Origin of the sequence: Chryseobacterium sp. RLHN22 (genome assembly GCF_051011795.1) — a bacterium.
GTDB classification, from domain to species: Bacteria; Bacteroidota; Bacteroidia; order Flavobacteriales; family Weeksellaceae; genus Chryseobacterium; species Chryseobacterium zhengzhouense.
Map to the genome: position 1 here is coordinate 461,372 of NZ_JBPCHW010000001.1, position 57,671 is coordinate 519,042.

The following is a 57,671-nucleotide window of genomic DNA, read 5'->3' on the forward strand; positions in this document are numbered from 1 at the left end:
CATATTCCTTAACGGCTGTAGAACATATTTTGCTCAATCTTTCTACTAAATGGTCGGCCAATGCCTATGCGGTTTTCACAATTAGTAAAGGCGGAGCTAATAGTGATAATAAAGCCATAGATTATTATGAGCGCGAAATTTTTAATAAGAAATCTGAATTCAATACAGGATTAAGAGCTACCTATTATTTTAATAACTGGTTTCATATTCTCTCAGAATTGCATTTTGCATCAAGGAAAGATGGTAATCAGAATTCAGCTTCTATGACGAAATTGGTTCTTGCGCCAACCATCGTTCCGACTGCGGAAAGAAGTGTATGGGCAAGACCGCATATCCGTTTCATTGCAGAAGTTTAAAGGTATAATGATCAGGCGATGAACAGTCTTTATTCACCATTTCTGCAGCAATCTGGTTCCAAAAGATTCGGAACTTACTTTGGAGTAAGAACAGAATGGTGGATCTTCTAGTAAAAATTTAAAAGTAAAAAAAATGAATGTAAAATTTGGAGCTTCACTCCTTTCTTGGATTACACCCAAATGGAATCCTGAAGCCGGAAAATATGCAATCGAAAAAACGGCAAAAGCAGGTTTTGATTTGATAGAAATTCTGTTACCAACTTCAATGGAATTTAATTCAAAAGAAGTAAGGCAGCAGTTGAAAAATAACAGTTTAAATGTTGTCTGCTCACTGAATCTTCCAAAAGAAGCGCATATCACATTTTATCCCGAAGTTGCTGAGAAATTGATAAAACAGGCAATTGATAAAACTTCCGAGTTGGAAACTGATTTTTTAGGCGGCGTTCTTCACGGTGGAATCGGAGCTTTTTCAGGAAATCCTTTAACCGAAAATGAAACTGAAATTATTGTGAAAGTTTGGAGTAAAGTCGCCGATTATGCCAAAGAAAAAGGCGTGAAAATAGGAATCGAACCTATAAACCGTTATGAATCGTACGTTTGCAATACTGCTGAAAATGTTCTGGACTTAATAAAAAAAACAGATAAGGATAATTTGTTTCTTCACCTCGATACGTTTCATATGAACATTGAGGAAAATAATTTTTACGATCCCATCATTCTTGCAGGAAAGAAGCTTAAACATGTTCACATCACAGAATCTCACCGCGGAATGTTAGGTGAAGGAACAGTAAATTGGAAGGAATTTCTCAGAGCTTTGAAAGAAATCAATTTTGAAGGAAATCTGGTTTTAGAAAACTTCTCATCATCAATCTCCGGGATGCAGCAAATGGTTTCTCTTTGGCAGAAATCACCTTATGATGCCGATCAGCTCGCTAATGGAAGCTTACAATTTTTGAAAAATTATGTGAACGTGTAAAACGACGATTTAAATGATCATTTAATATTTGAACAACACTGAACCACCTTTCTTAGTATAGAGAACTATCACAATAAAATATCCTTTGATAAAAAAATAATAGAAAAAATTTCGTGAGATTATCTATTGCTGATGTCACATTTCTACTTAGAAAAATTATCCAGTTTTGTCCTGGAAATTCTAGGACTTTCTAAACAGTTTCTTTAAAGCCTTTGTTATATTAGATTTTTTTAACATAGCTAATTTAATAAAAATATTTTAAATTACTGATCTTAGTTAGTATATAAATGTTTGATAACTAGCTGATTGTTGTTATCAGCAATTTTTGTCTCGAAGTCCAATTTAACGCTCTATGGATAAGGCTGTGTGAAAGTTAAGCTTATATCTTCAAGAAGACTATTTTCAATTTCTGAGATTTTCCCTCATCCATGGAGTACCGCAGATCGACAATGAGTATCATTATAGTTATGTTGATAATGGTTATGCTTAGAGAATGGTAATCCAATTCAACAATTCCGAGTAAGTAATAAAAAAACTGCCTTCTTTAAATGAAGCTGTATGGGGATGTCAGAAAAGTGCGCAGTATCAAATACTGCAGGTCATCATCAATTCATGATTTTAGTACCACTTCCCAGCTTAAAAGCAAACATCTGCTAAAAACACTTAGAAATAAAATCTTTAAATTAGATTTAATTAAATGAATTACGAAATTCCAAAGGCGAGAGTCCAGTCCTCAACCTAAACATCTTGCTGAATGACTGCGGATGCTCAAATCCTAACTCATAAGCAATTTCAGCCACCGTCAGGTTAGTATTGGTCAGTCGTTCCTTTGCCTTTTCAATGACCTTGCCACGAATGTACTGCTGTGCATTCTGTCCGATCAACGAGCGTAACAGGTCACTCAGATAGCCCGGTGAGATCTTTAGCTGATCCGAGAGGTATTGTACTGTTGGGAGTCCCTGATGTATTGTTGTCTGAGTATTAAGGTAGTCATCGAGAATACTTTCCGTTTTCTGGAGAATGTCGTTATTGACAGCTTTTCGGGTGATAAACTGCCTTTTATAAAACCTGTTGACGTAGCTCAGAAGCAGCTCGAGCTGTGCAATCACGACCTCCTGGCTGAACTCATCCACGCGGCTGTTCAGCTCTTGCTCCATGATCCTGTAAACGGAAAGAATGACCTCTCTTTCCCTATCGGAAAGATGGAGTGCCTCATTGGAGGTATAGGAAAAGTAACTGTACTGCTTTATTTTACGGGCGATAGGATGGCCCAGCAAAAAATCGGGGTGGATCAGTAAAATATAACAATAGGTCTCGCTGTTGTAATCTGTACTTCCTACTAACTGATTAGGCGCCATGAACAGCATGCTGCCCTCATCGTAATCATAATAGTTTCTGCCATACTTCAGCCTTCCTCTGTTTCTTGTAATAAAGGTGATCTTATAGAAACTCAAAACATCATAGATCGGTGCCATTGAAGTATTAAAAGGGTTGTCCTGGTTGAAATGGACAAGGCTGATCAGCGGATGCTGAGGTGCCGGCAGTCCAAAAGCCTGATGACTTTCCGATATAGATATAAAGCGTACCAGTTTATCTTCTTTAGATTTCATACTATAAATGTATAAAAAACCTATGACCGGCGATCATAGGTTTTGTGTTAAAACTACCAAGGAAGGATGTTATCTTTCCCGCTGAAATCAGTAGGACCTGTAAAACTTCCCGTCGGAAGATACTCTGCCAAAGCTACCCGGATCGGTTCCTTCGAACCTTCTTCTACAGAATCCGTTCCCTGAAAATTGTTAAGCGCCGTAGCCGTAAATCCCGGACTTACCAAATGCACCTTGATGCCGCTGTTCTCCAGTTCAATAGCAAGGGAAAGAAAAATTCCGTTAAGTGCCGTTTTCGAAGCGCCATATACCGCATCAAAATTCGACCGGTAAGGATTTTCTGGGTTGGCATTGATTGTCAGCGATCCCAAAGCACTGGAAACAGTCACGATTCTTGCTCCTTGAGCTTTGTGCAGTAATGGCAAAAAAGCCTGTGTCAAAGCTAATGTTCCGAATACATTCGTATCCCAGACCTTTTTTAATTCGCTGATCGACGCTATGCTTGCACGCTGCGCACCCATAATCTCTTCCAATGTACGTCCCGGAGTACCCGCATGAGAGACTGCGGCATTGTTAACCAATAAGGTTAGGTATCTGTGTTCTTTTTCGACGATCTCCACTGCGGCACGGATAGACTCTGAATCAGTAACATCAAGCTGGATTGCTTTTGTTAATCCGCCCAGCTGTTCCACGGCTGCCTCACCCTTTTGCAGGTCACGTGAACCCACATACACTACATAGCCGTCTTCCACAAGGGCTTTAGCGATCTGGAATCCCACACCGGTATTCGCACCCGATACCAATGCTACTTTATTTTCATTGTTTTGCATAATGTTATTTTTAATTTAACGAAGCAAAGATGAACATTAAAACTAAAATTGATGTAGCCCAATCGAGACTTATTAAAGCCGAATTGAGGATTATAATATTAGTAATTAACTTCTTATCAATATAATTTTAGAATTAAATGAAAAAAGTACAATAGGACTGCTAACTTCTTCATATCTAATTCTAAACATCCTTTTGATGTTCGTAAGGTTATGTAAGATAGGTTAAGTGCTGTGGTTGTAATTTTAGATATTAGATTATATAACTTATATTAAAATTGTAATATACGACGAGTTTTGTCGTGTCTGGACCTGATCTTTGCTATAGTAAAAAAATAAGAACTGTTAGATGCAGTAAAGATTTATAAATACCTCCCGCTTGTTTGATATTTAATCAGTTTTATGCTTATATCAGAAGACTTATTTATATTTTAGAAATCCATAAATCAAATAAAAATGAATTTACCAAATGGGCCATAGACTATTGTAACCCAACGATTATTGATTATTCTTTCACTTTTTGGTGAAGAGTAATAAAACAAAAATTACAATTAATTTATTTACTATGAAAAAAATCTATTTAGTTCTGTTGCTTATATCGTGGACATGCCTTCTGCGTGCACAGACTCAGCCTGTCGATGTACAGGACAATACTTTAGAAACCGCATTTTCGGAATTAGAGAAAGACAGGATCCCTACAGGGTTTCTTTTAGATGCGGCGATCGAGTTTGCCAATTTTCAGAAATATGACGGAAGTATTCCCGACAGTTCTTATACAAGCTCAAAATTGGTAGCAGGTGTTTATAACACTTTATTGATGAGTCGGCTGTCTGCATCAGCTTATACGCCAAAATCACCAGCAGAATTTGTTTCAGACTGGAAAAACGCTCAGGCTGTTAATATAATCCCTTTAGGAGGTCTTTTCTATGAATACAGCCAATTCTCCGCAGAAGCCGTTAACAATGCTCAGACCTTTGGAGATCCCGGAATTGCTTCAATTTATAATGGTAAATTTAGGGATAAATATCGAAACGGGATATGGCGTAATCCCTATGAACAAAAGAGTGTATTTGCCATAGCTCCGTCTATCAATTCGCATGACAAACTAGCTTTTAAGATTAAGATGCCTTCTAATCTGTTTATTAGCAATCAGTCTTCTTTGATTCAGTCAATCGAATACAGGCTTTCAGATAATGCTCCCTACCAGCTTTTGGTACAAGATCAGCTGATTGATGTCAGCTATTCTTCAATGGGAACTTATACGTGGACATTTAAGATGACCCTTACCAATGGTCAAATACTATACAGTCACACCAAGTTTGTCGTTGATGGCGATTTGGGTTCTTATGTAGATACGAGCGCCAGTACATCAAAAAATGCTAATCTTGAACCACAAAGTAAGAGAACTCTTTACAGCGGAAACAACAGAGCAACAATGTACATCCACCTTGCGCCTGGCCGAACAAGAGTAACAAAGCCGCTTATTGTTGCTGAAGGTTTTGATATGGGGAATATCATTGCTCCAACAAGGGAAGCCGGCTTAACAAATATTCAATCTTTTAAAAGTTCATTGTTACAAGGTGGTTACTTATACAGCCTAATCAATAGTGATTACGATATTATTTATGTCGACTGGAACAATGGGGTGGATTACATTCAAAATAATTCAGGTCTTTTGGTGGCAGCCATTTCATGGGTAAATGCTAATAAAGTTGGTGCTGAACAAAATGTTGTGATAGGACAGAGTATGGGTGGTCTGGTTGCAAGATATGCTTTAAAAGATATGGAGGATCATGGCATTGCTCATCAGACAAAGTTGTATGTTTCTCACGACAGCCCTCATTTAGGTGCGAATATTCCCTTGTCAATCCAGAATATGTTGGTAAATGTAACACGTTCATACGTTAAAACTCCGATTGCGGTAGGGGTTGGTGAATTTGTTGTACCATTATTTAACGATGGAATCTCTATAGGAGATATGTTAACATTGACGGATACGCCGGCTGCAAGGCAGATGCTGATCAACTATGTTAATAGATATTATCAAATCGATAATTCTGTTCATGATAATTGGCAAAATATTCTGAAAGCTAAAGGTTATCCTCAGCAAAGCCGGAATGTAGCCATATCGAATGGAAGCGAATGCGGTACAGATCAAACTTTATCAAATTTAGTACGTTTATATAAAGAGACTTCCAATCAGCACATGTTTTCAGATATTTTAGGATCACTAATTGGTGTGGCGACAAACAGATTGGATATGATTGTTTTAGCATCCTTGCCCGGAAGTTCAAAATATGTATTTGATTTTACTGCAAAACCAATGACCCAGCTAAATGCCTCAAATCAGATCTACAACGGCAGTATCAAGTATAAGAAAAAAATCCTTTGGTTGGTAAATGCGCAGGTAAGTCTTCTCAATGGTACAGCCAGCCAGCCTTCAGGTATATTGCCATATGATAAATACGGAGGTGGAAGGTTTATGCTTGCTGTGAATGAAATTCCGTCCAGCATATCTAACGATTTAACAGTAAATGAATTTAGTTTTATCCCAACACCGAGCGCATTAGATTATAAAACAGGAAATACTGTTCTTACGGAAACTGATTTTCAGAAACCGTTTAGTGCTAATGAGCCAAATGATGTTAGTCAAATACCATTTGTTAATTTTATGACAGAAACAGTAGATCAAAACAATGGTCATATAAGATTCAGCAACCGTAGTGGATTATTTTTACAGGATCAGCTTTCTTCGTTCCCAGGTGATCACAATACAATCCGTGCTTCTGCATATCTTTGTGGAGATAAAGTAAAAATTGGCGGTGAAGACGTTCTTTGCGGGACAGGAACACCTGTAGCTTACACCACTGGATTTGCACCGTCAATCTCATGGTCAATAATTGAAGGTGCTTCTTTAGTTGATATAAATGGGCCTACCGATTTACCACAGTTTTTAATGACTCCTAAGCCCAATGCGAACGGTCTTGTAACCTTACAAGCATTTCTTCAAGGTGATGGAGGAAGCAATACTGTGACAAAGAATGTTTGGATTGGCGGTCCAAGAGTTAAAATGCCAAATGCGTCTTGTGGAAATCCTTACGATACGGTCTGTTTTAATAGTGGTAGCTATGGGCAGCTTTTTAATGCGGTTATTGATGGAGTTGGAATGGAAAGTAATTACAATAATGACACAGATTATGAATGGGAAAAAGTATATGGCAACTTTACATTTGTAAGTTCAGGAAACGGATATTTGTCCACTGTCAGCAACAACGGTACAAAGGTAACCGGCAGAATGGCAATTTTGTCTCCCACTACAGGAGCCAGCAGTATGCAGGTTCGAGCACGTGCAAAAAACAGATGTGGGTGGGGACCATGGAAAAACATTTTATTTAATAATTATGGAAGCAGGATTGCAGTTGCCGATGAAAAGTTTTTCACAATTTCTCCTAATCCAACTGTTGATTTTATCACTATAAGTCTTGCAGACAGAACAGAAGTTCCACAAAACAAATCTGAGATTAAAGCAGAGTTGTATAATAATTTAGGGGTTGTTCAGAAAGCTATTAAATTAAATAATAATAAGGGAACAATTAATGCTACAGGATTGTTACAAGGAGTTTATACCTTGAAAATTACGTATGATGATAAAGTTGAGAATCATCAAGTAATTATCAGGTGATTTAATCTAAGAATAATTAAGATAATATAAAAAAACAGCGGTATCTTTAGATGCTGCTGTTATATTTTATGGTGACTATATTGCGAATGCTTTTAATTCGTAAATGTTGATTTTAGCACAAAACTATTGCAATATATAATTGATCTATTTGCATTGATTCTTATATTTTTCAATTTTTCATATCTGAGATCGCAAAATAATAAGCAAACCAAAGGAGTTACACTAGTAAGACTTTAACATTATCAGATGAGGAATATAGGTTAAATTAAGATTTCATACTACAAGGTCAAAAATTATTCTATATGCAGTTTTTCCTCAGCCTGATTATCAATCATGGATTTATTTCGATACATAAATACGGCTATCAACAGTATAAGTGAGTGAAGTGTAAACCATATTAAACCGCAAATTGAAAATACTAAAAAATAGTCAGATACATCGACAGGATTGATGATGTATAATGCGAGTATAAGCGAGATCGGTGATAATGTCATCATCATTGATGCAAAAATTTTGTTCTTAGCCATCTGTAAGTTTTTTAATCATTCCACTGAAAATATAACCATGAAAAGGTAACACTGTATACCAGTATAATCTTCCAAGTAAACCTACGGGTCGGAACGTAGCTTCCTGGATCAGTGTACCGTCAATTATTCGAAAATCAAGCCAAGCTTCACCGGGTAACTTCATTTCAGCGAAAAGCAGTAATCTTTTTTCTTCTTTGTTTGCATAAAGAACCCTCCAAAAATCGAGAGAATCGCCTGCAGAAACAGAATTTTGATTTTTTCTGCCTCGTTTTAATCCTACACCTCCAAAAAGCTTATCAATCAGACCTCTGATGCTCCACAAATAATCAGCATGATACCAACCGTTACGTCCGCCAATTCCAAAAATCTTCTTCATTGTCATTGCTTCATTGATAATTTTTTTTTCTTTTCGGTCTTTAAAAACTCCCTTGTTTGGTACCTCAAGAAAATTCCAGACATTCTTAGAATATCTGTAATTCCCAAAAGAATCATACCAGGTAGACAGTACATCGTTCTGCTCAATTTTGTCGAAACTTAATCTGAGGCTTTCGCGGTAGGACAGAAGTTTGATTTGAAGTTTTTCAGCAAGATCGTTTTTCTCTGCGACCACATTTATTTTCATGCTGTCTACCAGGTTTTTAGCCAAAACATATGAAGTTGAGGTGATAAAGTACAGCCAATAGGAAGAAATTTTCGGACTGAGAACGGGAACAGAAATAATGGTTCTTTTCAGTTTTCTTTCTTCTGCAAAAACCAACAGCATTTCTTTGTAGGACAAAATATCAGGACCTGCAATATCATAATGCTTATTGTACGTGTATTGTTGACCTATAACTCCTGTCAGAAATTCGATTACATTTCGGATAGCAATTGGCTGACATAAAGTTTTTAACCATTTCGGCGCAATCATCACGGGTAGCTTTTCAACCAAATCCCGGATAATTTCAAAAGATGCTGAGCCCGACCCAATAATAATTCCTGCTCTGAGAACGGTCAGGCTATATGATTCCGATTTCAGCTCATCCTCGACATCCTTTCTTGACTGTAAATGTTTTGACAAATTCTTTTCATTAACAATTCCCGTAAGATAGATAACCTGTCTGCAATTTGTTTTTCCGATTAGTTCAGAAAAGTTTCTTGCCGATTTTTTTTCAGCCTTGCTAAAATCAGCGTTTGACGACATTGAATGTATCAGATAATAGGCAACTTCGATGTCATAATCAATAGGCTTAAAAATACCTTCATCACTGAAGTCATATTCTACGACACTGAGTTGGCTTTGAAACTTTTCATACAGACTTACATCAAACCTTTTAGCATCTCTAACCGAACAAATCACAGAATGACCATTGGTGAGCAATTGAATAAGAAGTCTTTTGCCAATGTAGCCTGTCGCACCTGTAAGGAATATTTTCATATCGGATTTCGATTTTAATGAATTGAAATTATTACATAATCTGTTACAGGCAATTTCTTAGCCAATATTATAAATATCGTTTGCCAGTAATCTTAAGCATTCATGATTACAGATTGATTTATTAAAAACCAAGAAGTTTCAGCTTAAACTGTATTGCGAAATTATCTTTAAAACTTGAAGTGCTATAATGACCCACTCTGTAGAAAAAGCCAAGATTAAATTGGGAAGACAGAAAATTATTCCACTCCAAGCCTACTTCATTGTACAGATGATCTAATTTCTCAAACTCAAATTGATGGAATTCAGGATTTTTCATGTCTCCGATAACTCCACGGTAGATAAAGTCGAAACTTGATATATTCTTTCCAAAGCTTTTGAAATACCATGGAAGTCTATGCGTAAGATAAGTTCCTACAAATTTGTCATTATAATATTTTCCACCTTCCATGGTCGCAAATCCAAGGTAAGAGGTCAGGTTAAAATTTAAGCCGTTTCTGCCATTGGCGAGCCCGTTCATCGTAAAGTTTTTCCAAATAGGTGCATCACCGAAAATGAGTCCACCGTATGCTCTGATGCCCGTTACTCCAAGCTTGGTTTTAAAGTTTTGCGTAAACAAGGCATCAAATCTGCTGAAGTTGAAATCTCCGTCGAATCCTTTAAATCCCTGTTCATAATTTAAATAAAACTCAGGGAAATTCTGCTCATACGTATATTTCCCGCCGGGAGTCATGATATTTTTTGAATTGGGAGAATATTTCAGAGTAATAATTGCAGATGAAATATCAAATTGATTTCCAAGATTTTTATAACTGTAAGAAAATAACGCTTCTTCTTCACTTTTTTTTGCCGCTACGTTAACGGTTAATCCATTGGTAAGATCGTTTTCAAAGCTAACTTTAAAACCTTCATAATTGTAAAAGACGTTATTGTTAATCGCAACTCCGGCATTCATGATTTTCATCCTGAAATTCCATAAGTTTTCTGAAAATCTTCCTGCTGCCATCACATCATTAAAATACTCAAGCCTGAAGAAAGAGTTTTTTTCTAATGTCGTACGAATATCAACACCTCCGCCAAACTTAAATTTCTTATCATAAATTCCATATCCAAAATAAGCATCCGGAGAAATAAATTTGCTGAATCTGTCATTCAGTTTTACGCCAGCTCCCAATCTAAAATGTTCGTATTTATTATATCCGATAATTCTTGCCAGATCAAAATCAACGATTCCCAACCGTATTTTACCTTTCAGCAAACCTGTGAGAGCTTTGGCTTTTTTATCCAGTTTGTATCTGCTGCTTAAACTGTCAATAGTAACATAAGTTTCTTCCTCACGTTCGGTCAATTCAGAAGTACGGTATTGGTCGATTTGGGTGCCGTCAGAATTTTTCACATCAATCGTATAGCCACGGAAATCTCTTGGATTGTTTTTGATGTCTGTTTTGACGTCAAAATAGTCAGCGGTAGCATACGCATATTGACCAAATTTCTTATTGTTTTCGCTATCATGTTGTTTATCTTCTTTGCTTTTTTTACCATCTGAGTTTAGACCGATTTTAAGCAGATTAGTACTTAATTTCAGTTTATAATGTTCTCTCAGTAAGAACCACCTTCCTGTATTATATGTCCAGATACTTGTAATGCTGCCTTCATTATCTATTTTGCTGTTGCTTTCGATTTTTTTCAGCCCATAGGTTTGTTTATCGACATAAATATATCCGTTAAATTTCTTTTTATCGGCAAGCGTCCTGTATCCGGTTTGTCTAAAACTGATTACATAGTTTTCTCTGCCGTCAATATCAATAGAATCGGTAAGAAAGTAGCGGTAAAGATTACGGTTTTCCTCTTTTATTTCTTTAGGAATTTGAGTTCTGTTGGAGCGGAATGCCATTAATTCGTACAAAGGTTCCTTCAAACCTGAAATTTTATTGTCAAGGATATTTATTTTTTCTCCATATTGGCTGGAATACAAAATTTCTGAAGCTCTTTCCCAAAGAAACATTTTGCTTTGTCCTGCGAGTTTTGCCAGATTAACAGATTCTATGGAATCTTTTCTTTTTGACGCTTTAAAATTTTGTGTGGGTAGCTTTTTTAAAGAATCAATTCTTTTTGTGATAAAATTATTGTACGCTTTGATACTGTCCTGATCAAAGTCGAGAGAGATTTTTTCATAAGATTTGTAAGAATAGGAGGGAAGGCTTTCCGGAGAATTTATTTTATAATTGTCGTTGACTTTCTGCAGAATTTCAAGCGCTTTGGGATCACTTTTATCCTGTAGGATTACGGCTTCAATATCTTTTATTCTGGGTTCCTTATCTTTTTTTTCAGTGGAGACAATTTGTGAAAAAACTACATTCGTTAGGAGTAAAAGTATAAATAAGTAGTACTTGGTCATATTATAAAATGGTGTTACTGATCATTCATATTAAATTCACAAGTTTGAACAATCGTGTGATAGGTCAGAATTGGCAAAAAAGATGCCGATTAAAAATTATATTTAATTGGGTTCTATGGTACAGCAGTTGCAAGTAATAGAGAACACAATCAAAATATTATTTATGGAAAACACTAAAACAGTAGCAACGCTAAACGATTTACTTAATATTACAAATGACAGAATTAAAGGATTCACTAAAGTTGAAGATAAAGTTTGGGACTCTTATCCTGCTTTAAAATTAGATTATGATCAAATGGTAAGAGAGTCAAAGGTAATGAGAGCTGATTTGATTGACTTAATTAATGAAAGAGGTGGTGAAGTTGATGACACTTCAACGATTGCCGGAGCATTACACAGAGGATGGATTGATGTTAAAAATTCTTTCTCAGGAGATCATGCGGAATCTACCATTCAAAATGTAATCTTTGGGGAAAAAGCAGCGATTAATTCTTATCAGGAAGCATTACAAAACGGAAACCTCTGTCCTCAGAGTACGATTGTAGTTGCCAATCAGCATATGCAGCTTCAGACATCTTACCAAAAATTTGAGAATTTTGAGAAATTGCTGAATTAAAACAAATTTTGTTTCTGAATCACTTTTTGCTGAAGTTGTAGCAAACAAATGTGGCTTGGAAGCAATACGCTTTTTAATGAAAGTCTCTTCAATAATAGTCATAACAGCTTATAATCGAAGTCTTTGTTCTTGATAGCAGCGGAAAGAGTGATCTGGCATTTTTTTAATTTACCACTAAAAATATATCATATGAATTTTATAGAATTTAACAAAGAACATTTGAAATTTAACGAAGAACAACAGGAATTTACATTGGAAATTCCTCGAAAAGATATGGATCAGAGCATTACATCTGTGCAAATTGTAAACGATGAAGGATCTCTAAGTGATGCTGATTGTGATATTGAAGAAGATTCTTTAACTTTTACAATATCAATTGATTATCCAGCAAACCTGAGAGTGAATTTGAGTAGTATATAATGATCTAAAACCAGCAGTAAAAAGACAGTACAACAAATATCTCATTGCTCATATGAGATAATAACGAAATTTCCTTATTAAAATTAAGTTCTGGTATTTGAAATGGTAAATTATAAAATAATTTAGTCCTCTAAGATGTGGAAAATCTTTACAACTGAATTTTATCCTAATGTTATTTAATTGCTTATTACTTGTTAAACATAAAGACCTTTCAACAAAAAGTTGAAAGGTCTCTAATAATAATGTAAATATATAATTTGAGATAGTGCTTGGTTTACAACAAAAGAAGTGCCACTAATAACTGTATCAACTAAAAATAGAAATCTTTTACAGTCATGTGCAAAGTTTTGATTGCTTTGACTTATTGTGATATTCAGGTCATCTGAATGCTTAAACTTAAGATCGAATATACCATGACTGTTAAGTTGTTTTTTTCCTATTTATCTGGGTTTAGTTAAAATAGATTTGAAAATAATCTAATAATTTCAAAAGGTTTTGAGTGATGCAAAGAAATTGTAGTAATAAGCCGAAAAATGATTATTGTAATCCCTAAACATTATTTTTTTGTGAGATTCACATACATAATGTTCATTATTAATTTTTTCGTGCTGCGGAGTCGGAATTTTTTATGTAAATATGGATGCCTATCAGATTGTTTTGCTCGTCCTATAACTGTTGGGAGAAACTCCGTTTGCAGATTTGAAATATTTTCCAAAATGCGAATTGTCAACAAAACCCAGCTCGTATGAGATTTCCGTTACAGACATTGAAGTATGAAGTAGAAGTCTTTCTGCTTCGAGAATGACTCTGTTTTTAATAAACTGACCTGCATTCATCCCCAAATTTTCTCTTACTAATGCGTTGAGGTAATTCGGACTGAGGTTAAGAATCTTTGCATAAGACGCAGTGGTTTTATTTTCTTTAAAATTTTGATTGACAAGTTCGCAAAACTGATCAACAAAATCTTTTTTACGATGAGTAGAAGCTTTGATTTCTGAATTGCTTTTGGAAGCTCTGATGTACCTCAACATCAATTCTTTCAATTGTAAACATAAAATTTCTCTTGTATACAAAGTATTTTTGAGATATTCCTTCTTTATACTATTAAAACTTTTAAAAATATCTTTCTGAAATTCAGATTTCATTTTAATTAATGGGACAACATCATTCAATGCCGTATCGCTTTTGATAAGCTTGTTGCCTGTGTAAATATGATTATAAAACGTTTTGGTAAACATCAATACGAAACCTTCTTCATATGCGATATCATGCAGACGATATATTTGATTGTAGTTGATAAACAGAAGAATATTATTTACAATTTTTAATTCCGTATCGTCAATGGCAACCGAACCGGCGCCTTTTGTGAAAATAAAAAGTGAGTAAAATCTATTTCTATAATGTTTCTGAGTACCTGTTTTTTCAAAAAAATCATGTACAGAAAGAGTCGCTATCTCCTTTCTAAGAGGATGTACTTTTTCAAAATGTTGTAATTGAAGGGTTTTAATATCTGAATTCAATACTTTTATTTCATTAAATATAAAAATACCGTTTGAATTGACGATACTTTAATACAGGTTCAATTGAATTAATGCAAAACTTTGTCCACACTATTTTTATCAACAGATATTTGTTCAACTTTTTTGTCAACATAATCAGAGTTCATTGCTCGTAATACGGCTAGATAGTTCATTCCAAAATTGATTTCATCGCCGACTTTAAAATCCTTTTCATTCTCTTTGATATCCAGAATCATCATATCTGAGCTGGCTCCAAGGATTTCAATTTCTTTATTAAGCGGAAAAATATTTTTAACATCAATATCAAGGATGCCAAGGTCAACAATTGCTCGGAGAGATTTTTTATTTCTGTTTTCTTTATCGTGTTGAGGTTTATCGCCTGTAAGATTAGTTCCCACATTTCCTATTGGAGTCATAGGCTTCTCAATAATTTCAATAATTTCAGCAGTCAGTTTGAAGATGTCTTGCTGCATTCCGGATAATTCTGAATCATGGTAAACATCAGTTCCAAAGAAAAGACTTTCGCCAATTCTGAAATGATTGATACCTGAAGGAACCTCATTATGATACAACAATGGAATCGTTACGGACGAACCCGCAGAAATGTACGGAATTGATTTTTTGTAATGTTGCTCTGTCATTTTCTTGAATTTTACCAGCTTCAAAAGTTTTTCGGTATCCGGTAATATTCCGTTAAGGCAGTTGAGATTGGTGCCGATTCCTGAAACTTCAATATTTGGAAGTTTGATAACTTCCCCGTAAAATTCGATAAGCGATTCAGACATGATGCCTTCTCTCAGTTCGCCCATTTCAATCATGATAACAATCCGGTGTGTTTTGTTTTGCTTAAAAGCATGTTCAGAAATTGCCTTTATTGTTTCGATTTCTGAATTAAAGCTTACATCAGCATATTTTACAATATTTTCTGCAAGTCTCTTCGCGGGCGGTTTTATATAAACAGTTTTCGTTTCAGGTGATATTTCTTTTATTTTTTTAAGATTGCTGAGACGGGAGTCGCAGACATCTTTATCGATGATCTGTAATAATGTTTTGAGAAAAATATCGTTTCCGCATAAAAGCTTTGCAACAACAGCCCATTCGATATGATGTTTATTAAATAATTGTTGTAAGAAATGATAGTTGTGATTTAGTTTTTTTGAATTTAAAGTAATGTAAGACATTTTATTTTTTTAACCGCATTTCTAAATATTTGCTTTGGAATCCTATTTTTTCATACAAGAATTTAGCAGGATTATCCGGTTCACAGTGGAGTGCGATATCTCCTTCTGTTGATTCAATAGACGTCTGTAATATTCTTTTTCCGATTCCTTTTCCACGTACTTGACGGTCGGTTGCAATGTAAACGAGTATGTTTTCTGGAATATATCCACTCATTCCGGTTTTATTAATGACACAAACGCCGGAGATATTTTCAGAACTTTCATGCTTTGCAGTAATGATGAGGCCTCCTGGTTTGCCATTTTCTCCTAAAGCATAGCTTACTGCTTTTTCGATATCTTGTTCGGCATCACCATATTGATCCAGATGATTATGAAGAAATTTTATAATAGTCGTACGTTCTGTTTTTTGTGGTAAATTTTCTTTTGAATATATTTTTGTTGTTGTCATAATATCTTAACCGGGACATGGCAAAGTAATGTCGTATCCCGTATTTTCTTGATTTATTTCAGCCTCTTTATAGATGTTCCTATAAAATAAAAGCGGAATTGAAGTGTTGTTAATAATCTGTTTTAAAAAGTTTTCAGAAAAGATTGACTTCCAGCTTTGTTCATCCTGATTATTCAGAACGATGAGATCAAATGAATCTTCTTTTGAGATTTCTGAAATCTCTGTTGCTTTATCATCTGTCACACTAAATGATGATTTGAAATCAATATTGTTACTGGATAGGAGATGATTTACAGAAACAAAAGCTTCTTTCATTTTACTTTCATCTTTCACATGAGATATTCCGAGAACTTTAATGATACCGTTATTTTTTTCTGCGATGCATTCTGCCAGTTCGATCTTTTCATTTAATTCTTCCAATACCCGAACAGGAACTAATATTTTTCTGAAATGATAAATATTTGAATCTGCCGGTATGAGAAGAATAGGGCAGTGGACATTATTTAAAAGCTGATAAGAAACAGATCCTAAAACCAGTTCCCGAAGTCCTTGATTACCTGATGTACCAATGATAACCAAGTCAACAGATGCCGAACTGATTTGATGATTAATACTGTTCACGATTGTTTCGTTGCCAATGAAACTTTGAAAAGGGATATCAGGATATTGTTGCTGATACATCAATTTTACTTCAGTGAGGCTTTTTTCTGCCTGTTCATAATTACTGCTTATAGTTTCTTTCCCTATAACCTGTCTTCCAGTTCTGTCAATAATGTAAAAATTATTGTAGTTATGAAAAAGTATTATTTTAGCCTTGTGACGCTGAGCCATTCGAATACCAAGCTGTATAGCGTTATCAGATTTCTCAGTAAAATCTACAGCGATGAGTATTTTTTTTATATGTTTAATCGTTTTTTCCATAACCTCGTGATTGCAGTATGCAAAGTTAGTATGATCTAAATTTAATAGATGTCACAATTCAACTGGTTTATGGTATATTTTAGATATTTTTATACTAAAAAATTTTTAGGTCTGATAAATGCATAAGCGTAATATGTAAAAAAAATGGTCGTAGAAAACAAAAACGATACACTACCATAATGAATACGATAATTAAATCAGTTGACGACAAAGGCCTTTAGTTCTGCCAATTTACCATTTTCAAACCTCCATACATCGCAATAGGCATAATCTATCCATATAGAGTTTGTATTCATTATACTTATTGTACCTACCGCCGTCAAATAATTTCCTTCTTCTATCATAATATCAACATTTAACTTCGGTGGTTTAATGTAGGCTTCAATCATATAGTCCCTGACTTCATCAATTCCAATTAGAAATGTTTCTCCTACGAATGTCCAGCGAGTATCAATTGTACAATATGTTAAAAATTGATCGTAGTTACCACTAGCTATGCACGCATTGGCTTCTTTTAGTATTTGTTTTAAATTCATTGTATTTGTTTTTTAATAAATGAAATTAAAAGCATTCTAAAAATATGCCTTTAATTTAAATGATGGTAGTTGAATATACTATGATGTAAATTAGAGAAAGGAAAATAAGGAGTCTGCAGTTCTCTACAATTTTACTTTTGTTACTTACTATCTTTAATGAATTAATCTACTATTATAAATACAAAACCCAACGTAAGTCGGGTTAATTGTTAAAATTGAGTAAGTGTGATGAAAAAATTACTGTCAATTATTCAAAAAGTATTTGATCAATCATCGATTTCGATTTTAGTTATAAATTGTGAACTGTCTTACAATTGTATTTTACTATTTCTTTACAAGCATATTTTGATCGTTATTCAATATACTTTAAAAATTGTTTATTTATTTCATCTTTGATATAATCTTCATCTTTTTTACTTAAAAAACCTAACGGGGCATAGTTTGTATATTTCTTTTTAAAATCTTCCACCGCTTTATAATATACGTTGTCCTTTTGAATGTGGGGCGAATGGTATCGGTTAATTTCTTCAAATTCTCTCTGAATATCATTAAAAAAAATTTTAAAATATCCTCTGTCCTTAATTTCCCTTTTCCACATTAGGAGCCAATTAATTTGGCTTGCTATTGTATTGGTGTTTTCAGGATATCTCAAGTCCTTAAGTAAAAAAAATCTAGGATAGTCGTTTGTAAACCTGCACAGAAGATCATAATCTTTTCCCATTCTATTATTAAAATCTGAAAGATTGAGTTGAGCAATTTTTAAATTTTCCCGATTGTTATCGATTGTTACCGGAGAAACGTTTTTTTCAAATGATATAATATCCACCTGTACTTATTTGAACAGTTATTAGTTTAATCGTATACAATTTTAACTGAGTTTTTAGTTCCCATTGTTACACCAATACATTGCATTATATACATTATCAGTGGAAAAAATTCTGAACTTATTGGTATGTAAAGCGGTAATCTTTTGCAATCCGAAATCATCACTTATAATGGCAGCACGATTGCACAGTGAAATTTTATTTAATTTCAAAAGAGATTGGCATAGCCATACATCAACATCTTTTTGGGATAAATCATTATTGAGATAGAGGAGGTAGTTTAATTCATTAAATCTTTCCATTTTCTGTTCCACATGAGGAATGATTATGTTTTCAAAATCAGTTAGACTGATATCGCCGCTTGCACTAAATGCTGCCACGTTTTCCGGAGCATCGTTGAGTAAACAAATCATAAGAATATTTTTTGGTATAACAGAGATATATCAAATATGGAACCAAAGCAATGCTGATATCATAGCACAATTTTAGTAATAAATTTTACTGTTTTCGATTTTTAACAATTGCAAAGTCTGCATTTTTTTAATGACCCTTATAATTGTTTCTACTCTCAGACCAGTTAGACTTGCCAGCTGATGTCTGGTAAATGGCACATTGAAGCTATATCGTTCAGAGTAACCAAAATAATCTTTTAGGTGATCAAGTAGCTTTTGAATCCTGATCAATGGATTACTTATTGCTAAAAAAGAAGATACCAAATACCTGAAATGGAGACGTTCTGCCGTGTATCGATTAACATCAAGCAACAGTTGCGTATTATTTTTTACGAGATTCAAATATACTTCCTTTGCTAAGCATATTATTTTGCATGAAGTTAAAGCGGTTGCACTGATTGCATACGGTTTATCGGTCAGCAGGTAAGACTCTCCGAAACAATGACCTTTAAAAGGAAAACCATGAACGAATTCTTTACCATCATCAAAAATATTGCTGATTTTTACAGTACCTTCCTGTATCTGATAGTAGTATTTCGAAGTGCTGCCTTCGCTGAAAATAATTTCAGATTCACGATAGTTTTTAATTACTGCTCCTTGTTGAAATAAAAGTTCTTCCGCTATGATCATAAGTTTATATTGAAATTAAAAATAGCAAAAAAAATAAAATATTGCTATTCACACCTGTGCATAATTATAATTAAAAACAATATGTTTTCAATCCTATTTTAGTTGCATTCAATAGAATAGTCTTCGTATTAATGGTAACCAGCATAAAAATTTTGAAGCCTTACAAGATGCAAATGAAGTTCATTGAAATTAATTGTTGGAATATTTGATCTTCGTTTTGTAGCTAATAATAAAATATAAATTTTAGTAAGTGATAGATATTGATACTTAATTTACGATATACATCAAAACTATTAAGATTACAGTGTTGCTACACAGAAAAAAATATTTTGAGATGTTCCTTAATGAAACTATTCTTAATAATTTTAGCGTAACTTTATAACATGAACTCTATGCAGAATACCAAATTTAGAAGCACTCTTAAGAAGGGAATCATTTTTCCCAGTTTAATTTTTATCATTGGAATCTGCTTAATTTCTGCAGTATATCCCAAAGTTACCGAAAGTCTTTTAACCGTTGTTAAAGGTTTTATTTTCGTTAATCTAAACTGGATTTATGTTTGGGCAGTTACTATTTTTGTAATTTTCCTTGTTTACATTATGGCCAGCAAATACGGTAATATTCGCCTCGGCAGAAATGATAGCAGACCTGATTATTCTTTTTTTTCCTGGCTTTCCATGCTTTTTGCTGCAGGGATGGGTATTGGTTTAATGTATTTTAGTGTTGCAGAACCCATTCAGCACTATTCTAACGAAATATTTTCTTACAAATCACCTGTTCAGAGAGCTCAGAATGCTCAGCTTTACACATTTTTTCACTGGGGAATTCATGCATGGGCAATTTATGGAGTAGTAGGTTTGGCGCTCGCTTACTTTTCATACAGATATAGACTTCCGTTGTCTTTAAGAAGTTGTTTTTATCCCTTATTAAAAGATAAAATAAAAGGCAAATGGGGTAATGTGATAGATGTTTTCGCTCTATGCAGTACTTTTTTCGGTATTACGACCACTTTAGGATTTGGCGTTGTGCAGATTAATTCAGGATTAGTGACACTAAATATTTTGCCGGATAACAGTTTTATATATCAGGTTTTAATCGTGGCTGTTTTGGTCTCACTGGCTATATTTTCTGCTGTAAGTGGTGTAGATAAAGGAATTAAGATATTAAGCAATGTCAATATTATTGCTGTTGTTATGCTTCTGCTTTTTGTACTGTTTTTAGGTCCTACGGTGTACTTGATTGGAAGCTTTACCGAAGGAATCGGAACGTATATCAACAGTTTTTTTTCGCTGACATTTAATACACACGTTTATGAAGAAAATACACAAACTTGGTTTTACGATTGGACGATTTTGTATTGGGCATGGTGGATATCATGGTCACCTTATGTAGGGTTATTTATTGCCAGAATTTCAAAAGGCCGAACAATCAGGGAATTTGTAGCTGCAGTTCTTATTTTGCCTACGCTTTTCAACTTTATATGGATGTCAGTATTTGGAAACAGTGCAATCTGGTTTGATATGAATATTGCAGATGGATATTTAAGTCAGATCGCTAATGACCCCGACGGACTCATGTTTCAATTTTTGGAATATCTTCCATTTACAAAATTCGTCAGTTTCTTGGTCATTGGAATCATTATCATATTTTTTGTCACTTCAGCTGACAGCGGTATTTTTGTAATGAACAGCATCGCTACCAAAAATGCTAAAGTTTCACCGCGATGGCAAACAATAGGTTGGGGAGTCCTTCTCGCTGTTCTTGCATTAATACTTCTCAATGCAGGAGGATTGGCCGCACTCCAAAGCATGACCTTGATTACGGCACTGCCTTTTTCGATAATTATGCTTTTATTCATCGTTAGTCTTACAAAAGGTTTGATGATCGACAGAAATTATTATGATAAAGATTTTTCTTCCACCACAGTTCCCTGGTCGGGAGCGCAATGGAAAGACCGGCTAAAACAGATTGTTTCATTCAATGATGCAGCTTCTACTCAGAAATATATAACAACAACTGCTAAGCAGGCATTTGAAGAGCTTCTGTCGGAATTTGCTATTAATGGAATTGATGCAAAGGTGAACTACAGTGAAAATACCGAAAGAATTGAAATAGAAATTAAATACGATCTTATTAATAATTTTATCTACGGGGTTAAAAGCGAATCTAAAGTAGTTTCTGAATACCTGCTAAGTGAAGAAAACCTACCTGATTCAGAAGAAAATCTTGTATATTTCCCAAAATCTTATTTTGGAGACAACAGAGAGGGGTACGATGTGAAGCTTTTTACAAAAAATGAATTAATTTCTGATGTCCTCAAGCATTACGAACGATTCATCAACATTATATCGGAAGAGAAAAATACAATGTTTATCAGCAGTGATTCAAATCACCGATTTAAATAACCGATTCCTCACGAATTCTTTTTTGCTAATTTTTCGGCAGTTGTTCCTTTAAAAAGACTTTAATCTTCTCCTGGTCAACGTAAATGTAATAATTGTATGATTTTCGCTTCGTCCGAAATAGTTTTTGTCTGTGCTTTTAATGTCAGTTTTTAAGGTAAAAATACGATTAAATTTATTTCATCATTTATCTTTATTGTTTAGTGGTGAAGTTGGTCAAAACTACTGCCAACTTCCAAATTTGAAAATTGCGTCACTCTAAACTATATGATTGCAAAATATGTATACCACTGGTATATAATGTTATTTTGATGAATTAGTTACACAGTCTTGCTTAGGTTTAATGTTTGTTCCGATTGACGAACTTTTTAATTTCCCATACATATAAGAAGAATTGTAAAAAGCTTAGAACTATATATGTTATAATAAAATAATAATCTTTGTTGAGATGTTGAGTTATCTATAAGTATACGAGATTATGATCGTCGGTGGCAATCCCGCAAAACAGATCAAGAAAAGATTTTCCTAAGAACATATGGATAATCTCCTGAAGACGCAATGGTGGCATGGTGATGAAGAGCTTCTGGAAAAATCAATATCTTTACTATGTGATAGCAATATCGACAGCCTGTTTGATTTTTGTCAAAAGCAATATAATACCTGAGAGGTTTTTCAATCTCATAACAGATATGCTTTAATCAAGTTTAACAAAACAACCTAAAAACCATGGCAGTAAGAAAAATATTCTGGGAAGATCCCTATCAGACTAAGTTGACAACAACTGTTACCGGCGTATTCGGTAATGTGGTGACATTAAAGGAGACCATTGCCTATGCATTTTCAGGTGGACAACAGTCAGACAACGGGACGATCAACGGCTATAAAATCGTTAAGGCCCAAAAATCCGGCAAAGAAATCTTGTACACTATCGAGGAAGGCCATAACCTGAAACCTGGCGATATTGTAGAAGTAAAAATAGACTGGGACAAGCGTTATAAAATTATGAAGCTTCATTTTGCTGCGGAACTCGTTTTGGAACTTGTCAATCAGCACTTCGACAGGCCTGAGAAAATAGGCGCAAACATAACATCAGAAAAATCGAGGATCGACTTTATATGGCCGAATAATATCTCCGGGATGTTTCCGGTATTGGAACAAAAGTTAGAAGAAATCATTCTGGCAGATAGGGTCATTGTAAGCGCGTTCAGTGACGTAGCAGAAGAATGTCGATACTGGAAAATTGACGGTTTTGGCCAGGTAGCCTGTGGTGGAACCCATATCAAAAAGACTGGTGAGCTTGGTTCTTTAAAATTAAAAAGGAGCGGGCAGGGGAAAAATAAAGAAAGGATCGAAATTTATCTGGCCTGAAAATTTGCATATAATTTTAATTTTGTTTTAAACGGTAATAGATCAATGCTTTTAAATAAAAATATAATCACAGTCCAACACCCAGAATCCACTCATCATACAAATGGTATGATCGGCTCATTGACTGACTGGGAACTGACTGAAAAGGGAATCGTTCAGGCGGAAAACATCGCACGCAATATCAGGAAAGAGTTTCAAGACGTCAGATTTGTAATCTATTCATCACCTCTCAAGAGGACAAGACAAACTGCCGAAATTCTTGGGAAAGAGTTACGCTGCACTTCCAAGCTGCCTGATTCGCTGAAAGAGAGAAGCCTTGGCAAGGCAATCGGCAAATCTGTCCAATGGCTGAAAGAAAACATTGAAAACGAAGAAAAAACAATCTACGATAAATGCTTCAGCGATGCGGAATCCAGATTTGATGTTTGGAACAGACTATTACCTTTCTACAATGAGATCATATCAAGTGACAATGAAAATATCATCATTGTTTCGCACGGCGATACCCTAAGCATCTTTAATGGGATGTGGTTAGGCTTGGATCCGGAAACGCTCAATGATATTGACCTATTCGGAATCAGCGGTGGTGTTTCTTTCCTATACCAAAAGCCATGTGGCAAGAAAATCATTAAAAGGTTGAGCGATACTTCATATATGCTGTCTTTTTAGTTTTTTCCTTTGGTTTTAATTTTAAATTTTCTGCCGGTTTATTTCTGAAAGTTGAATGGATGTCGTTGGGATGCCATAGGGGATTAGCCTGTCTATGAGATTTTCAAGGTGAGGACTGTCCCGTAAAATACATTCGGTAATCAGACAATATTCGCCCGTTACTCTTTTGCAATTGACAACTTCCGGAAATTTTTCCAGATCTGCAGTAAATTTTCTGAAATCATCATTTTTAAATTTCATACTGATCAGTACCTTCAGATCATAACCTAATTTCTGATGGTCGATCTCCACACTGAACTGACGTATTATCCCATTATCAACCAAATTCATCACGCGCTCTTTGGTTGCAGATTGTGACAGCGAAATTAGTCTTCCTATTTCGGCATAACTGAGCCTTGAATTCTGGCTTAAAATCTGAAGAATCTTTTGGTCAAAATCATCTAAAGTTATTTTCATTTTAAAATTAAATATTTACAATTAAATCAATCAAAATTAATAAATAAATCCATTAATTCCGTTTTATCACGTATTTTTAAATATTGAAATTTGTGATATAAATAAAAAATATGACAAGAATAAAATTTTCGAACAATGGAAATACCCCATTTGAAAGACTTATCGGACACAACATCGATTTTCTTAAAAGGTGGAATGATCTGGAGGAAACCTTATGGAAGAAAACTTTGCTGGACCCGGATCTGTTAGAGCAGGTTCGAAGAACAATGGCCTTTGGAAACGGTTGTGAATACTGCATGGTAAAAGGCGGAAAACCTGATTTTGAAGAATCCCAGATGAAGATCTCTACGGCGGCTTCTTTTGCCGAATTATTTTGCATAGACCACCGCTCTATCTCGGATGCACATTTTGAGATGCTCCGGGAATATTATACGGATGAAGAAATTTCAGAATTATGTGTTTTTATCGCCTTTTTAAACGCGTCACAAAAGCTAGGAAAAACAATGAACTTAACTGAAGACCTACAAGCAGAAGCAATTGTAAAATTAAAAGATATAGAATAATATCAATCGTCGTTTTAATAAAGCCAGTCTCAACGCAAATGTCCAAGATTAGGTTTATGAGTTATTTAATTCATTGGCAATAAAATCGTGGGAATTGTCTGTATGGCTATTTATCGGATAATTTCAGGTAAGAAAGGCTGGATCGAAGATGTGAGTGTGGATGAGAATTATCGTGGAATGGAAATTGGAAGGAGGCTTATCAATAACTGCCTTCCATCTTCCGCGATCAGCAACGGAGTGAACTATTGCTCTTAACCGAAGAGCATCGAAATGCGGCCACCTATTTATATGAAAAGTTAGGTCTCAGCAGAAAGGAAAGTGATATTTATTGACTGTAATTAGTTATACAATGGTAAACAATTTATTCTATTAAACATTTATTGCTCATTGCTTTAATATCAATTGACTATTTATATTTTATATCTTTGTTCACTGGTTTTAAATTAACAATAAATTCAATACGATTTAATGTCTGATATCGATTCGTTAGATGAGCAGTTGAGGCTTCAATCCCTTCGATCTTACCAAATTCTGGATTCAGCTGAAGAAAAGAATTTTGATGACCTTACGGAGTTAGCAGCATCTATTTGTAATACTCCCATTGCTTTAATTAGTTTTGTTGATGCAGACAGACAATGGTTTAAGTCTCATTATGGTCTAGATACGATCCAGACAGACCGTTGTCATTCTTTCTGTTCGCATGCAATTGAACATCCTGCAATTCTGATGCAGGTGGAAGATGCTTTAGAAGATCCTCGTTTCAGGGATAATGCGCTGGTTAAGGGAAGTCCTGATATACGTTTCTATGCAGGTATGCCATTAGTCGATGAACAAGGCTACGCCTTAGGTTCTATTTGTGTTATTGATCATAAACCGAGAAAATTAAATGATGCACAACAAAAAGCACTTCGAACATTAGCCAATCAAGTTGTTGATCAGTTATCTCTTAAAAAAAGGGTGATTGAGTTGGAATTGGCTCAAAAAAATAATCTGATACTTAAAGAAAATAATAGGAAAAGTGAAAGCAGTTTTAAAAGCATTATAGAGCAGTCTCCAGCCGCTATCATTCTGTTTCGTGGTCCGGATTTGCTTATTGACACTGTCAATGCTCCCATGCTTGAGCTTCTCGATAAAAGCGTTAATATTATAGGCCTTCCACTGCTCACGGCAATTCCGGAACTGGAAGAACAACCAGCTTACAATCTTTTACATGATATTTACCATTCCGGAAAAACTGTTTACGGAAATGAAACCCCAGTCAAACTCAAGCGTAACGGACAAACCGAAACAGCCTATTTTAATTTTACCTATACTCCTTTGTATGAAGATGGTAAGATCGTGGGAATTATCGATATGGCTGTAGAAGTTACGGATCAGGTAAGGTCAAAATTAGCTTTACAACAGAATGAATCTGAATTAAAAAAAAGAAATCAGGAGCTTAACACTTCTAATGAGGATCTCATACAGGCCAATAAACGGTTGCGTGAAGCAGAGGATAAATTAAAAGAAAGCAATATTGAACTGTTCCAAAGCAGGGACAGGCTTCAAACTATTCTTGACACAGTAGGTGAGGGAATTGGTATTACAGATGAGAATGGAAATATTGTCTATACCAATAAACAAAATCGCGAGATCTTCAAGGTCGACGAACTGAGTATGCTTACGCTAAAAAATTCTTCACCTCAGTGGAATAATAGAAGGCTTGACGGAACACCTCTTCCAAATGATGAGCATCCCATTACAGTTGCTATTCGGACGGGTAAACCTGTAGAAAACTATGTTTTTTTAGTTGATAATTTATTGGGGGAGTCGCTATATTTGAGAATGAACTCTACTCCTCTGAGAGATCAGAATGGAAATATTATAGGAGCCATTGGAAGCTTTGCCGATATCACAGAGAGCTATTTACTGCATCAAGAGGTAATGGACAAAGAAGAATATTTAAGTATGGCTATCTCTTCTGCGAATTTAGGGACGTGGCGTATCAATGCAAAAACAAGAGAATTCACAGCATCTGCGCGTTTGAAAGAAATATTCGGCTTTAGTGAATACGAAGAAATGCCATACGATGCGACGATAAATCAGATCGAAGATTCTCATCGCCAAAAAGTTGTTGAAGCGATTGATGCAGCGATAAATAAAGGTGAACCATATGAACTAGAATATCCAATAAATTGTTTACCTGACAAAAAGCTTCGCTGGGTGTATGCTACCGGAAAATTGTATCTGAACTCCATAAATCCTGGGATTTCTCATTTTTCCGGAACAATTGCAGATATTACGGAAAGAAAGATGGATGAGCAGCGTAGAAGCGATTTTATTGGGATGGTGAGCCATGAGCTTCGCAATCCTTTGACGGCTATCCGTGGTTATACCCAAATCTTAGGAATGAGAGCAGATAAGAATAATGATCATCTACTGTCTGAGACGGCATCCAAATTAACAAGACAAACAAAGCGTATGGAAGCTATGATTAATGGATTTTTAGAAACAGCAAGATTAGGCGAGGGCAAGATTCAGCTTAGTAAGAGCAGATTTGATATGGCAGATCTTGTACGGATAGCTGAAGAAGAATCTCTGGCAACAATTACTTCACATACAATTATCTTTGCACCTGTTGAGTTTACGCCTGTTGAAGCGGACAGAGATAAAATTGAACAGGTATTATTAAATTTTATCAATAATGCTGTTAAATATTCCTCAAATGATACGGTGATTAATATTGCATGTGTAACCGAGAATAATTTAGCTTATGTATATGTGACTGATCAGGGAATGGGTATTCCACCAAAAGATCAGCCCTATATCTTTGACCGGTTTTATAGAGTTGAAAGTGAAGAAATGAAACATAAAAAAGGCTTTGGAATTGGTCTCTATATTTGTAAAGAGATCATCGAAAGACATGCTGGAGAAATAGGAGTACAAAGTAAAGAAGGAACTGGAAGCACATTTTGGTTTACGTTACCAATTACCTCATAATCATCTCAAAAAATGTTGTAAGTAAGGAATTTAAATTATCTTTTAAAACTAAATTACCAAACCTAAATTTGCTTTGGAAGTTAAATTTTTGACTTTTGTAAGTATCTCAGAGAGATCAAAAGGTTTGCTGATAAATGCATTTGGATTGCAGGTCTTTTCCATTTCTAATGCCTTAGCGTGTGCACTCATCATAATGACAGGAACGTGAGAGGTTGCAGGATGATTTTTTAATTGGTTGCAAACATCTGTTCCGATTCCATCGGGGAGCATAACATCCAGAATAAAAATATCAGGTAATACGTTTAAATTTCTGCTGTTAAATTCTTTGATGTCAGCAAATGTTGAAACAAGATAATTTTCAGATTCTAATAATATTTCCAATACTTCTCTAATACCAGCTTCATCTTCTAGGATAAAAACAGTTTTCATAATTTTGAGCCATTAAATTCTAAGTTCTATAATCAGTGTCGTTTAAGGCTAAAATGTTGTGTATCAAAAATTGTGCAAATATTTAAATTTTTTGTTATGTAGTCTTTCGCAGGCTTGTTTTACAATAGTATTTTATTGAATCAATGATGATCACCTTAAAATGAGGAACAAAATTTCCTATCCGCCAATTTGAGCAACTACAAAAAAATTAAAAAAACTATGTTAAAAGTTACCTATTCAAAATATTAAAACAGGTTGGTAAGTGTTTGTAAACCAAGCTAATAAATGTTTTATGATTGGACATCTTAAAAAGTGGTAACAGAAAGAGATTATTGAACAATTGAATTTATCACATCATGAACTAAACCTTTGACATTTTATTCAACCCAAAGAAATGGGATACTAATCACAGAAAGCCTCAGGTAATTGTCAAAATTATATAAAGTAAATATCGGTATTGGTGGTGATTAATTGATTTTTTGATATTCTTTTCCATTTCTGAGCAATCATCCAATGAATTCTAACAATGAAATAGTAACCTATTTTAGAAGTAACATACTGTTTTTTAGTCAAACGGAATGAAAGGTATGATATATTTAACCTTCAAACAAAAGACAAAAAGTACACGGGAGTTCAGAAATTTAAACTTAGGTTGATCACTTTCTTTAATTCTAACAAAGATTTCCTACATCCGTTAATAAAATTGATCTATGTTTTTATTGAAAAAATTCTGAGATCTGATTGATGTTGGAATTCTTATAATCAACATAAATATGATAATGAAACTCATTCAGTTTTTTCAAAATTCTCAGAAGTTCATTCTTTTCATCTTTGTCAAGCTTTCCGGATAGAATTTTTGAAGTTAAATTCACATCTGATACTGAGGCGTGGAAAATTTCTTCGCCTTTTTTTGTCAAATTAAGTCGTTTGCTGCGCTTATCGTCTTTATCAGTTTTCTCCTCCAAAAATCCTGCTTCCAAAAGTCTTTTGATGATTTGGGTTCCGGTCTGCTTCTCGTGACCGTTTTTTTCGATCAACTGAATTTTCGTTAAAAAAGGTTCGTCTTTCAATCGGTACAGATAAGTAAATTCCTCATTCGCCAACTCGGGAAAATCTCCCAAACCTTTTCTGATCAGTAATTTAGAATATCGTCCTAATAAGAGAACCTGTTTGCAAATTTCATTTTCGGTATATGAAACCTTGTGTTTTTCATTCTTAAAAAGCTTGGTCGGACTCTCGTCGGAATATTTTTTATCATTCATCCAAACGCGGAAATCATCAACGGTAGAGTTGGGTTTACAAGCATCAGAATTTTCAAATTCTTTGACTTGATGAAGTAATTCTATGATAAAATCAGTTTGCATTGCTGTAATTTATGGTAAAGATATTAGTTTTCGGGAATGGTTACAATTTGATATTACTCATTCCGCCGTCAATCCCGATAATCTGTCCTGTGATCCAAGCGGAATTTTCAGATAATAAAAACTCTACCATTTTTGCGATTTCATCAGCAGTTCCGACTCTTTGCAACGGATGTCTTTTTCCGGAAGCTTCCCGTTTTTCAGATGTTGAAAGAAGCTGTGAAGCAAGATTGGTATCCGTTAAAGAAGGTGCAATCGCATTCACTCTGATTTTTTGAGCAGACAATTCTGCGGCCAGACTTTTCGTAAAGCCTTCAACAGCACTTTTACTGGCGGAAATCGAGGCGTGAAAAGGCATTCCTAATTTTGCAGCTACCGAACTGAACAATACAACAGAAGCAGTTTCCGACTTCTTCAGATTAGGCAACAGTTTCTGAATCGTTTTCACCGCACCCAAAACATTGACTTCGAAATCATTCTTAAAATCATCAACCGAAAGCCGGTTAAATGGCTTTAAATTAATGCTTCCCGGCGCATAAACCAATCCGTCAATAACTTCAGGGAATATGATTTCATCCAAATTCCCCGAAAGGATATCCATAAGATGAAACTTAATATTTAAGTTGTTAATTTCAGGATTCTCAGTTCTTGAAATGCCGATTACATTATTATTTTCCGACAATATTTTTGCACTAGCAAAGCCAATTCCCTGTCCACAACCAATTATGACTATGTTTTTCATATTATTATGTTTTAACGTTTCGAAATTTTATTATGACTGATTGTCCTTTGTCTTGTACATTTAAATCTGCTAATCTCAGGATTTCTCTTCATCAGATGTTTCTGGCTCACTCCCGAATTCACTCTCTTTCTCCAAAGTCTAAAACTCGAAGGTTTCAATTCTCTTCTCATCACGTCAATCACTTCAGATTCGGTAATTCCAAACTGAAATTCTATTGCTTCAAACGGTGTTCGGTCTTCCCAAGCCATTTCAATAATACGGTCTGTCTGTATTAAATTAAATTCTTTCACCACTATTTTAAATTTTTAATCGTGTGCTGTGCAATTTTAAAGTGTTCAGATTTTTTCTCATCCGTCATTTTATCCAAAGTTCGCAGCATCATTCCCAATCTTGGATTTGTTTTGAAAAATTCTCTGTTATCATTCACAAAATTCCAGAAAAGCGCATCCCATTTTTCCGTCCAGTCGCCATCGGCATAATCGCTCATTTTTTTGATGTAATTGCTTCCGCTGATGTACGGTTTTGTACTCATTTTTCCCCCGTCAGAAAAGCTGCTCATCCCATAAACATTAGGAACCATTACCCAATCATAAGAATCGATGAACATCTCCATAAACCATTGGTAAACGTCATCCGGATTCAGTTTTAACAGATTCATAAAGTTCGCGAAAATCATTAAGCGCTCGATGTGATGTGCATAACCGGTCTCCAAGACCTTCAAAATCGTGCTGTCAATCGGTTTAATTTCAGTCTTTCCCGTGTAAAAAGATTCGGGAAGCGGATGGTGATGTTTCCAGTAATTTTTCTTCCGCTGAAAAGTTCCCTGATAGAGGTAAATTCCCCTCACAAATTCTCTCCAACCTAAAATCTGACGCACAAATCCTTCCAGAGAATTGATGGGGGTTTTATATTCGTTCGCATAATCAATCGCTTTTTTCAAAACGTTTTCTGCAGTCAAAAGTCCAATGTTTAACAATGGCGAAAGCACACTGTGTTGCAGAAAATGTTCACGCTCCACGATACTGTCTTCATACACTCCAAAATCGGCAAACCGCAGTTCCAGAAACTGATCGAACCAATTTTCAGCTTCCTCAAAAGTGACGGGATAGAGCTGATATGACGTTAAATTGCCATAGTTTTCATTAAAATTTTTCTGGGTATAAATTTTCGCTTCCTCAAAATATCTGCTGTTTTCCGGAAAGTGAACAGACGGCGCTTTTTTATTTTTAGGATATTTTTTACGGTTTTCCGTATCGAAAGTCCATTTTCCACCGATCGCTTTTCCGGCTCTCATCAGAATATTTTGTGAAATTCTCTGCTGCTTGTAAAAATCAGTTTGATGATACGATTTTTTATCTTCAAAATAGTCTTTCAAATCTTCCCGGGTATTGACGAATAAAGGACTTTCAAGAACTTCTAATTCTAGTTTCGTTTCCTTAATTCTCTTTTCAAGCCAATTGTCGCAAACATCCGTAATGAGAATTTTCTCAAATTTTTCCTTTTCTAAATGCTTCATTAAGTTTCGAATATCAGAAAGTGGGGAAGTGCTTTCAATATATTCCACCTTGAATTTTTTTTTGGTCAAATATTCCTCATAAAACTTCATACTTGCCCTGTGCAAGGCAATTTTCTGTTTGTGAAATTTGTATTGTTTAAAAAACAGAAACTCTTCCACCAAGAATATAGGTTGCCTTTTGTTCAGATAATCCGTGTCTTTGAAAAGCTGGTGCGGAAATATCAATTGTGCCGTTGAAGATTCTACTTTAGCCATAAATTTCTGAATTTGTATTCCGAATCGTATTGTTCAGCCTGTTTTTCAGCGTTAAAAGTTCTGCTTCTCGGGTCATTTCCAACGCCGGCAAGGTACATCCAGTTTCCGTAGTTGCTGTGAACATCGTAATCGAGGAGCATTTCTTCAAAATAAGCAGCGCCGATTCTCCAATCCTGCTTCAGAATCTTGCAAAAATAAGAAGCTACATTTTGTCGTCCGCGGTTGCTCATCCAGCCAGTATTTTTAATTTCCAGCATATTGGCATTGATAAAATCAGAATCTGTCTCGCCATTGATCCACTGGTTAATTAAATTTTGATCAGATTCAAATTCATAACCCTGATCTAAAATTCCGCTTTGCTGAAATATTTTATCCCGAAGCTGCATTGAAGTAAATTTGAAAAAGTCTCGCCACAGCAATTCAAAAACAAGCCAATATGTCGATTCGTTACCTCCGAATTTTTCCTCATATTTCTTGATTTCGTGGAAAACAGATACTGCAGAAAGACTTCCGTTGGCAAGCCACGCAGAAAATTTGCTGCTGTAATCCTGATCAATTAAACCATTTCTTGTTTCTTTATAACGACTGAGATTTTCAGTTTCAAAAAAGTAATGATTCAACCGTTCCCATCCTTCAGTTTCACCACCTGAAAATGGAAAAGCCGTGGATTGATGCATTTCAAATTCCTCAAAACCCAAAGTTTTTAATGTAATATCGTCGCTGTTTATTTTTAAATCTAAAATGGATTTATTATAAACCAGATGTTCAGAATCAAACTCATTTCTGATTTTAAAATCTTTCTCTGTTTTTTGTCTGAATGTTGTAAACAACAAAGGAATTTCATCTAATTTTTCCTTTACGAATTGTGGTTGAAGCAAAAGTTGAGAATAAGATTTCACCCATTTTACAGCAGGCAAAAATGCCTTAATTTGATTCACAACTTCAAGTTCTTCCTTCGTCCACTCTCTCTGACAGAATATTTTTTCAACCTCAAAATCTTCGGAAATCTGCTTAAAAATATCTTGAACTTGACCAAATTTTTTTAGAAACGGAATCTTTTTTTGCTTTAAATTATTTTCTAAATCCGAAACAGTCTGCAACAAAAATTTAGCCCGAAATTGTCCAATTTTCTTAAAACCAAATTGAATCGAACTAAAAAAAGTTTCATCAAAAATGTACACGGCAAGAAAAGGCAAATCTTCCTGCATTATGTTCAAAAGTGATTCGTTGTCTCTGATTCTTAAATCGTCGCCGAACCAGAGGATGTTGATTTTTTGTTTTTCCGACATTTTTCGCTGCAATATTTTACTTCGTCCCAGTTTTTCTTCCACTTTTTCCGCCAGTTGAAGGGCAGTCCGCAGACTTCACAAATCTTTGAGGGTAAGTTGGCTGGCATTTATTGAATGAAATTTTTGTATTGATTGATAACAATATTTTTCGCTTTCAAATCGTGCATCATATTGTACAAACCAAAAAATGTACGGTTCAGATAGATAAAATGTTTCGAACCTCTGTTCGTATTCATTCCTTTGATATCGCTGAGTTTGGCATATTTCTGACCCAGATCAGCAATTTCCTGAAAGAACGATTCATCAGAGAAATCAAAAATTTCTTCGTTGAAAGGTCGTGTGAACAGTTCCAATAATTCGTAGAATAGTTTAGTGAAAAATTCCTGTTCCTTTGCAGAATCATTAGCACTCAAAATCTCGAGTTCGTATAATTTTTCTTTGTAAAATTCAGGATTATTCAGATTTTCAAGTTTAGCCAGCTCAAAATAGGGTCTGTAAAAGTCATTCGGAATTTCTTTAATACATCCGAAATCAATCACGAGCAGTTTTTTATCTTCTGAAACCAGGAAATTGCCTGGATGAGGGTCGGCGTGAACCTGCTTCAAAAGGTGCATTTGGTACATATAAAAATCCCAGAGTGTCTGTCCGATTTTGTTCAAATCTTCCTCAGAATTATTCAATTTTGTGAATTCTGAGAAATGTTTTCCGTTCATCCAGTCCATTGTGATGATTCTTTCGCAGGATAATTCAGGATAATATTTGGGAAACTGAAGATTAGGAAGATGGCTGCATTTTTCAGAAATTTCCTGACTTCTTTTCAGTTCCAAATCGTAATCTGTCTCTTCAAACAATTTATTTTCCACTTCCTGAAAGTAAGATTCCGATCCTTCTTTTTTGATGTTAAACATTTTCATAGCAATCGGTTTTACCATCTTCAAATCGCTCGAAATGCTTTCCCTCACGCCCGGATATTGAATTTTCACGGCAAAGTTTTGACCGTCTTTTTTCGCTTTATGAACCTGTCCGATACTTGCCGCGTTGACGGATTCATTCGTAAATTCATCAAATAAATCTTCTGGATTTTTTCCAAAATATTTTCTGAAAGTCTTTCTTACCAAAGCGCCGGAAAGCGGCGGAACCGAAAATTGCGACAAAGAAAATTTCTCAACATAAGCCTGCGGAAGAATGTTTTTCTCCATACTTAACATCTGGGCAACTTTCAGGGCTGAACCTTTCAGTTCTTTCAGAGAATCATAAATGTCGGTGGCGTTGTCTTCATTCAAAGTCTTTCTTGCTTCGTCCTCATCTTTATCCTTCGTGATTTTATTTCCGTAGTATTTGATATAATTAACACCGATTTTTGCTCCCGCTTTCAGCAAACTGCTGGTTCTTTCTAATTTTCCGGTTGGTATTTTACTGAGTGTTTTCATCTACTATTTTTTTAATTTTTCTTTAAATAAAAACTTTCCGAGATCAACTACTTTTCGTAAAGGTTCATTATCCATCAGTTCAAATCCTGTATCAATTGTTTTTTCAATGAAAATATCTGTCTTTTCAAATGAGGGAGATGTGTCTTTTTTCCAAAATTCGATGGCGGAGACCAAATGCAGCCACAAAGCTTCTTCACGAGCTTTTTCATGGAAATTTTTCATATGATCTTTTGCTTTTTGAATCATTTCCCAATCATTAAAACCGAGAGTTCTGATGAATTGCCGATGTGTTTCCTTAAGCTGATTTGACATTTTTGCCGAATGTAATTTGTTATTTACTAAAATCATCAAAACCAAAGAACGGTTCATCGTCATATTTTCAAAAAAGATGAAATAAACATTCAACAGTTTTTCTTTGGAAGTAATTTCATCAGAACTGTTAACTTCCGATGCCAGCTCTACAGACTTATCGAAGAGATTGGCCAACATTGATTTTTCTATCTGTTCAAAGCTTGAAAAGTAATCATAAAAGTCTTTTTCTTCGAACTCATTGTCTTTTGCGAAGCAGTAAATGCTTTTTGGTCTTTCGCCGTGATTCAAGATATAATCGCCGTACAATTCAAATATTTTGTGTTCTGTAATTATATTTTCTTGTTCCATTATTGATAATTATTTATCAACAAATTTAGTAATTAATTTTACTAATTAAATAAATATAGTATAAATTTGTACTATAAGAATAATCTAAAATATAACTAATGCTTACAATACAGGCTCAATCTAATGTACCAAACGATTTTGGAATGTTTACCGTCTATGCATTTTCAGAAAATGAAAATGACTGGAGTCCACATTTGGTTTGGGTTGCTGAAAAAACAGATTTAACGAAGTTGTTAACGTACGTTTCCATTCAGAGTGCATTACCGGAGAAGTTTTTCATTCGAGGAAATGTGAATGCGGGCAACAACTGGATACCGCAATGAAGTTTATGGCGGAAAACGGAGGGATGATTATTTATCTCAGACAGGAAGGCAGAAATATAGGAATCATCAATAAATTAAAAGCTTATGCTCTTCAGGAACAAGGTTTTGATACGGTAGAAGCTAATTTGAGATTAGGCTTACCGGCAGATGGTAGAAATTTTGATGTCGCAATCGAGATGTTGAAAATTCTTAAAGTTACTGAAGTAAATTTGTTGACCAATAATCCAGAAAAAACTGAAAGCTTTCTACAACAGCGGAATTATGCTCAATAAAAGAATTCCTTTGGAAATTGAATCTAATTCAGTCAATGCGTCTTATGTTACGACCAAGAAAGATTATTTCGGGCATCTTTTAGAAATGTTTTAAATTAAATTTTTAAGTCATTCAAAAATTTCGGTGATTAGTCAAAATAATCTTGCATTAAAAATTTTTTAACAGGAGCTGCGGTTAAATCGGTTCAATGATAATTATCGTTACTACTGAGCAAGGCTATGAAATAATTTGCTGCAGCCTGACTTCAGCCGGCTTCTAAATCTTAAATAATCAAAGATGACTTGATAAAAGTTATCGATGTGATTTCCTTAGAAATGAAATGATGAAGAATATTTCGAACGATATTTAAGGCATTTGAATTCAAGCTTTATTTTAGAAAATATTTTAATTGGGCCTAAAATCACAACAACGGTTTTACGAGTCGGGATTATTGTCGTTTCCGACATTGCATTATTTTGAAATCATTAGTGATTTGTTAGAAAGTTAATAAATAATTATACCAAAATGTCAACTCATAGTAACTGCGAAAATTTTGGATTTTCTAATTTTACTTTATTCAAAAAATAAAGATGCGTAAAAGTATTGATATTTTCTTTGATGATGTCTTAACTTATAAAGTAATATTGCTGAATTTTAATTTTATTTACTTTGATTTGTTTTTTTCCAGAAAACAAAATTGGTGTAAACCACAGTGCCCACTAAAATAAATAGTGCTATAACATAAACGGCTTTAGATAACATATCGGTCTTCGAACCAACAAAGCAAAGGATGAGTAAGGTGCTTATATAAATTATACCCGCATTGACCCAGATGCTTGATACCTTTGGAGCATACATTTTTTTTGGTGAATCATATTCCGAACTCAATTCTGCAATTCTATTTTTATCCCAATAAAGTAGAATTAAACCCGCAAACATCATCAAACTTGTGATGATCCAGGTACCTGTAAAGTGCATTGAAATTGTAATCATCCAGATATTGGCTGTTACCGCTAAAAAGAGAAATGTTCCAATTAATGCAAATCGCTGCGTCATAAGAAGGATTGCGGTAATGATCTGCATAACACCTATAAAGTTATAATAGATACCGGAAAGATAAAGTACTTCAAAAAACTGTCCTATTGCACTGGTTGTAGGTAATTGAGTAAATCTTTCACCAATTATTTTTGTAAACCCGGAAGGGACGAATGCCAATGCAACAAGATATCTGATATGAATTATCATCCATTGGACAAATTTAATTTGTTGTAATCTATAAAACATATTTTAAAAGGTATTAGGTTATGCAATGTAATTAGATAAAAAAATATAATAGAATCTAACAATGTGGGATTTTAAGTCTTTGTCTATCTTCATAAAGTATTTATCAAGTCCGTCACTAATGTCCTTAGCTATGATATTTACAGCTGTGAAACCATTCTTATTATAAAATGATGCAGTACGTTGGGAAGTTTCGATTGTAATCATTTCATCTGCATTCAGTTTTTTTTAAAGATCTAAACGGAAACGGGCGAATAGTCTACCAACTCCCTTCCCGTGGTAATTGGCATCGACCATACCCCTGGATAGTCCTGTCTCATTATTCCTTTCATCGAAATAAATTCCTCCACAGCCTACCATAAAGCCATTAATTTCAACTATATAATATTGATTTGCAGACTGATCCAAAAATTCTTTAAATTATTGTAATTTTTCCTTAGCAAAAAATGTTAGGGAGGTTGGTTTTGAAGATGTGTATACATCTTTCCTTATAATTCTGCCTATATTTGATGATTTGCAAGGTGATTCTTATTGAGAGCAAATTTATATTAATTGTACACCTATTGTCAATGGTTATATTTAACCAAAAAGCATCCCATTAATAATTTTCAATGTTTAGAAATATAGCTAAATCATATTTATTTTATAAACCGCTACTCTCACTCTGTAGTAACCATTTTTCAGATCTGATGAATGGTAAGATCGATTAATTAGCAAAGTATTTTACATAAGTTGATAGAGCATTTATAGCTCAGCCCTTATTCTGCTGAGTTGAGTAGGAGTAATGGCTAAATAAGAGGCGATTTGGTGAAGTTTCAAGCGCGAAATCAATTCCGGATAATTTTTCACAAACTCTAAATACCTTTGTTTTGCTGTAGCAGATTTAAGTGTAATTTCGGCAAACTCTTTTTCAATCACCCAGTGACGTTCCAAATAAGTAATGTAGAAATTGGCAATATCATTATATTTTATCGTCAATTCTCTGAAATCGTTGAAAGGATAACTGATCAGTTCGGTGTTCTCTAAAGCTTCAATAGAAAAAAAGCCTGGCTTCTGTTTTAATATAGCACTTGTGGAAGCTACTAATGAGTTTTCAGAAAAAAAACGTTTGATTATTTTCTCGCCTTTTTCATTAAGATAATAATATGATAGCAGTCCTTTTTTGATAAATGCGATGTCTTTAGGAATGTTGCCCTGCTCCAAAAAATGATTTCCCTTTCCTACTTCAGATGTTTTTAACAATAGAGACCACGCTTCTTTCGATTCCTCAGAAATCAATGTGTAACGATTAATAAATTCCCAAAATGCTGTCATTGTATAAAGATATAGTAAATTGAAAATCCAGCAGCAAGAAATTTCAAATATTGAATTTATTTATGATCACTCAACATATGTAAAGCATTTTGTTAATCGAGTTATCTAACTTTGCCCCCACAAAATCAATGATAATGATAAAATTTTTATTTGCATCAGTCGTCACTTGCATCGGAGCCAATATGTTTTCTCAAAAGGTCGACTCATTGAATGTTTACAGTGAAGCAATGAAAAAGGACATTAAAACATTTGTAGCACATCCATCGAAAAGTAAAACTAAGAAACTACCCATCGTTTACATACTTCATGGCTACAGTTATTGTCCAAGAGTAACTATAAATCAGTGTGTTACATTGGTTGAGGGCTTCTGTTAATCAAATATTTCAACTCAATCAATTTTTACAAATTATGAGTAATCTCAAAAATCTTAGAAATAAGAAATGTAATTTTCTGATTTCTCCACTCTTCATTTTATTATTTACAGGTTGTTCTGAAAATCAAAACAATTCAATTTTTAATCAAAAAGATATGTCAAACATCCAATATCAAAACCCTAAAGGACTCTTCGATCCTACGCCATTTGCATTTACCCATTCAGCAGCAGCTTTAGGTAACGGAAATTACGTTTTTATCTCCGGACAAAGCGGTGGAGAAGGTTTAGAACATCAGCTCTCGGATGATTTCAGGAAGCAGGTCAAAACTGCTTTGCAAAACCTGGCCACTGTTCTTAAATCATCTGATCTGACCACTGATGATGTGCTTAAAATTACTATTTTGATTGTTGATCACGATCAGGAGAAACTTAAAATCTGGACAGAAGAAATGTATAAAGTATGGAATAATAACAAATTTCCTGCAAGTATTTTGATTCCCGTTCCAAAATTGGCACTGGACGGAATGCTTATCGAGGTCGATGCCATTGCATTCAAGCATTTATAAATGACTTTTATTATTTCTATGATTTTTTAAAGCATCTGACTTTAGTCGGATGCTTCAATTTTTGTCATTGTTTAACAGTTGGGCTTAATTTCCAATGCTTATCCCCAACATAATTATGAAGATATATCAGATCTCTGATTTCGACTGTTCTGCAAGCGTAAATTCAACGTTTTCAAAGAAAGATATAAATGATTTGTTTACAGGTAATTCTTTCAAATGAGAATAATTAATGGCAATATCTAAGATAGAATTTCTTCTGAATTTTCATTTTGGTTAAGTGTTGCCCCGATTCTGTTAATTTTATGATTGCTGGTTAGTTCAACTTTGTAATTATAAAATCAAGACAATGAAAATAGTATTAACAGGTTCTTTAGGGAACATCGGAAAGCCTCTTGCCAGATTGTTGGTACAATGCGGACACCAGGTTACGGTAATCAGCAGTAAGAAAGAAAGAATTTCCGAAATAGAAGATCTTGGTGCTTTTGCGGCTATAGGAAGTATTAAGGATGTAGAGTTTTTAACAGAAACATTCAGAGGAGAAGATGTCGTTTATTTAATGGAAGCCTGGGAAGGCATCGGAAGTCTTTTTGATAAAGAGATCGATTTCTTAGCTGAATTTAAAAATATAGCTAACAATTATGTAACAGCTGTTCAGAAGTCCGCTGTGAAAAAGATCATCCATTTAAGCAGTATCGGTGCGCACTCTGATCAAGGCAATGGAAGTCTCTTGGTGCATTACAATGTTGAACAAATCTTAAAAACTCTTCCTGAAGATGTTTCCATAAAATTTATGCGCCCCGTAGGATTTTTTAGCAATATCTACCGCTCGCTTCCGACAATACAATTTAAGGGTAAAATTATTCAAAGCTATGGAGGAAGTCGAAAAGAACCTTGGGTTTCACCGTATGATATAGCAGCGACCATTGCTGATGAAATGCAAAAGACATTTAATGGAAGAACTGTTCATTATATCGCCAGCGATGAGGTTTCTCCTGATGAAATTGCCTCGGCTTTGGGACAAGCAATTGATAATCCTAATCTGGAATGGGAAGTGATTCCAGGTGAAGAATTATTAGAGCAAATGCTTTCAGTGGGAATTAATGAATGGATAGCTAAGGGAATGGTAGCGATGCAGAAGGCTCAGGGCGACGGCAGCCTGTATAAAGATTTTTATGACAATAAACCAACCTTCGGTAAAGTAAAATTAGAAGATTTTTCAAAAGAATTTGCGCAGATTTATAATCAAAAAACAAAAATTAAAATAAATTAAAATGAAAACAGCATTAATAACAGGAGCCAATAAAGGAATTGGATTTGAAACGGCCAAAAAACTTTTAGAAAACGGATATTTTGTATTTATAGGAAGCCGCAATATTGACACCGGAGAATCTGTAGTACAGGAGCTTAAAAACGCAGGTTTCGAAAATACCAAAGCTATCCAGTTGGATGTCACGGACATTGTTTCCATAAAAAACGCAAGAAAAGTGATCGGAGAGGCGACGGATATATTGGATGTCCTTATTAACAATGCAGGGATCAATGGCGGAATGCCACAGGCTGCACTCGAAGCTCCCGTAGAAGCTTTTCAAAATGTAATGGATACCAATTTATACGGCGTCATCAGAGTGACTCAGGCATTTATGGACTTACTTAAAAAATCTGATGAGCCAAGAATAGTTAATGTTTCTTCCAGTGGCTGTTCGCTTACTTTACATTCTGATCCAAGCTGGATCTATTACAGTCATAAAGCTGCCGTTTACACCGCTTCAAAAGCCGCTATGAATATGTACACAATCAATCTTGCGTACGAACTTCGTGACACCCCATTTAAAGTCAATGCAGTCTGCCCGGGATTTGTTGCTACAGATTTCAATAATCACAGAGGTACCGGAACAGTGGAAGAAGGTGGAAAAAGAATTGCTACGTACGCAATGATCGGTCAGGACGGACCGACCGGTAAATTCATCAGCGAAGAATATAATCCAGAATACGGAGAGACACCTTGGTAATTAATTCCTATTTTTACATATCCAACACTTGAAATGATCTTTATTTCAAGTGTCGTTTTTTAAGAATCAAAAAAATGAAGAACAATCAACATTATCCGCATAAATTTCGATCGCTATCTGAATTTCACAAGATGTTCGGATTGGCTAAACCTGAACATCCGCTGGTCAGTTTCATCCGTCTGGAAGATATGACACTTCCTTTGGAAGGGTTGTCGGAAAATCTGGTATTGGATTTTTATAAGATCGCCTATAAGGATACGATAGGGAGTGCTAAATATGGTCAGCATCATTATGATTTTGGCGAAGGAGGCCTGGTGTTTACAGCGCCGGGGCAGGTTTTTGAAAAGCCGAAGAATAACAAAACGAAAGGCTTCCTTATTCTGCTTCATCCTGATTTTCTTCTTTCCTATCCATTGGCAAAGAAGATCAGGCAATACGGATTTTTTTCCTATTCAACGGATGAAGCTTTGCAGATTTCAGAAAAAGAAAAGGAAACTTTCTTTTCAGTTTTTAAAATTATTGATGAAGAACTTAAAAGCAGAACAGATGACTTCAGCCAGGATGTAGTTATCTCGCAGATCGAACTTCTTCTGAATTACAGCAGCCGCTATTATAAACGGCAGTTTATCACTTTTAAAGCAGTAAATAATCATCTTATTGAGAGATTTGAGAAAATTTTGGAATCTTATTTTAACGTTGATGAAGAATTGCAGAAGGGAATGCCTACTGTGCAGAACATAGCCGATCACTTAAATGTCTCAGCGAACTATCTGAGTGATATGCTTCGTTCGTTAACAGGGCTCAATACACAGCAGCACATTCACAACAAGGTCATCGAAACCGCAAAGGAAATATTATCCACGACTGACCTATCGGTATCTGAAATTGCCTATCATCTGGGATTTGAATACCCCCAGTCTTTTACAAGATTGTTTAAGAGCAAAACCACCCAGACCCCTGTGGAATTCAGACAGTCATTTAATTAGTCTGAAAAATCATCTCTGAAATTTAGAAGATGTTAAACTTGCAGAAAGTAAAAGCCCTGATGAATTAAAAAATCTCAGGACTTTTATTAATAGTACTAAAGATCTATTTTACAAATCTAAAGTCGGCGCTTTACCAAATCTTTTCTTGAAAGCGTGAGAAAAATGAGAAAGGCTTTCAAATCCAAGATCGAGATAGATGGAAGATGGTTTTTTGTTTTTATTTTGAATGAGATGCCTTGCCTCATTCAGTCTCTTTTCCTGCAGCCATTTTCTTGGCGGCATTCCAAATATTTTCTGGAAATCCCTCTTAAATCCGGAAAGGCTTCGACCCGTTAATTTAGAAAACTCTTCCAACGGAACATTAAATTGGTAGTTACTCAACATAAATTTTTCAAGATCAATCTTATACGGCTCTGAAAAATCGAACAGAAAATTCCGGAGCTCAGGAATGGCCATCAACATTAACTTAATGCCTTCCTTCACTTTTAAGAGGCCCATTTCGTCTGTCATTTCGACACCAGATTTTCTGGCATACGGAACAATGGATTGGAAATAGCCTTTCAGAAAATCATCATTGGGGATGACTAAATTTGGAAGCCCAATATACTTACCATAAGCTTCCATTTTTTCCTCTAAAATAATCTTACGTATCAAATCCTCTTGTAAAGATATCACCACGGTTTCATACTGTCCGCCAGGTTCAGGTGTTTTGATAAGCGTTCCTAACTGATTTTTGTGAATCAGCAATACTTCTCCGGCAGAGATGGTTAAATTCTGCTCCGAGGTCTCCAAAACCATTTGACCGGATACCTGCAATACCAAAGTATGGTGATTCCATATACATGCTTTTTCCTTCCGTTCTGAAGAAAGATAAGAGTAAAATATAACGCCTGGAAGGATTTCTGCTGGGCTTTCCATTTATCTTTGTAAATACGTGCTGCCTTTGATGGCACCTATTGCAAATGTACTGTTTAAAACGTTCACTTCCTCCGGTGTAAATAAAATATCCATTGCAGCAATATTTTCGGGCAATCTTAATCTTCGGCTCATGCTTACCAGCGGCATAATTTGCTCACCTTGACTATTGACCCATGCAATTGCAAGCTGTGTTGGTGTGCAATCTTTGTTTTGAGCCAACTGTTTCAGAACTTCAACTTTTTCAAGATTTTTGATTAGGTTTTCACCTTGAAAGCGGGAAAAATGATTTCGGTAATCATCTTTTGAGAGTGGAGCTTTTAAATCTCCCGTCAGTAGACCTTCAGCAGTGTTGGCAAAAGCTACAACGGCAATTCCTAACTCTTTTGCTGCAGGAAGGAGATCAATTTCTATCTGTCGGTCTGCCAGTGAATAACCGGTTTCCAAAGCACTGATCGGGTAGATGCTGTTGGCAGTACGAAGCTGATCTGCTGTAATTTCAGAAACGCCGATATGGCGTACTTTGCCTTCTTCAACCAGACCAGCGATGGTGCCAATAATGTCTTCTACTGGAACACTGCCATCCATTCTGCTCGGTTGATAAAGGTCGATGGTTTCAATTCCCAAACGGGTAAGAGAGTAGTTGACAAAGTTTTTGATCGCAACCGGACGGAGATCCATACCGATCCACTGTCCATTATGGAAGATAGCGCCGAATTTGACACTAATGAAGGCTTTATCACGTATTCCTTTGATTGCTTTCCCTATGAGCATCTCATTATGACCTGCGCCGTAAAAATCTCCTGTGTTAAGGAAATTAATTCCGCTTTCCAAAGCCTGATGAATGGTTGCAATACTTTCTTTTTCATCTGGTGCTGGTCCACCCCAGATTGAAGACATTCTCATACATCCTAAGCCAAGCTTTGAAACCAAAGGTCCATTCTGACCTAACTGAATTTTTGTAATTTCTGACATTTGATTGATTGAATTTAATAAGACAAAGTTCCTTATTAAATTGGTATTAAACTTTAGCCTAAGGTTCAATTTACTTTCTCTTACGGTCCGAAAGATATTGTCTTTCGTTTCAGGATTCAACCTAAATTATCATTTTTCCGTAAGATCATTTCTTTATAAAATTGCTTATTTCCATTTTCAATCATTCACATTTTCCAACACCATTCCAAATCTCGTTAATGCTTGTTTCCAGTTTTTTGCCTTTGGTTTTTAATGAGTAATTTCAACCGTAGAGGAAACTGTTGCAAAGGCTTCACTATTTAAAATTCCGTTTTCTTCCATATTATCCAAAATTTTCTAAGGCTCACATTTATTTCGAGTTTTCAATCTTTTCCTTACCCTATAAATAATTGGTTACCGATTAAAGTGACAACGGTGCAAATAGTGGAAAATCATATAACTACTTTCAAAAGTAAAGTAATGGAAAAAAGCCATGTTGAAATAAAAAAGACTAAAGCTCAGGATTGCTCCTTCACTTTAGCCTAATGTCAATTATTATCATTTGTATGGAAATAGTGATATCACAAATTTTTACTTTTCTTTGTAGTAAATTATGATACGAATTATCAGGCATTATAATGGTTTCCAGAAAGACCATACTGTGCCGTTAAATACTGCAAACTGATGCTTTACCGTATCATAAACCATCATTCCTGCAGATGGGTTGATGATGTTCAGATGCGGGCTGGCTACCTTAGGTAAAATCATGGCTTTGTTGGTATCGTTCAGTACAAGAATTCCGGGTGTCGTATCTGAAGCTCCTCCGTTGCCGATCACTACCTTGGCACCGGCAATCTCTACTTTTGAATCCTGAAGGGTTGTATCCGCAACTCCTGACGAGTCAACCGTCAGATCATACCACGTTCCAGATTTCAGATATTTTACTTTTTTATCGGTGATGTCATAAATCATCGTGCCGTCTACAGCTCCTGTTACTGAAGCTGCAGAAGTCACCCAGGGTAAAATGATACCTCTGTTTCCATTGCCGAATTCCAGGGAAACCGCTGTGTTGCTTACTAAAGATTTACCAATAGCCACCTGAGCAAATCCCGATGTAAATAACAGTAGAAAAAATATATTGATTGCTTTTTTCATTTTTTAAAATTTAGTTTTTAGTTGTATACGTCATTAATCCGGACAAGTCTGGTTTTCCATACAATACCATCGGTAAGTTGCTCCGTTATCTTTTGTAGTGTAAACTTTAAGACAATTGTTGGTAGTGTCGTAAACCATCATTCCCTCTATAAAATTACCGGAAGAGATTCCTACAGGATTTCCGGTATTGTCGAAAGCCACCCGATTAATCACCAGCCCTTTGGTTTTAGCTTCCAAAGCTATCCAGGCTCCTTTTCTTACCATTGGCCAATTGTCACCGTTACTGCCTGCCCTGCCTAATGCGGAAATACCTGCATTGGTATTAAGGATAGTCCCGGAATTAACCGCAGGCTTATAGCAAGTTGAACATCCTGGAGGCTGAATACCATTGTTCTGGGAAGTTCCGATTCCCTGTCCTTGATCACCACCGATATCGGCAGCACCACCGGAATTTACCAGAGTTGGTACTCCCAATGTATTAACACATGCGGAAGAAGCACATAAATTTTTATTCGGAGAGGCAGATCCCGTTCCTGACGTAACATTACCTCCGGCAAAGACAAGCTGGTTCAGGGTTACATTTTCATCCCCTTCTATTGCATCCGGGCATCCGTCATTATCGGAATCGAGATCAAGATGATTTGGAATTCCATCTCCATCAGTATCCAGTTCAAGTGGAAGTTGGGAACAGAAATCGGTGTACCTTACACTTTGTTCATTAACTGCACCTCCTGTGGAAGCTGTATATCCGAAATAAACCTTATTTGCACCCCCAAAATAACTGGTAATTGGATTGGATGCAGGAAATGTGTAAGTTCCTGCAAGAATCCCGCCTACAGTATAAGATAATTTCTTGGTTGGAAAATCCCAAGTGATCACCACCGCTCTCCAAACATTATCCTCAACGTTGCCTAAATCAACAGCTGTTGTCAGAAGGTTAGCTCCGCTCTGACTGGCGGAAGCCCATATTTGCCCGTGGTCATTGGGAATATCTCCTAAACTCGGCCCGTTATCATAGGTATCTACTTCGAGAACAATCCCGTTCTGTATGCCAAGTGCTCCGATACCGGCCCCTGTTGCTCCAACTGCATCTACTCCTGCCGAAGAATTATGGAATACCGTAGCGATTCCGTCAGCTCCTCCGTCACTGCTTCCGAAATTGGCCTCATAACTTAAAGTAAAGCTTTTGCTGAAATCAACTTTTCCGTAAGACCACATCTGACCTGCCTGCGTATTCGATGCAGGCGTTAAACGGACTTGCTTAGAGTTGACCTGCGTTGCTGTTCCGTTTAGCTTAAAAATGGTACCTATCGTTGAATTGGAGTCCAATCCTCTTTCAATACAGTCTTCAATCCCATCATTATCATCATCAAGATCCAGTGAATCGGCAATTCCGTCACCATCTGAATCGCATTCGACAGGTGTAAGAACAATATTATCAATACCAACATCATTTCCATTGCCTCCGTTTGCCTGTAAATTAACAATCTCTATTTTAACGACTGTTGTTGTAGCTGTAAAAGAGAGATTAAGCCTTCTCCATACATCATCGTTGGCAACTCCGAGATTGCCCGAGTTAGCAGTAGCCAGAACGTTATCATTGCTGTCTTTTATGCTTAACTGTAAATTTGGAACATCTGCACAAGAATTACATAATCCAGCCATATCAATCCTGAATCTGTAAAGCCTGTCAGGAACAACACTTAGATTGTTGACGCGGTAAATTACTGTATTTAGCGTTCCACCGGAGTTGATATTTATAGCCAGATATCTTCCGGTTGTAGAGCCTGCTGTGATATCGCTATATCCTGCGTCCTTATTTCCGTTAAGATCCGTCTTTATATAAGTTGAACTTTGTGTATTAGAGGCTGTCACACTGTAAAATCCGTCTTGTGGATTAGAAGCTTGATATGTATGACCTACGACGTACTGATCGGTCGTCGTTGTGCTTCCTGTCCCAAAATCATTCTTAAAAATGGGTGTTCCTTCTGCCATGGAGGGACAGTTTTGTGCAAATCCCGAGCCTCCCGCAAGCAACATCATGCAGGCGGCTATATTTTTTATTTTTTTTAAATTTATATTAGTCATAAAGTAATTGATTATGTTGGGTAGTTTATTAATAAAAAACCTTAACAAGTGTTTTAACAGATTATGTTTTTAGACTATAAACAACGGTGGGGGTCTTACCGAAAATACTTTAGAAAAACAAAAATTAAAAGATCTGTTATTAATGTAAATATATTTCTCTACATAGAGGATTTCTAATACTGGTCCAATCAAATATTTATATTGCGAAATAAAGACCTTGGAAAAATTTTTGTATGTTGTGGAAGGAAGAAGATAGCTTCGGTTGGAGTCTGAAGAATAAGGTAATTCCCTTGAAAAGGGAGCGCTATCTATATGGCGAAAGTTAAAAAGTTCCTTCTGCTTTTCATAATCCGATACGATTTTCCTAAGTTTTCCGGAACTCAGCAAGCCGATCGCTTGTAAAGAAGGTTGTGTTTTGGGTTTGGAATATTTTTTTTCGACAATAAGATCTTTAGATTTAAACAGAAGGCCCTCACCAAAATTAATAACTCTGTAATTCGTACTGCCTTGTGCAACAAGCTGCTGATTGAAATTGGAATCGGAAGAATAAATCTCCGCATTACTTTTTAAACTGATAAGAGTAGAAGTACCAAAACCTTCTTGGGAATACAGAGAATAAAAAAAAATAACAAATATTAAGAAGCTTAATTTTCCACATCCTTTAAAAAGATGTGTAGCGAGGGTATTATTGAAGGTTTTATATGTTCTTTTTTTCAATCTGTTAATTTTGTGGAAAATCGAATTATCTAGGCACAAGTAAGATTTTTCTCTATATATATGAGTTCATGATATTTTTCACATTAAAGTTGCGAAAGTGAGATGAAGATACAGGATCAGTTGCTCAAGTAAAAAATTGGGTACTTTTATATAGAATATGGGTGATCTTTGAAGTAGGATCTCATACTACCTCTCATATAATTAAATTTTTTGCTTCATAGGATAGTGAAATGGAGAGGATTCATCATTAGATGATTCAGCTAAATTGGTTAATATTCTTTTATTTTAATAATTTCCGAAATAGGAAATTCAATACGTTTTTAAATTTAAAATTCCATCTAAAAAATTTGTTGTGATTTCGTTCGTGCACGTTTTCTTTAAAAATAATCAGTGTGATTTTGTAGAATTTCAAAAGTGTAATTTTATGGATATTATCCCAAACTTTAAAATAGAATATGTATCGTTTTCGGGAAAATGTACTATACTTTTAGCCTTAAAAAGACAAAGGTGTTTGATTCTAAAGTGTTGATTATAAAATGATAGCCTGCTATTATTAAGTTATCCTTAATGATAATTACTAATATTAGATTTGTACTATCTCCACTAAAAATTTTGTCTTATTTAACTTTATTAATGATTATTAACAGTGATCAAATTCGCGAAATAGATATATGATGTGACATTGAAAACAGAAAAAGACCTTTATTTTTGTAACGAAATTTTTTACAGGCATAAAATTCTAAAAGCACATTTTCATCTATTGCCGAGATGAGTACTGAAATTCCTACAATTTAAGAAATACATGATCATTAAATTTTAATGGTCATGTATTCTTATTTGGCAAACTGCACTGAAAAATTCCCCACGCCGTTACCTGTCGTTTCATTGTTAAAATGTAGTCTTATGCAGGGTTTTGCCGTGCATACATATCTCTGGGATTAATGCTAACTGCCGACGATTTATTCAATGTGTGTAACAATAAGCGTTTTAGCGACATTGGAAGAAAGTATTCCGGGAATTACAAAACGGATGTTATCAATTTAAAAGAACTCAAGCCAATAAAATTAATTTTAAGAATAATTTGATGAGATTTGCCTCCAATCTTTGAATATGAACTCAGAATATGCTAAGGAATATAGCACTTTAATTATTGATATCGAAAGGGAAAAACATAAGAGACTAATAACAGGCAAAAGTTAGATTTAAATAATGATTTTTAAAGCATAAGTATAAATGAAGCAGCCTTTCAAATTACCTCTTTCAAGTTCGGTTGATCTTTCTAATCGGCCCAGTACAGTATTCAGCCGATCCTGCGGATACTCCAAACTAATGTAAATTAGGTGTTTAGATGTGCTAATTATGTGTTTTAAAGCATGGAAAATTTCGAAACATAACCGATTTTGCTAAATTGAATCTATGTCAGCAAAGACAGCAAGAAATTGACGGTTCAAATCAGCGACCCAAACACTTTTTATTGGGAAGGGAAATCATTATACTACACTCTTACAAAAGGAGAAAATAGGGAAGAGGAAATATCTTATAATATACGGGCTCCCAAATTGCAAAACCAATCGGAATAACAGAAATTACATTATGATGTACGAAAATTCTATATGAGGAAAATGGAAATCTTCAAATCTATTCGGCCGGTTATAGTTTTTTTGGAATAAAAAACTATAGACCTCTTAAAAAAGAAACTGATTTACTTATATAACAGTGCTATTTAAATTAAATAATATGAAACAAGTATTATTGATCTTGATCTTACCATTTCTTAATTGCTGGATGTGGGGCTGGAAGTGCCAAAATAACAATTTATTATTCTTGAGAGTATACCAATGCCGTGATATCTAATACATGGAAAATAACAATACCTTTGTTGGGAATTTAGAAGATATTCAGCGGAGCTAGAACAATAAATTATTTATTCTATTTTCTTAAATCAGTCATCGGAACTTTTCCGTAGTATTGGAAACTTTGGTCTGCCTATTCAGCAGTTCCAGTGCCTTCAAAATCTTTTTATCTTTTTTAAGATTTTCAAGATTGTCGCCTTGCAAAACTTCAATGTCAGGTTGAATGCTGCTTTTATAAATCTTTGAATTTCGATCTGTTACGTAATCGGTAGATAAATTGAGTCCGGCATCCTCATTGATCCTGAAACCCTGGACAGCGGTCGTATAATCAGCGGTCGGTTCACCCACAATATAAGTTCTCTTTCTTCCAATCAGAGATATGGCTGTCATTTCGCCGGCGCTTGCCGTGTAACAGCTGGTCAGGATTACAACCGGAATATCTTTTTTAATCGGAATTTTTAGTTGTGTTTTTCTATCAAGTTCGATACCATCAATCAGCATTTTCCCGTCCCTGATTTCCCATTTACCTGAAGATTCACCTTTAGAATTCCTGAAGCCTCCGAAAACAATATGATCACTGCCAATGAATTCTTTCAACCCCAGTAGAATAGGGTACATATTGCCGCCTGTGTTGACTCTGAGGTCGATGATCCAGGCCTTTATTTTAGCTGAATTGACTTTATTGATATGACTTGTGATGTCATTGGCAATACTATCGACTTTCTTAAAGCTAAAGTCATCATTGCCCGGAATTCTGATGTAGGCAATTGTTTTGTCAATCACCAGGCTCACCACGGACTTCTCAGTTTTTAATTGATTCTTCACATAAGCATTGACAGAATTTGTAGGTTTGTTCCATCCATACGTCCTGCCTTTATATTTCAGGGCTCCGTGATGATCCTTAAGTAGTTCGAAGACCTCGGTGTATAAAGGAGCCAGGTCGGAAACTGAATTGAGGTCTTTAGATTTACTGTATAATGTGCTTTCAATCGATGTGATGTTAGATGTATCTACAGCATGTGATCTTACCAGGTTAATAGAGGTATCTATAAATGATTTGACGCTGTCATTTTTAAAAGTTTGGGAAAATGAATTTGCATATATGAGTAAAAAAATACCGAAAAAAAAAGATTTGATCATATTTATAAGTAGCAATTGTAAAGTAATATTTCAAATATAAGAAATAACCTGCAATTACTCTTTTAAATGTGGCTAATTAAGAAATACTTAAAATTACTAATCTGATTTTCTATACAAATTATTTGATTACTAACTGATTGCTTTTATCATAACAATTTTTGTCTCGGAAGTTCAATTTCATGCTCTTGTGGATAAGGCTGTCTGAAAGTTAAGCTCACATCTTCCCGAAGACTATTTTCAACTTCTTTAGATTTTTCCTCATCCATGGAATATCTCGGATCAGCATTCAGTGGCATCTTCACCATTTTGACAATGGTTATCGTTGGAAAATGGTAATCCGCTTCAACAATTCCGAGTAAGTAATAAATGCCACCTTCTTTAAAAGGAAACTGTCTGAGGCTGTCAGGAAAATGCGCAGTATCAAAATACTGTCCGTCAGCATCAATCCATGTTCCAAAATACATATCGCCTTTTTTACCGGGATGATTCCTCATTTTGATAGGAACATGCTTTTTGGAAATTAAATAAGCAAGCATTTTTACCTGTTTTTGTGGTATTTCAACAAATCTTTAACCATCACATCTCCACGGTATTTGGTTTTTAATAAATCAAAGATGGAATATGAAACGGGAAACCCTAATATTTCCAGTTCATCAAAGGCGTCTTCAAAAGGATTTCTTTCGATAACAGGTAGCTCGTAATCTTTTTGAGGCTCATCAAATAGGGAGATTATTTTTGTTTTGTACTGATTCCTTGATAAAAGAAACCTTGCTTCAATCAATAGTTCGTGTTTCTGCTTTCCAGTAATCTGAATGCACCGACAAAAATTAATATCTGTAAAGTTTCGTTACCGATATTGATCCTGTTTACAAAATCTTCCAATGATGTGTAATTGCCATTTTTTTTCTTTCTTCAGGAATAAAGAGCTTAATTGAGGTATCTAATTTTTCAATGTGCATTAAACCTAAATAAACATCAGTTTCATATACGGTTGTTTGAAATTTACTGAGACTAACGCATGGATTATGAATCACCGCTCCAGCCATTTTTGCTTCATGAACATACACTTATGTTCTGTAGAACCCGCCACCGTTATTTATAGCGGCTACCATAAATTCAATAGGACAGTAGGTTTTCAGGTAGAGACTTTGATAACTTTCCACAGCATAAGAGGCAGAATGTGCTTTACAAAATGAATAGCCAGCAAAGGATTCAATTTGCCGGTATACTTCCTGTGAAAGTTGATCAGGATGTCCTCTTCTTTTGCAGGATTCGAAGAAATCCTCTTTTAATTTTTGTAAAGCGGAAAGAGAACGTCCTTTTCCACTCATAGCTCTTCGGAGGATATCGCCATTAGCTGCTGATACGCCGCCAAAGTGCATTGCGATTTTGATCACATCTTCCTGATAAACCATAATACCATAGGTTTCACCCAGTTCTTTTTCGAATACGTCATGGAAGTATTCAAATTGCCCAGGATGATTGTGTCGAAAGATATACTCGCGCATCATACCGCTCTGAGCAACGCCTGGTCGTATGATGGAAGATGCAGCCACCAGTACTTTGTAATTGTCACATTTCAATCTCCTCAGTAACCCCCACATAGCTGGTGATTCGATATAAAAACAGCCTATAGTTTTTCCAATGCTTAAGTATTGCATTTTGCTTCATTTTTCGAGATTCTGGTATCTTCAATATCTATGGTAATTCCTCTTTTTTCTTCAATCAGATGAACAGCATCTTTAATCGTTCCAAAACCTCTCTGTGATAAAATATCAAATTTTTCAAGTCCAATATCTTCTGCCGTAAACATATCGAATTGTACGATTGGAAAATCTGGGAATTCGCTTGTAGTATCAATACAAAAGAATATGAACCCGATGAATTTTCAGAACATCATATTCAAAGTTTTATCACAGAAATTAAAACCGATATAAGGCAAATCAAAGACAAAATGGGAGATAAGAATTGACTTCATTTTGATTAAAAGACATTAATAGAGCTAATCAGTCACTAAACGAAAAACTTCCCCGAAGGGAAGTAAAAACACAAATGATGAAAAAAAATCCCAATGAATAGGGATTTTGTAAAAATAAAAAATTTTATTAGAAATTTACAATGACTCAACTCAGTTTCTGGAATATAGAGAACACTTTCTGTGCAGGGAAGAAGCCGATATGCTGAAAAACAAACTGCTTCAAAATGCGCCCTGGGAACAGCGTACCCAGAAGATGTACGACAAAACCGTTCTGACACCACGACTTAGAGCATGGTATGGTGATGCAAAATCATATGAACGTGCTGACAGCAATACATCCGAAACAAATACGTGACTCCGGAACTTTTTTCTTTAAAAGAAAGAATAGAAAAAGAATTCGGATACCAGTTTAATGGTGTATTATTAAATCTCTACCGCGACAATAATGATTCAGTCGCCTGGCACAGTGATAAAGAAAGCCATACGGCAAGCGTCCGGTTATTGCGTCGATCAGTCTCGGGCAAACCCGAAACTTTGACTTTAGAAAAAAGGACCACCATCAGAGCAAATACAGCCTTCCACTTCTCCACGGATCACTGCTGATTATGAAAGGTGATCTACAGGAAAACTGGCAGCATCGAATTGCTAAATCAACAGTTCCGATGAAAGAAAGAATTAATCTTACTTTCAGATGGATTAATGAAATGTCATAAATTTGCAGCAATCGGAATTAAGATATATTGCATACTGATGGATACTGACATCATTCTTGAGGCTTAAGCTCCTGATCAGTTATGTTCAGCGATTGAAAATAATCGATGAAATGAAATACTTAACAGAACTTAAAAATTAATGGGGTTTAGAATTTGCTTTAGGAGTACCAATAATGCTTTTAAAAAGGCCGGAATTTCTTCCGACCATGAATATATTAGTTATGTTTTTTCTTTTTTGACTTTAATAAAGTTATCGCAATGCCTGTGACCGCAGCGGCTACAGCAATCTTAAGCAGAAAATTCTTTCTATTGTATTTCCATTCCGATCCCCAGCCGCGCTCAGCAAAAATGTTAGGCAAATAACCTTTTTTTAGGTCTTCAATAATCCCTTCAAACGCTCCCACACGGTCTGCCAAAACCAGCGGAAGCCATCTTCCATAGCTCGATTCACTGTATTTGAAAGCAAATTTCCTGATTTCTCCGTTAAGGCCTCTCGGTGGTGAGGCAGTTCCAAAAGCAGCAGTTAAATTAGGCCGCTCTACGGACTTTAAAATTTCAACGTTTTCATGTTGCTGTGCTGGTCTTTCCCAGGAATAGCCCTGGTGCTCTCCGTTGGTACGTTTCTTCATGGGATAAACGGGATCATTTTTAGGATCTGCGTCGATTCCCCAACCTTTTATATGACTGTAATCTGCCTCTTCACTTTTTTTAAAATCAGAAGGCTTTGTTTCGTCTGTAAGCATCTTGTAATATTTTTAAGTTAAAAACTTTTTAAGCATTCGGTGGAATAAGCACGGTCTTTATGCATCCGTCCAGTTTCCGTGAAAATATATGGTAGGCATCAGCTACTTCTTCCAGCGGAATTCGGTGAGTAATGATTTGCTTTGGATCAAGAATTCCGTTTTTTACATGTTCAATAAGCTTAGGCAAGTGGCGTTTTACGGCTGCCTGGTTAGCCCGGATGGTAATTCCTTTATTTACCACATTTCCTATTGGTACCAAAGCATCTGTAGGACCGTAAACCCCAACGATGGAAACGATTCCACCTTTCTTCACCGAATTAATGGCCCAATGAAGAGCCGTGGTAGAACCACCCTGTAGAAGCAGTTTTGTTCCAAGAACAGTATTCGTAAGATTTCCTTTCGCCTCACAACCTACAGCATCAATGCAGACATCTGCTCCCAAAGAGTCAGTTTGTGTTTTTATAAAGACGACCGGGTCACCGATACTGTTAAAATTATAAGCTTCACATTGAGCATATTTCGCTACAAAATCAAGTCTGTATTCCAGTTCGTCAATGACGATTACACGTCCTGCTCCGAAAAGCCATGCACTCTTGGCTGCCATTATACCGATAGGTCCTGCACCAAAAACTACTACCGTATCGCCTTTTTGAATGCCTGCCATTTCTGCTGCCTGATAGCCGGTAGGTACTACATCGGTTAGAAGAACCGCATCATCAGGATCCATCCAGTCAGGAATGACAGTTGGGCCTACATCTGCATAAGGAACACGGGCATATTCTGCCTGTCCACCCTGATAACCTCCCGCCGTATGGGAGTACCCAAAAATACCGCCTACTGCAGTGGCCATTGGATTTGATTCATGGCAGTTGCCATACAGTTCCTGCTTGCAAAAGGCACATTTTCCGCAGGAAATATTAAATGGCACCATCACTTTATCGCCTACTTTTAGTTTTTGTACAGAAGAGCCGATTTCAACGACTTCTCCAATAAACTCGTGGCCAAATGTAGTACCTGTACGTGTGTCGGGAACAAGCCCGTGGTAGAGATGCAGATCTGATCCGCAAATGCACGATCTTAAGACCCGCACAATAGCATCTTCAGGATGTTCTATTTTCGGTTCGGGCATACTGCGGTCTGCGCGCACGCGGAAAGATCCGCGGAAATTCATTGCTAACATATATGTATATTTTGTTGGTGATGATAAATGTAGAGCAAAATAGAGACCGCCATAAAGGTTTGACCATAATTTATAATTTTTGAAGAAACTCTTGTATGACAATTGATGTAAACTTTACTATTTTTCTTTGTAATAACAGTAACGTAAGTAAAGCTTAATTTGAAATCTCCTTTCGTTAGCCTTACAATAAACCATTCTCACAACCCATTACATAAATGGTCATTGATAAGCGAATAGATACTTATTTGCTGATTTTGAATTTTCTCTATACCTGTTTTTTTAATACATTGAAAATCGAAGGCCTCCTGTAGGAAGCCTTCGAAACACCAAATCACAAAATATTAATATGAAAAAAAATTATTTATAAAGCTGTTGCAGTATATGTAACTGTTTGCGTATAAGTTCCTGCCGGTTTACCTAAAATATCAGAAGATGATGATTTCGAAGCAGGAATCATATAATCCAAATTCAATGTTAAAGCGCTTCCAAGAGGAGCATTTGTCACTAAATTCTGATCTGTTGCAGATAAAACGACAGCCGTTTTTGTTCCGCCCATTGTTCCGGCAGCGGCAGCTGCTTTGATTGTTAAAACATTCACAGGAATTGTATTTGTTCCGTTTAAGAAATTAGCACCTCCTGCTTTTACTTTAACGTTAAAGTTCTTCGTTGAAGTTACTTTAAGAGAATTTGCTTTGGTAATGGTTTGATCAGAGTTGTAGTCTGCTGCAGTAGCATAGTTGAAGTCAACCGTATTACCAATGGCTGTACTTCCTGCGTCGATAGATATTACGTCGTTCAGGGTAATGTTTACCGTAGTTGTTGCGGTAGTGTTTTGAGCCTGAACATTATTAGTTCCTAATATGATTGCTGCGGTAGTTAAGACTGCGATTGCTATTTGTTTTGTCATGGCAGTAATATTTAATTTTATTGTTATCTAATTGTTCTTTTGTATACTGCAAATCTACAGCGGCCAGGAAGCTTTCTTTGTAGTTGAAATTGGAAGTTCATGTAGTAAAATATCTACATGGATTATTTAAGTGGTTCAAATAAAAATCCCAATGCTTTGACGCGTGTTGAGAGTATTTAAATCTGCTGTTATTTTTATAATAAAGCTTAGTAATATAACCCCACTATTATTTACAAATAATAAGTCCGAAATCTTTAATAAGAAATTTTCAAGTTTGAAGAATAAAAATCAGTTTTTCGTTTTATCAAGATTTAAATGAGCAATTAATTGAAGAATATTATTTTGATAACGAATGATGACCCACCAGACATTATGTATCGGTATGGATTTTGGTCTGTGCTAACAAAGCAGATCAGTTTCCTTGATTTGTGAACTCAGATATAATCATCATTAACCAAGATATAAATATTATGAAAAAAGCATCATTGAAAACCATTGCAGAAAGAATGAAGAACCTCGATTTCTGTATGATGGTTACGCACGACGAAAAACAGGTTTCTCATTCAAGGCCTATGAGCAATAACGGTCAAGTGGAATATGACGGCGACTCATGGTTCTTTTCCTACGAGGACAGCCATAAGGTCGACCACATCATAAACAATAATCATGTTAATCTTATTTACCAGACTGATGATATGTTATTTATAGAATGTATTGGTAACGGTGAAATTATAACGGATAAGAATACACTTAAAGAAAAATGGGTTGAA

The 57,671-nt window shown here is 35.3% G+C and carries 51 protein-coding genes and 2 pseudogenes (2 of these 53 running past the window's edge); 18 read left to right on the forward strand and 35 right to left on the reverse strand.

The annotated features are described in order from the left end of the window. Nucleotides 1-356, forward strand: the end of a protein-coding gene (locus ACR1PN_RS01925) for a carbohydrate porin (RefSeq protein WP_433978645.1). 946 nt of this gene lie to the left of the window's left edge; only the last 356 of its 1,302 coding nucleotides appear in the window; its start codon lies off the left edge, out of view; the stop codon is at nt 354-356. Between the two features lie 133 nt (nt 357-489). Next, the gene (locus tag ACR1PN_RS01930; RefSeq protein ID WP_433978646.1) at nt 490-1,332 is read left to right on the forward strand and encodes a sugar phosphate isomerase/epimerase family protein; all 843 of its coding nucleotides are present in this window, start codon (nt 490-492) and stop codon (nt 1,330-1,332) included. Nucleotides 1,333-2,021: 689 nt separating this feature from the next. Here ACR1PN_RS01930 and ACR1PN_RS01935 read toward each other — a convergent pair. Then, a complete protein-coding gene (locus ACR1PN_RS01935) occupies nt 2,022-2,942 on the reverse strand; it encodes a helix-turn-helix domain-containing protein (protein ID WP_433978647.1) in 921 nt (306 codons plus the stop codon). Between the two features lie 53 nt (nt 2,943-2,995). Then, a complete protein-coding gene (locus ACR1PN_RS01940; protein WP_433978648.1) occupies nt 2,996-3,769 on the reverse strand; it encodes an SDR family NAD(P)-dependent oxidoreductase in 774 nt (257 codons plus the stop codon). A 562-nt stretch (nt 3,770-4,331) separates the two neighbouring features. On the opposite strand from ACR1PN_RS01940, the gene ACR1PN_RS01945 reads away from it, so the two are divergent. Then, nucleotides 4,332-7,448, forward strand: coding sequence for a T9SS type A sorting domain-containing protein (locus tag ACR1PN_RS01945; protein ID WP_433978649.1), 3,117 nt, complete (start codon nt 4,332-4,334; stop codon nt 7,446-7,448). 519 nt (nt 7,449-7,967) lie between these two features. On the opposite strand, the gene ACR1PN_RS01950 is transcribed toward ACR1PN_RS01945, so the two are convergent. Together ACR1PN_RS01950 and ACR1PN_RS01955 are read right to left on the reverse strand one after the other, a co-directional pair. Further along, a complete protein-coding gene (locus ACR1PN_RS01950; protein ID WP_433978650.1) occupies nt 7,968-9,392 on the reverse strand; it encodes an SDR family oxidoreductase in 1,425 nt (474 codons plus the stop codon). A gap of 121 nt (nt 9,393-9,513) precedes the next feature. Beyond that, entirely contained in the window at nt 9,514-11,787 is a 2,274-nt protein-coding gene (locus ACR1PN_RS01955; protein WP_433978651.1) for a DUF5686 family protein, read from the reverse strand. A gap of 163 nt (nt 11,788-11,950) precedes the next feature. Between ACR1PN_RS01955 and ACR1PN_RS01960 the strand changes: the two genes are divergently transcribed. Both ACR1PN_RS01960 and ACR1PN_RS01965 read left to right on the forward strand, forming a co-directional pair. Then, entirely contained in the window at nt 11,951-12,403 is a 453-nt protein-coding gene (locus tag ACR1PN_RS01960; RefSeq protein ID WP_433978652.1) for a PA2169 family four-helix-bundle protein, read from the forward strand. A 189-nt stretch (nt 12,404-12,592) separates the two neighbouring features. Then, nucleotides 12,593-12,823: a hypothetical protein gene (locus ACR1PN_RS01965; protein WP_433978653.1), complete on the forward strand. Its 231-nt coding sequence runs from the start codon at nt 12,593-12,595 to the stop codon at nt 12,821-12,823. A 647-nt stretch (nt 12,824-13,470) separates the two neighbouring features. On the opposite strand, the gene ACR1PN_RS01970 is transcribed toward ACR1PN_RS01965, so the two are convergent. The 8 genes from ACR1PN_RS01970 to ACR1PN_RS02005 all read right to left on the reverse strand — a co-directional run bounded on the left by ACR1PN_RS01970 (nt 13,471) and on the right by ACR1PN_RS02005 (nt 19,335). Beyond that, a complete protein-coding gene (locus ACR1PN_RS01970) occupies nt 13,471-14,343 on the reverse strand; it encodes a helix-turn-helix domain-containing protein (RefSeq protein ID WP_433978654.1) in 873 nt (290 codons plus the stop codon). 68 nt (nt 14,344-14,411) lie between these two features. Beyond that, on the reverse strand, nt 14,412-15,524 hold the full coding sequence (locus ACR1PN_RS01975) for an alanine racemase (protein WP_276161501.1): 1,113 nt from the start codon (nt 15,522-15,524) through the stop codon (nt 14,412-14,414). 1 nt (nt 15,525) lies between these two features. After that, complete coding sequence (locus tag ACR1PN_RS01980; RefSeq protein ID WP_276161502.1) at nt 15,526-15,972, reverse strand: GNAT family N-acetyltransferase; 447 nt, start codon at nt 15,970-15,972, stop codon at nt 15,526-15,528. A 6-nt stretch (nt 15,973-15,978) separates the two neighbouring features. Continuing rightward, nucleotides 15,979-16,893 carry a universal stress protein gene (locus tag ACR1PN_RS01985; protein WP_433978655.1) on the reverse strand — a complete coding sequence of 305 codons (915 nt, stop codon included), beginning with the start codon at nt 16,891-16,893 and terminating at the stop codon, nt 15,979-15,981. A gap of 197 nt (nt 16,894-17,090) precedes the next feature. Continuing rightward, on the reverse strand, nt 17,091-17,429 hold the full coding sequence (locus ACR1PN_RS01990; RefSeq protein ID WP_276161504.1) for a nuclear transport factor 2 family protein: 339 nt from the start codon (nt 17,427-17,429) through the stop codon (nt 17,091-17,093). A 352-nt stretch (nt 17,430-17,781) separates the two neighbouring features. After that, nucleotides 17,782-18,255 carry a hypothetical protein gene (locus tag ACR1PN_RS01995; protein ID WP_433978656.1) on the reverse strand — a complete coding sequence of 158 codons (474 nt, stop codon included), beginning with the start codon at nt 18,253-18,255 and terminating at the stop codon, nt 17,782-17,784. Nucleotides 18,256-18,309: 54 nt separating this feature from the next. Next, complete coding sequence (locus ACR1PN_RS02000) at nt 18,310-18,666, reverse strand: STAS/SEC14 domain-containing protein (protein WP_276161506.1); 357 nt, start codon at nt 18,664-18,666, stop codon at nt 18,310-18,312. Nucleotides 18,667-18,738: 72 nt separating this feature from the next. Beyond that, the gene (locus ACR1PN_RS02005) at nt 18,739-19,335 is read right to left on the reverse strand and encodes a Crp/Fnr family transcriptional regulator (RefSeq protein WP_276161507.1); all 597 of its coding nucleotides are present in this window, start codon (nt 19,333-19,335) and stop codon (nt 18,739-18,741) included. A 392-nt stretch (nt 19,336-19,727) separates the two neighbouring features. On the opposite strand from ACR1PN_RS02005, the gene ACR1PN_RS02010 reads away from it, so the two are divergent. The 3 genes from ACR1PN_RS02010 to ACR1PN_RS02020 all read left to right on the forward strand — a co-directional run bounded on the left by ACR1PN_RS02010 (nt 19,728) and on the right by ACR1PN_RS02020 (nt 23,774). Next, nucleotides 19,728-21,740 (forward strand): BCCT family transporter, encoded by a 2,013-nt coding sequence (locus tag ACR1PN_RS02010; RefSeq protein ID WP_433978657.1) that lies wholly within the window; start codon nt 19,728-19,730, stop codon nt 21,738-21,740. 723 nt (nt 21,741-22,463) lie between these two features. Beyond that, a complete protein-coding gene (locus ACR1PN_RS02015; protein ID WP_433978658.1) occupies nt 22,464-23,105 on the forward strand; it encodes a hypothetical protein in 642 nt (213 codons plus the stop codon). Between the two features lie 45 nt (nt 23,106-23,150). Then, nucleotides 23,151-23,774 carry a histidine phosphatase family protein gene (locus ACR1PN_RS02020; RefSeq protein WP_433978659.1) on the forward strand — a complete coding sequence of 208 codons (624 nt, stop codon included), beginning with the start codon at nt 23,151-23,153 and terminating at the stop codon, nt 23,772-23,774. Nucleotides 23,775-23,795: 21 nt separating this feature from the next. On the opposite strand, the gene ACR1PN_RS02025 is transcribed toward ACR1PN_RS02020, so the two are convergent. Beyond that, nucleotides 23,796-24,230 (reverse strand): Lrp/AsnC family transcriptional regulator, encoded by a 435-nt coding sequence (locus ACR1PN_RS02025; RefSeq protein ID WP_433978660.1) that lies wholly within the window; start codon nt 24,228-24,230, stop codon nt 23,796-23,798. Nucleotides 24,231-24,340: 110 nt separating this feature from the next. On the opposite strand from ACR1PN_RS02025, the gene ACR1PN_RS02030 reads away from it, so the two are divergent. From ACR1PN_RS02030 to ACR1PN_RS02040, 3 genes are all read left to right on the forward strand, one after another. Next, nucleotides 24,341-24,793, forward strand: a complete 453-nt coding sequence (locus ACR1PN_RS02030; RefSeq protein ID WP_276161513.1) for a carboxymuconolactone decarboxylase family protein — start codon at nt 24,341-24,343, stop codon at nt 24,791-24,793. Between the two features lie 87 nt (nt 24,794-24,880). Beyond that, the gene (locus ACR1PN_RS02035; protein WP_420869748.1) at nt 24,881-25,048 is read left to right on the forward strand and encodes a GNAT family N-acetyltransferase; all 168 of its coding nucleotides are present in this window, start codon (nt 24,881-24,883) and stop codon (nt 25,046-25,048) included. A gap of 213 nt (nt 25,049-25,261) precedes the next feature. Beyond that, nucleotides 25,262-27,772: an ATP-binding protein gene (locus ACR1PN_RS02040; RefSeq protein ID WP_433978661.1), complete on the forward strand. Its 2,511-nt coding sequence runs from the start codon at nt 25,262-25,264 to the stop codon at nt 27,770-27,772. Between the two features lie 48 nt (nt 27,773-27,820). On the opposite strand, the gene ACR1PN_RS02045 is transcribed toward ACR1PN_RS02040, so the two are convergent. From ACR1PN_RS02045 to ACR1PN_RS02085, 9 genes are all read right to left on the reverse strand, one after another. Beyond that, entirely contained in the window at nt 27,821-28,201 is a 381-nt protein-coding gene (locus ACR1PN_RS02045) for a response regulator transcription factor (RefSeq protein WP_276161517.1), read from the reverse strand. A gap of 716 nt (nt 28,202-28,917) precedes the next feature. Continuing rightward, on the reverse strand, nt 28,918-29,565 hold the full coding sequence (locus ACR1PN_RS02050) for a MarR family winged helix-turn-helix transcriptional regulator (RefSeq protein WP_276161518.1): 648 nt from the start codon (nt 29,563-29,565) through the stop codon (nt 28,918-28,920). A 40-nt stretch (nt 29,566-29,605) separates the two neighbouring features. Further along, a complete protein-coding gene (locus ACR1PN_RS02055) occupies nt 29,606-30,304 on the reverse strand; it encodes an SDR family NAD(P)-dependent oxidoreductase (protein ID WP_276161520.1) in 699 nt (232 codons plus the stop codon). A gap of 11 nt (nt 30,305-30,315) precedes the next feature. Beyond that, entirely contained in the window at nt 30,316-30,597 is a 282-nt protein-coding gene (locus tag ACR1PN_RS02060; protein ID WP_276161521.1) for a TIGR03643 family protein, read from the reverse strand. Continuing rightward, nucleotides 30,597-32,075 (reverse strand): cryptochrome/photolyase family protein, encoded by a 1,479-nt coding sequence (locus tag ACR1PN_RS02065; RefSeq protein WP_433978662.1) that lies wholly within the window; start codon nt 32,073-32,075, stop codon nt 30,597-30,599. Before ACR1PN_RS02065 ends, ACR1PN_RS02060 begins: the two co-directional genes overlap by 1 nt. Next, the gene (locus ACR1PN_RS02070; RefSeq protein WP_433978663.1) at nt 32,063-33,364 is read right to left on the reverse strand and encodes a DASH family cryptochrome; all 1,302 of its coding nucleotides are present in this window, start codon (nt 33,362-33,364) and stop codon (nt 32,063-32,065) included. Before ACR1PN_RS02070 ends, ACR1PN_RS02065 begins: the two co-directional genes overlap by 13 nt. Continuing rightward, nucleotides 33,316-33,471 carry a DUF2256 domain-containing protein gene (locus ACR1PN_RS02075; RefSeq protein WP_276161525.1) on the reverse strand — a complete coding sequence of 52 codons (156 nt, stop codon included), beginning with the start codon at nt 33,469-33,471 and terminating at the stop codon, nt 33,316-33,318. Before ACR1PN_RS02075 ends, ACR1PN_RS02070 begins: the two co-directional genes overlap by 49 nt. Beyond that, the gene (locus ACR1PN_RS02080) at nt 33,472-34,794 is read right to left on the reverse strand and encodes an ABC1 kinase family protein (RefSeq protein ID WP_276161526.1); all 1,323 of its coding nucleotides are present in this window, start codon (nt 34,792-34,794) and stop codon (nt 33,472-33,474) included. 3 nt (nt 34,795-34,797) lie between these two features. Next, nucleotides 34,798-35,454 carry a TetR/AcrR family transcriptional regulator gene (locus ACR1PN_RS02085; RefSeq protein WP_276161527.1) on the reverse strand — a complete coding sequence of 219 codons (657 nt, stop codon included), beginning with the start codon at nt 35,452-35,454 and terminating at the stop codon, nt 34,798-34,800. A gap of 98 nt (nt 35,455-35,552) precedes the next feature. Here ACR1PN_RS02085 and ribA point away from each other — a divergent pair. Further along, nucleotides 35,553-36,143, forward strand: a pseudogene (gene ribA, locus ACR1PN_RS02090) (GTP cyclohydrolase II). Nucleotides 36,144-36,689: 546 nt separating this feature from the next. Here ribA and ACR1PN_RS02095 read toward each other — a convergent pair. The 3 genes from ACR1PN_RS02095 to ACR1PN_RS02105 form a co-directional block, all read right to left on the reverse strand. Further along, the gene (locus tag ACR1PN_RS02095; RefSeq protein ID WP_433978664.1) at nt 36,690-37,274 is read right to left on the reverse strand and encodes a DoxX family protein; all 585 of its coding nucleotides are present in this window, start codon (nt 37,272-37,274) and stop codon (nt 36,690-36,692) included. 264 nt (nt 37,275-37,538) lie between these two features. Next, a complete protein-coding gene (locus tag ACR1PN_RS02100) occupies nt 37,539-37,718 on the reverse strand; it encodes a GNAT family N-acetyltransferase (protein ID WP_433978665.1) in 180 nt (59 codons plus the stop codon). Nucleotides 37,719-38,054: 336 nt separating this feature from the next. Further along, nucleotides 38,055-38,624, reverse strand: coding sequence for a Crp/Fnr family transcriptional regulator (locus ACR1PN_RS02105; RefSeq protein WP_276161532.1), 570 nt, complete (start codon nt 38,622-38,624; stop codon nt 38,055-38,057). Between the two features lie 528 nt (nt 38,625-39,152). On the opposite strand from ACR1PN_RS02105, the gene ACR1PN_RS02110 reads away from it, so the two are divergent. The 4 genes from ACR1PN_RS02110 (at nt 39,153) to ACR1PN_RS02125 (ending at nt 42,558) form a co-directional block, all read left to right on the forward strand. Continuing rightward, entirely contained in the window at nt 39,153-39,563 is a 411-nt protein-coding gene (locus tag ACR1PN_RS02110) for a RidA family protein (RefSeq protein WP_276161533.1), read from the forward strand. A 346-nt stretch (nt 39,564-39,909) separates the two neighbouring features. Then, a complete protein-coding gene (locus tag ACR1PN_RS02115; RefSeq protein WP_433978666.1) occupies nt 39,910-40,833 on the forward strand; it encodes an NAD(P)H-binding protein in 924 nt (307 codons plus the stop codon). Nucleotide 40,834: 1 nt separating this feature from the next. Beyond that, on the forward strand, nt 40,835-41,572 hold the full coding sequence (locus tag ACR1PN_RS02120) for an SDR family oxidoreductase (protein ID WP_433978667.1): 738 nt from the start codon (nt 40,835-40,837) through the stop codon (nt 41,570-41,572). A 74-nt stretch (nt 41,573-41,646) separates the two neighbouring features. Further along, nucleotides 41,647-42,558 (forward strand): helix-turn-helix domain-containing protein, encoded by a 912-nt coding sequence (locus ACR1PN_RS02125; RefSeq protein WP_433978668.1) that lies wholly within the window; start codon nt 41,647-41,649, stop codon nt 42,556-42,558. 108 nt (nt 42,559-42,666) lie between these two features. On the opposite strand, the gene ACR1PN_RS02130 is transcribed toward ACR1PN_RS02125, so the two are convergent. From ACR1PN_RS02130 to ACR1PN_RS02160, 7 genes and pseudogenes are all read right to left on the reverse strand, one after another. Continuing rightward, complete coding sequence (locus tag ACR1PN_RS02130) at nt 42,667-43,476, reverse strand: helix-turn-helix domain-containing protein (protein ID WP_433978669.1); 810 nt, start codon at nt 43,474-43,476, stop codon at nt 42,667-42,669. Next, on the reverse strand, nt 43,477-44,448 hold the full coding sequence (locus ACR1PN_RS02135) for an aldo/keto reductase (protein WP_433978670.1): 972 nt from the start codon (nt 44,446-44,448) through the stop codon (nt 43,477-43,479). 612 nt (nt 44,449-45,060) lie between these two features. Then, nucleotides 45,061-45,582: a hypothetical protein gene (locus ACR1PN_RS02140; protein WP_433978671.1), complete on the reverse strand. Its 522-nt coding sequence runs from the start codon at nt 45,580-45,582 to the stop codon at nt 45,061-45,063. A 33-nt stretch (nt 45,583-45,615) separates the two neighbouring features. Beyond that, a complete protein-coding gene (locus tag ACR1PN_RS02145; RefSeq protein ID WP_433978672.1) occupies nt 45,616-47,577 on the reverse strand; it encodes an L-type lectin-domain containing protein in 1,962 nt (653 codons plus the stop codon). Nucleotides 47,578-47,739: 162 nt separating this feature from the next. Beyond that, entirely contained in the window at nt 47,740-48,387 is a 648-nt protein-coding gene (locus tag ACR1PN_RS02150; protein WP_433978673.1) for a hypothetical protein, read from the reverse strand. Between the two features lie 1,946 nt (nt 48,388-50,333). Beyond that, on the reverse strand, nt 50,334-51,380 hold the full coding sequence (locus tag ACR1PN_RS02155) for a S41 family peptidase (RefSeq protein ID WP_433978674.1): 1,047 nt from the start codon (nt 51,378-51,380) through the stop codon (nt 50,334-50,336). 146 nt (nt 51,381-51,526) lie between these two features. Further along, nucleotides 51,527-53,226: pseudogene (locus ACR1PN_RS02160) on the reverse strand (DNA polymerase III subunit alpha); the annotation flags it as partial. A 641-nt stretch (nt 53,227-53,867) separates the two neighbouring features. On the opposite strand from ACR1PN_RS02160, the gene ACR1PN_RS02165 reads away from it, so the two are divergent. Beyond that, entirely contained in the window at nt 53,868-54,071 is a 204-nt protein-coding gene (locus ACR1PN_RS02165) for an alpha-ketoglutarate-dependent dioxygenase AlkB (protein ID WP_433978708.1), read from the forward strand. Between the two features lie 215 nt (nt 54,072-54,286). Here ACR1PN_RS02165 and ACR1PN_RS02170 read toward each other — a convergent pair whose 3' ends face one another. The 3 genes from ACR1PN_RS02170 to ACR1PN_RS02180 form a co-directional block, all read right to left on the reverse strand. Continuing rightward, nucleotides 54,287-54,814 (reverse strand): hypothetical protein, encoded by a 528-nt coding sequence (locus tag ACR1PN_RS02170; RefSeq protein ID WP_433978675.1) that lies wholly within the window; start codon nt 54,812-54,814, stop codon nt 54,287-54,289. A gap of 28 nt (nt 54,815-54,842) precedes the next feature. Then, nucleotides 54,843-55,994 (reverse strand): zinc-dependent alcohol dehydrogenase, encoded by a 1,152-nt coding sequence (locus tag ACR1PN_RS02175; protein WP_433978676.1) that lies wholly within the window; start codon nt 55,992-55,994, stop codon nt 54,843-54,845. Nucleotides 55,995-56,355: 361 nt separating this feature from the next. After that, nucleotides 56,356-56,901 carry a peptidoglycan-binding protein LysM gene (locus ACR1PN_RS02180; protein WP_433978677.1) on the reverse strand — a complete coding sequence of 182 codons (546 nt, stop codon included), beginning with the start codon at nt 56,899-56,901 and terminating at the stop codon, nt 56,356-56,358. A gap of 428 nt (nt 56,902-57,329) precedes the next feature. On the opposite strand from ACR1PN_RS02180, the gene ACR1PN_RS02185 reads away from it, so the two are divergent. After that, nucleotides 57,330-57,671, forward strand: the 5' portion of a protein-coding gene (locus ACR1PN_RS02185; protein WP_433978678.1) for a pyridoxamine 5'-phosphate oxidase family protein. The gene runs 117 nt beyond the window's last position; 342 of the gene's 459 nt are visible here — the first part of the coding sequence; the start codon lies at nt 57,330-57,332; the stop codon falls past the right edge of the window.

Coding starts and splice junctions, on each gene's coding strand:
- ACR1PN_RS01950 (WP_433978650.1), bottom strand. CDS start 9,392: ATGAAAATATTCCTTACAGGTGCGACAGGCTACATTGGCAAAAGACTT.
- ACR1PN_RS02050 (WP_276161518.1), bottom strand. CDS start 29,565: ATGCAAACTGATTTTATCATAGAATTACTTCATCAAGTCAAAGAATTT.
- ACR1PN_RS02170 (WP_433978675.1), bottom strand. CDS start 54,814: ATGCTTACAGACGAAACAAAGCCTTCTGATTTTAAAAAAAGTGAAGAG.
- ACR1PN_RS02175 (WP_433978676.1), bottom strand. CDS start 55,994: ATGTTAGCAATGAATTTCCGCGGATCTTTCCGCGTGCGCGCAGACCGC.
- ACR1PN_RS02045 (WP_276161517.1), bottom strand. CDS start 28,201: ATGAAAACTGTTTTTATCCTAGAAGATGAAGCTGGTATTAGAGAAGTA.
- ACR1PN_RS02120 (WP_433978667.1), top strand. CDS start 40,835: ATGAAAACAGCATTAATAACAGGAGCCAATAAAGGAATTGGATTTGAA.
- ACR1PN_RS02130 (WP_433978669.1), bottom strand. CDS start 43,476: ATGGAAAGCCCAGCAGAAATCCTTCCAGGCGTTATATTTTACTCTTAT.
- ACR1PN_RS02055 (WP_276161520.1), bottom strand. CDS start 30,304: ATGAAAAACATAGTCATAATTGGTTGTGGACAGGGAATTGGCTTTGCT.
- ACR1PN_RS02110 (WP_276161533.1), top strand. CDS start 39,153: ATGTCAAACATCCAATATCAAAACCCTAAAGGACTCTTCGATCCTACG.
- ACR1PN_RS01955 (WP_433978651.1), bottom strand. CDS start 11,787: ATGACCAAGTACTACTTATTTATACTTTTACTCCTAACGAATGTAGTT.
- ACR1PN_RS02040 (WP_433978661.1), top strand. CDS start 25,262: ATGTCTGATATCGATTCGTTAGATGAGCAGTTGAGGCTTCAATCCCTT.
- ACR1PN_RS01975 (WP_276161501.1), bottom strand. CDS start 15,524: ATGTCTTACATTACTTTAAATTCAAAAAAACTAAATCACAACTATCAT.
- ACR1PN_RS01980 (WP_276161502.1), bottom strand. CDS start 15,972: ATGACAACAACAAAAATATATTCAAAAGAAAATTTACCACAAAAAACA.
- ACR1PN_RS02080 (WP_276161526.1), bottom strand. CDS start 34,794: ATGAAAACACTCAGTAAAATACCAACCGGAAAATTAGAAAGAACCAGC.
- ACR1PN_RS02000 (WP_276161506.1), bottom strand. CDS start 18,666: ATGATTTGTTTACTCAACGATGCTCCGGAAAACGTGGCAGCATTTAGT.
- ACR1PN_RS02085 (WP_276161527.1), bottom strand. CDS start 35,454: ATGGAACAAGAAAATATAATTACAGAACACAAAATATTTGAATTGTAC.
- ACR1PN_RS01985 (WP_433978655.1), bottom strand. CDS start 16,893: ATGGAAAAAACGATTAAACATATAAAAAAAATACTCATCGCTGTAGAT.
- ACR1PN_RS01935 (WP_433978647.1), bottom strand. CDS start 2,942: ATGAAATCTAAAGAAGATAAACTGGTACGCTTTATATCTATATCGGAA.
- ACR1PN_RS02095 (WP_433978664.1), bottom strand. CDS start 37,274: ATGATAATTCATATCAGATATCTTGTTGCATTGGCATTCGTCCCTTCC.
- ACR1PN_RS02105 (WP_276161532.1), bottom strand. CDS start 38,624: ATGACAGCATTTTGGGAATTTATTAATCGTTACACATTGATTTCTGAG.
- ACR1PN_RS02065 (WP_433978662.1), bottom strand. CDS start 32,075: ATGGCTAAAGTAGAATCTTCAACGGCACAATTGATATTTCCGCACCAG.
- ACR1PN_RS02075 (WP_276161525.1), bottom strand. CDS start 33,471: ATGCCAGCCAACTTACCCTCAAAGATTTGTGAAGTCTGCGGACTGCCC.
- ACR1PN_RS02010 (WP_433978657.1), top strand. CDS start 19,728: ATGCAGAATACCAAATTTAGAAGCACTCTTAAGAAGGGAATCATTTTT.
- ACR1PN_RS02020 (WP_433978659.1), top strand. CDS start 23,151: ATGCTTTTAAATAAAAATATAATCACAGTCCAACACCCAGAATCCACT.
- ACR1PN_RS02025 (WP_433978660.1), bottom strand. CDS start 24,230: ATGAAAATAACTTTAGATGATTTTGACCAAAAGATTCTTCAGATTTTA.
- ACR1PN_RS02155 (WP_433978674.1), bottom strand. CDS start 51,380: ATGATCAAATCTTTTTTTTTCGGTATTTTTTTACTCATATATGCAAAT.
- ACR1PN_RS01945 (WP_433978649.1), top strand. CDS start 4,332: ATGAAAAAAATCTATTTAGTTCTGTTGCTTATATCGTGGACATGCCTT.
- ACR1PN_RS01940 (WP_433978648.1), bottom strand. CDS start 3,769: ATGCAAAACAATGAAAATAAAGTAGCATTGGTATCGGGTGCGAATACC.
- ACR1PN_RS02115 (WP_433978666.1), top strand. CDS start 39,910: ATGAAAATAGTATTAACAGGTTCTTTAGGGAACATCGGAAAGCCTCTT.
- ACR1PN_RS01965 (WP_433978653.1), top strand. CDS start 12,593: ATGAATTTTATAGAATTTAACAAAGAACATTTGAAATTTAACGAAGAA.
- ACR1PN_RS01990 (WP_276161504.1), bottom strand. CDS start 17,429: ATGAATTTAAAACAAATACTAAAAGAAGCCAATGCGTGCATAGCTAGT.
- ACR1PN_RS02145 (WP_433978672.1), bottom strand. CDS start 47,577: ATGGCAGAAGGAACACCCATTTTTAAGAATGATTTTGGGACAGGAAGC.
- ACR1PN_RS02135 (WP_433978670.1), bottom strand. CDS start 44,448: ATGTCAGAAATTACAAAAATTCAGTTAGGTCAGAATGGACCTTTGGTT.
- ACR1PN_RS02180 (WP_433978677.1), bottom strand. CDS start 56,901: ATGACAAAACAAATAGCAATCGCAGTCTTAACTACCGCAGCAATCATA.
- ACR1PN_RS02125 (WP_433978668.1), top strand. CDS start 41,647: ATGAAGAACAATCAACATTATCCGCATAAATTTCGATCGCTATCTGAA.
- ACR1PN_RS01960 (WP_433978652.1), top strand. CDS start 11,951: ATGGAAAACACTAAAACAGTAGCAACGCTAAACGATTTACTTAATATT.
- ACR1PN_RS02030 (WP_276161513.1), top strand. CDS start 24,341: ATGACAAGAATAAAATTTTCGAACAATGGAAATACCCCATTTGAAAGA.
- ACR1PN_RS02070 (WP_433978663.1), bottom strand. CDS start 33,364: ATGTCGGAAAAACAAAAAATCAACATCCTCTGGTTCGGCGACGATTTA.
- ACR1PN_RS02015 (WP_433978658.1), top strand. CDS start 22,464: ATGGCAGTAAGAAAAATATTCTGGGAAGATCCCTATCAGACTAAGTTG.
- ACR1PN_RS02005 (WP_276161507.1), bottom strand. CDS start 19,335: ATGATCATAGCGGAAGAACTTTTATTTCAACAAGGAGCAGTAATTAAA.
- ACR1PN_RS02140 (WP_433978671.1), bottom strand. CDS start 45,582: ATGAAAAAAGCAATCAATATATTTTTTCTACTGTTATTTACATCGGGA.
- ACR1PN_RS01930 (WP_433978646.1), top strand. CDS start 490: ATGAATGTAAAATTTGGAGCTTCACTCCTTTCTTGGATTACACCCAAA.